This window comes from Nonomuraea monospora (assembly GCF_039531895.1).
In the GTDB taxonomy this organism is placed as follows: domain Bacteria; phylum Actinomycetota; class Actinomycetes; order Streptosporangiales; family Streptosporangiaceae; genus Nonomuraea; species Nonomuraea monospora.
In genome coordinates, this window is the sequence record NZ_BAAAQX010000016.1 from 166,773 (window position 1) to 224,209 (window position 57,437).

A 57,437-nucleotide genomic window follows, 5' to 3' on the forward strand; every position below is an offset into this window, starting at 1 on the left:
CCGGTCGGGCCGGTGGGACCGGTCGGGCCGACGGCGGGTTGCGGCGCCGCCGAGACGCCCAGATTGTTCACCGCGACGGCCGCCCCGCCCGCGACCAGGACCACGGCCGCGGCGGCGTACGCGGCGGCGGTGCGCGCCCGGCGGCGGCGATGGCGCGTCCTGACCGTCGCGGCCAGGCCGGGCAGCGCCTGCGGCGCGCGCTCCGCCGCCCCGGACAGGACGCGGCTCAGCTTGTCTTCCAGGTCGGTCATCGCATGCTCCTGTTGGGCGCCGGTGCTGAGGACAGGGAGGAACGCAGCTTGTCCAGGCCACGGGATGCCTGGCTGCGCACGGTTCCCGGGGAGATGCCGAGCACCTCGGCGATCTCGGCGTCGCTGAGCTGCTCGTAGTAGCGCAGCACCAGCACGGCCCGCTGCCTGCGGGGCAGCCCGGCCAGCTCCTGCCACAGCCCCAGCTCCTCGCCGGGCGGGAACGTCTCCCGGGACTCCCGCTCCGGCGGGTCCCCGGTGAGGTGCTCGCGTCTGCGCCGCCGCCAGATGCTGATGTGCAACCGCGCCATCGTGATCCGGGTGTAGCTGTGCGGGTTGTCCTTGCGTCTCACCCGCGGCCAGGCGCCGCACAGCCGTACCAGGGCCTCCTGCACCAGGTCCGCGGCGTCGTGGGGGTTTCCGGTCAGGACGTATCCGTAGCGGAGCAACGCGTCCGTGTGCTCTGCCACGAAGTCGTCGAAGCCGGGGTCGTCGTCCACTTGTCGTCCCTTCGGTAGTCACGTTCCCAGACGGCCGAAGGGGGCGGGATGTTGCACCGTCCGGCCATCGTTCTGGCCGGGACCGCGGGTGAGGCGCGGGTACGGCACGCGCCCGGGCATGGGGGACAGCATGGGGACGGCATGGGGACGGCATGGCAACGGCCCGCGCCCGGGAGGGGTATCGGGCGCGGGCCGTCACGCGGAGAGGGTCGTTACCTGCTGATACGCACCGCGTCCGCGATCACGTAGCCGGTGCCCGAGGTCCACCGGCTCACGCCGACCACGTTGTACGTGCCGGCGTTCAGCGAGAACGTCCCGAGGCTGCGCCACGCCCCGCCGCCGGACCGTTGATCGACGTACACGGTCTGGTTGCCGCTGGACGTGGACACGATGTACGGCGCCGAGCTGTTGTACCCGGCGTCCGCCGGATACCAGACCTCGACCTGGTACGTGCCCGCGCTGGGGATCGTGGCCGAGTACCACGCCGCGTCGCTGGCGGAGACGGGGTCGGCGAAGCGGTAGTCGGCGCCGTGGCGCTGGCTGGAGTAGGTGGAGGTGCCCCAGTTGGCGCTGGCGGTGAACTGGCCGGAGGTGGCGTTGTCCACCGTGGTGGTGAACGTGGGGGTGCCGCCGCCACCGGTCACGTAGTTCATGTACGTGGTCCAGTTCCAGTGCGAGCCCGGGTCGGTGTGGGTGGCGCCCGGGACCTCGTTGTGGCCGATGATGCCGGTCCTCGTCTTCGGGATGCCGTACTTGTCGCAGAGGTAACGCGTCAGTGCGGCCGAGGCCCGGTACATGGCGTCGGTGAACCACGAGGCGTCACTGACGTAACCCTCGTGCTCGATGCCGATGGAGCGGTTGTTGTAGGTGGAGTTGCCCGCGTGCCAGGCGACGTCCTTGTCGCGGACCATCTGGGTGATGGCGCCGTTGGAGGACTTGACCACGTAGTGGGCGGAGACCTGCGCGCTGGGGTTCTGGAACCAGGAGATGGTTCCGGCGTAGGAGCCCTGGGTGACGTGGATGACCACGCGGTCGATGTTGTAGCTGGTCTCGCGGCTGGAGACGCGGTAGTTGCTGCTGCTGGCCGCGACCCAGGCGGCCGGCGGGTAGTCGGCGCTGGCGAGGGCGACCGGGCTGTCGGCCGGCTCCCCGGCCTGCTTGCCCGCGCGGGCGTTCAGGTCGCGGGCGTCGGCGTACTCGCCGCGGTCGGCGGTGATCTCCTGCGGTCTGACCTGGACGCCGCGCAGGTCGATGCCGAGGCCGAGTTGCTCGTAGACGGCGTCGGCGTACAGGCGGGCCAGCTCGGGTGAGGAGGCGTTGCCGTACTGGGCGACGGCGCGGTACCAGCGGCCGGCGTCCTTCCTGGCGGTCTCGTCGAGGCCGAGCTTGTCGGCGATGGCGCGCAGCACGGCCGCGCCGCCGAGGATGTTGGCCTCGTCGTCGGTCTTGAGCTTGTCGGCGGGCAGCCGGGTCAGCTCGGCGGCCTGTTCGAGCGAGTGGTTGGTCGGGTTGCTGACCAGGTGCATCACGCCGTAGCCGTTGCTGGCGCTGGGCTCGCCGTGGTGGCCGTCGAGGTGGGTCTCGGCGTAGGCGAGGGCGATGAGCAGGTCACGCGGTACGTCGTGCGCGGCGGCGGCCTTGCCGAAGGCCGCGGAGAGTGGGGATTCCTTGACCGTGACCGCCTGGGACTGCGACCAGGCGGGCTGGGCGGCCGCGCTGAGGGGGAGGATGGCGAGGATCGAGGTGGCGAGGGCTGCTAATCGCGTGCGGGCGAGAGTCATGGGGTGCTCCTCGTTCACAGGTGACGGGAGCACGCTACGACAAGATCTTGACCGATGTCGATAATTGACATTACTGCTGAGTTAAGTGAAACTTCTCGCCCTCGCCGGGGCACGCGGTGTCCTCTGATGTTTGTGAAGACTATTGCGCTTTCTGGCGGATGCGCTGAAACTTCCCTTCGTGACCGCGCTCCTGCGTACCGTCCTCGCGGTGCTCGTCGCCGCCGCGCTCGCCAGCCCCCTCCACACCCAGACCGCGCTCGCCAGTTCCAGCCACACCCAGACCGCGGTGGCCGCCTGCGCCACCGACCCGGCCACCCCGAAGCGGCAGCTCCGCGCCATGTGGATCTCCTCGGTCGCCAACATCGACTGGCCCAGCCGCACCGGGCTGAGCGCGGCGGCACAGCAGGCGGAGTTCCGCGCCTGGCTCGACCTGGCCGTCTCCAAGCGCATGAACGCCGTGGTCGTGCAGGTCAGGCCGACGGCCGATGCGTTCTGGCCGTCGCCGTACGAGCCGTGGTCGCAGTGGCTCACCGGCACCCAGGGCGGCAACCCGGGCTACGACCCCCTCGCCTTCATGGTCAGCGAGGCCCACGCCCGCAACCTGGAGTTCCACGCCTGGTTCAACCCGTACCGGGTCGCCAACCACGACGACCCCTCCAAGCTGATCTCCACGCACCCGGCGCGGCAACACCCCGACTGGCGCTTCGCCTACGGCGGCAAGCTCTACTACAACCCGGGCATCCCGGAGGTACGCGACTTCATCGAGGACGCGATCATGGACGCCGTCTCCCGGTACGACGTGGACGGCGTGCACCTCGACGACTACTTCTACCCGTATCCGGTGAGCGGCCAGAGCATCCCCGACGCGGCCACGTTCGACCGGTACGGCGGCTCCTTCACCGACGTCGGCGACTGGCGGCGCAACAACGTCAACCTGCTGGTACGCGAGCTCGACCAGCGCATCCACACCGCCAAGCCGCACGTCTCCTTCGGCATCAGCCCCTTCGGGATCTGGCGCAACGCGGGCACCGACCCGCTCGGCTCGCGCACCTCGGGGCTGCAGTCCTACGACGCGATCTACGCCGACAGCAGGCAGTGGGTCAAGCAGGGCTGGGTCGACTACCTGGCGCCCCAGATCTACTGGCACATCGGCTTCTCCACCGCCGGGTACGAGGTGCTCACGGCGTGGTGGTCCGAGCAGGTCAGGGGCACCGGCGTGCAGCTCGTGATCGGGCAGGCCGCCTACCGGGCGGGCGCCTCCGGCCAGGACGCCGAGTGGCAGGACCCGGCCGAGCTGAGCGACCACCTCCACGACAACCGGCAGCACCCCGAGATCGCCGGCGACGTCTACTTCAGCGCCAAGGACGTCAAGGCCGACCGCATCGGCGCGTTCACCAGGGTACTCAACGCGCACTACGCCAAGCCCGCGCTGCTGCCCGCCCGCGGCTCCGCCGCCGCCCCCGGCACCCCCTCCATCACCGCCGCCACCAGGGGCTCCAGCGGTGTGCAGCTCTCCTGGTCCGGCTCCGGCACCTCCTACGCCGTGTACCGGGTGGACGGCACGCCCACGACGGCCGACCCGTGCTTCTTCGCCGACGCCCGCAACCTGATCAAGACGACCAGGCAGACCACGTTCACCGACACCACGGCCGCCGCCGGGACCGCCTACACCTACTACGTGACCGCGCTCAACCGCACCCACCAGGAGAGCGGGCCCAGCGCCGGACGGGCCGTCACGGGGTCGTCGTCCGGCGGGTTCAGCGTGGTGATCGACAACGCCGGCGGCGGGTTCGCCGCCGGCTCGGCCTGGGGGACCTCGACGTACTCCACGCAGCTCTACGGCGCCGACTACCGCTTCGCCGAGCCGGTCGCGGCCAGCGATCCCGCCTGGTTCCGGGCGGCCGTTCCCAGCGCCGGGAGTTACCGGGTGGAGGTGTGGTATCCGGCCAACTCCGGCTACAACAGCGCGACGCCGTACATTGTCGCGGCCTCCGGCGGCAACCGCACGGTCACCGTCGACCAGCGCACGGGCGGCGGGGCCTGGCGCGACCTCGGGACGTTCACCCTCGCGGCGGGCACCTACGACGTGGTCGGCGTGAGCCGCTGGACCTCCACCACGGGGTACGTGATCGCCGACGCCGTCCGCATCACGAAGCTCTGATCGGCCACCCGCCCAGAGGCGCGGGGATCGGTCATGCGTGCGGAGGTGCGGTGACCGGTCATGCGTGCGGAGGTGCGGTGACCGGTCATGCGTGCGGAGGTGCGGCGATCGGCCATGCGTGCAAAGGCGCGCGATTGGCTACGCGTGCGGAGGTCGGTGAGCACGGCCATCGACCAGGCGCGCGGAGGCGGGCGGGGGTGGTGATCGGCTACGCGTTCAGGGGTGGGCAGGCACGGCGGGTGATCGTACGATGAGGCGGTGGACGGTGCCCGCGCGCGACCGATCGACGCTGTCGCGGTCCTGGCCGCGGCAGGTTTGACGGCCGCGACAGGCTATGCGGGCCCAGGCTTGGTGATCGTGCTGGCGGGGGCGCTGCCGCTGCTGTGGATGCGCCGCGCGCCCCTCGTGGTCGCGTGGATCTGCGCGGGCACGGCGCTGGCGGTGCCGGTGCTGGCCCTGGTCGTCCCGTCCGCCGTGCCGCTGCCGTCCGCCGGGGCGCCGCTCTGGCCGCCGGCGGCGCCGTTCGTCGCGTACGGCGCGATGGCGTTCGCGGGCGACCGGCGCCCGCTGTCCCGGTGGATGCCGGTGATGGTGATCGGCTTCGCCGTCCTGACCCTGCCCGACCGGCTCGCGCTGATCGCCAGGAGCGAGGCGGCGATCGCGCTGGCGGTCATGTACGGCATGTACGTGTCCGTCAGGGAACGGCTCCGCGCCGAGCTGGCGGAACGCTCTGAGCGGATCGAGCGGGAACGGCTGGCGGGCGAGATGCACGACGTTGTCACCCACCGCGTCAGCCGGATCGTGCTGCAGGCGGGCGTGCTGGCCGGGGCCGCCGGAGACGACCGGGCCAGGGCGGCGGCCGAGGACATCCGGACGATGGGCTGCGACGCGCTGGACGAGCTGCGGCACATGGTGGCGCTGCTGCGGCGCGGCACCGGCGAGGGGTTCGACCTGGGGCTGCCGCTGCCCGACCTGCGCCCGCTGGTGATCGTTTCGGCCCGCGACGGGGTGCCCGTGGAGCTGTCGGTGGACGGCCCTCCCGCGCCCGTGTCCGGGCTGGTGGGGCGGACCGCGTACCTGGTGGTCGAGGCGGCGCTGGCCAACGTGCACAAGCACGCGCCCGGCGCGGACGTGCGGGTGGGGGTGCGGTACGCGCCCGGCAACGTGCGGATCGCGGTGCGCAACACCGGCGGGATGCCGGACGCCTGGGTGGCCGTCGCTGGGCCCGGGATGAGCCTGCCCGACCTGCGGGAGCGGGTGGAGCTGGCGGGCGGCACGCTGTCGTGCGGTCCTACCGAGGACGGCGGTTTCCGGGTCGAGGCCACCTTCCCCACCTCATGAGGGCGCGACCGTGGTTTGACGGGCGGGTCATCCCAGGGAAGTAGTGAGAGCGTCCGGCCGGAGGATGCCCCGGCGGCCTCGCGCGGGTGAGTGTGGCAGCATGACGCGATTCGCCCGCATCGCAGCCGCGCTCGGCGCGGCCCTCCTGCTCGCCTCCTGCGGCGTGGCCGCCGAACCGCCCGCCGCCTCGCCGGGGCAGGCCACCGCCTCGCCGGGGCACTCGGGGCATGCCACCGATTCCCCGGGGCATTCCGGGCACGCCACCGAGCCGGCGCCCGCGGCGTCGCCGCTGCGGCCAGGTGAGCGGTTCGTCAACCTCTCGATGGCGGAGCCGTACACGCCGGGCCCGCCCAACGGCGGCACGGACGACTACCGCTGCTTCCTCGTGGACCCCAAGCTGACCGGCCGGGTGTCGCTGACCGGCGCCCAGTTCGAGCCGCAGAACACCGCCATCGTGCACCACGCGATCTTCTTCCGGCTCTCGCCCGAGCAGGCCGCGAGGGTGCGCGCGGTGGACGACAGCTCACCAGGCCAGGGCTGGTCCTGCTTCGGCGACGCGGGCATCGGCGACGCCTCCTGGGTGGCGCACTGGGCGCCCGGCAGCAAGGAGTCGCTGCTCGACCCGCGTTACGGCTACGACCTGCCCCCGGGCAGCAGCCTGATCATGCAGGTGCACTACAACCTGCTGAACGTGAAGGGCGAGCCGGGCACCGACCGCTCGGGCATCCGCCTCCGGGTGACTGACCGGCAGCTCGAACCGCTGGAGACCGGGCTGTACTTCGCGCCCGTCGAGCTGCCCTGCACGCCGGAGGAGTCGGGCCCGCTGTGCGAGAGGGAGGCCGCCGTGCGGGACGTCGGCAAGCGGTTCGGGGAGGACAGCCTGACGCAGGTGAGGCTGCTGGAGCAGTACTGCGGGCCGGTCGAGGCGGGGCCGACCCAGCACTGCGACGTGCCGGTCGGGTCGCCGTTCACGGTGCACGCGCTGGCCGGGCACATGCACCTGCTCGGCAGGGCCGTCAAGATCGAGCTGAACCCGGGCACCGCCAAGGCCAGGACGCTGCTCGACGTGCCCGAGTACAACTTCGACGACCAGTCGCTGCGGCTGCTGCCCGAGCCGGTCGACGTCCGGGAAGGCGACGTCGTGCGGGTCACCTGCACCCACGACGCCGGCCTGCGCGCCCTGCTGCCCGAGCTGCGCGGCACCCCGCCCCGGTACGTCGTGTGGGGCGACGGCACCAGCGACGAGATGTGCCTGGGCATCGCCATCACGTCCGCGCCCGAGTAGGGGTCAGCCGCTGTAGAGGACCGACAGGAAGCGCACCAGCACCGCCTCCCGCGCCTCGGCGGGCAGCGCGTCGAGCACCGTGTTGACCACCGCCATCTCCGGCTGCCCCGTTCCCGGCCGCAGGTCCACCCCCACGGACGCGCTCAGCTCGCCGAACGTCGCGTCGTCGATCGCCTCCAGGTCCAGCCCCGCCACCAGCTCGACCAGCCCTTCCGGCAGCACGACGGGCCCGCGCTCGCGCGCCGCCACGGCCGACTCGGCGATCACCTTCAGCATGGCCTCGACCCCCGACAGGGTGACCCCGGTGACCGTGACGTGCAGGTTCGCCGGGATGCCCGCGTAGGAGAGCTGCGGCTGCAGGAACCAGCCCCGCGCCCGCGCCTCGTCGGCCAGCACGAACACGTCCACGTCGGCGCCGGTGAAGGCCACCAGCGACGACTCTGGCGCGCCGAGCACCCGCAGCCCGGGGATCTCGGCCAGGCCCGCGCGCAGCCTGCGGGTCGCCTCCAGCGTGGTGTGGCCCAGCTCGGCGTACCCCTGCCTGCCCAGCGACTGGAGGGTGGCCCAGGCACCGCCGAGCGGGCCCGCCGACCTGGAGCTCTGCACGGTCGCGTTGATGATCGTGTAGCCGGGCCAGGCCGCCGACGCGAAGTACGCCTTGCGCCGCGCCGCGGGGTCGGCGAACAGCAGCACCGAGGCGCCCTTGGGCGCGTAGCCGAACTTGTGCAGGTCGCAGGAGATCGACGTCACCCCGGGCACGGACAGGTCGAACGGCGGCACCTCCGCGCCCGCCTCCCGCAGCCAGGGCAGCAGCCACCCGCCCACGCACGCGTCCACGTGACACGGCACGCCCGCCGCCGCGGCCACGGCCGCCACCTCCTCGACGGGGTCGATCACGCCCTGCGGGTAGGACGGCGCGGAGACCACGACCAGGATCGTGTCCTCGTCGATCGCCGCCTTCATCTCGCCGGCCCGCACCTTGTACGTCTCCAGGTCCACAGGCACGGGCCTGACCACGACGCCCAGGTAGTGGGCCGCCTTGTGGAAGGCGGGGTGCGCGGTCACCGGCAGCACCAGGTTCGGGCGGTCGCGGCCGGCCAGGTCGCGGGCGGCCTTGACGGCCAGCATGATCGACTCGGTGCCGCCGCTGGTGAAGATGCCGTGCCCGCCGCCGAGCAGGTCGGCGACCGCGCCGACGACCTGTCGCTCCATCTCCACCACGCTGGGGAACGCGGTCGGGTCCAGGCAGTTGACCTCCAGCATCTCCAGGTACGCCCGGGTCGCGGCGTCGTTCACCTCGGCCCGGCCGGTGTCGTAGACGTAGGCGGTCACCTGGCCGCCGCGCACCGGCAGGTCGTGCTCCTTGAGCCGGGCCACCTCGGCCAGCAGGTCTTCGGCGGTCCTCCCCGTCGGCGGCAGGTTCACACGCTCTCCTTCTTCGTCGTGAGCCGCCCGTACCGGACGACGAACGGCAGGCTGATCAGCATGAGCAGGGCGGGCAGCGCGGTGAACCCGAGCAGCAGCCCGGTCAGCGCCCCCGCCGGTTGCGCGACGGGCGACTCGACCGGCGCGGAGACGAACCCGGACACGGTCAGCACCAGCGCGAACAGGCCGGGCCCGAGCGCGAGCCCCGCGGTCTCGCCCGCCGTCCACAGCCCGGTGAACGCCCCGGCCTGGGCGTGCCCGGTGCGGGCGGCGTCGGCGTGCACGGTGTCGGGCAGCAGCGACAGCGGCAGCAGTTGCAGCGCCGCGTAGCAGATCCCGGCCAGTGCGGTCAGCGCCAGCGTCGCCGCGGTGCTGCCCGCCGCGACGGCCGGGACCAGCGCGACCGTGACGCCGCAGAAGCCGGCGGACGCGGCCAGGTAGCAGCGCACCGGCCCGTGGACGCGGGCCAGCCAGGCCCACCCGGGCACGGCGAGCATGCTCGGCCCGACCAGGCAGACGAACATCACCGAGGTCAGGCCGTAGTCGCCCAGCCGATACGCGGCCACGTACGGCGCCCCGGCCAGCATCACGGCCACGGCCAGCGCCTGCGTCACGAACGCCGCCAGCAGCACGAAGAACGGCACGTTGCCCCTGGCCAGGCGGAAGGCGACCACCGGGCCGAGCTGGCGTGGCCCCGGCCTGGACGGCACCCACCGGGTGGCCAGCGTCGCCCCGGCCAGCGCCGCCGCCATGACCGCGCCGACCGTCACGCCCATCACGGCGTATCCGGCCCGGCCGCCGCCCGCCAGGTCCACCACGGCCGGGGCCAGCCCGCCCGCCACCAGGATGCCGACCGTCAGGCACACCACCCGCCAGGACATGATCCTGGTCCGCTCGCCCTGGTCGGGCGACATCTCGGCGGGCAGGGCCACGTACGGGACCTGGAAGCAGGCGAACGCGCTGGCCGCCAGCAGGAACGCGGCCCCCGTCCAGACCGCGCCGGGAACGTCTCCCGGGACGGCGAACATCAGCGCGAACGTCACCGGCAGCGCCACCGAGCCGACGGCCAGCAGGCGCGTCCTGCGGCCGGTCCTGACGGCCTCGCGGTCGCTGGCGGCGCCGACGAGCGGGTTCAGCAGCACGTCCCAGATCTTGGGGGCGACCAGCACGAAGCCCGCCACGGCGGCGGGGACGCCGAGCACGTCCGTCAGGTAGTACAGGAGCAGCAGGCCGGGCACCGCGGAGAACACGCCGGTGCCGACGGAGCCGATGCCGTAGCCCAGCAGCCTGTCCCTGCCGAGGCGGCTCACCGGGGGTCGCCCGGCAGGCCGAGCGTGCGGTGCAGGCTCTGGTGCAGGTGGGCGCGGAAGCGGCGCAGCGCCGCCCGGTCGCCGGCCGCCCTGCGGCGGCCCTCCGCGTCGAGCACGCCGCCCTTGGCGAAGCCGTGCACGGTCCAGATGACGCTCCACACCGTGTAGTCGAGGTCCGTCTCGGCGGAGATCAGCCCGGCCTCGACGGCGGGCCGCAGCGCGGCGCCCACCGCGTCGACCAGCGGCTGGACGTACTGGCGCTCCAGCTCGGTGATGTCGCCGGCGTCGGAGAGCCAGCGGTGCATCCACAGGGCGGGCACCTCGGGGTTGTCCACGCAGAAGTCGAGGTAGTCGTCGGCCAGGCGGTGGATGGCGGCCACCGGGTCGTCGCCGGGCAGCCTGGCCAGCGCCTGCTCCAGCGCCGCCTTCTCGGCCCGGTGGGCGGCCTCCATGACGGCGAGGTACAGCTCCCGCTTGCCGCCCACGTGGTAGTTGACGGTCGCGATGTTCAGGCCGGCGGCGTCGGCGATCTGGCGGGTGGAGGTGCCGTCGTAGCCGAGCGCGGCGAAGAGATGCGTGGCGGCCTTGAGAATCACCTGGGCCTGGCCGGAGGTCATGTGACCGAAGGTAGTTCGGTCACCCGCTCCCGGTCAATCGCTTGATGGAGACTAGTCGGGCGCCCAGTACTTCTCCATGATCTTGTCCAGGTGCCTGACCACCGGCTGCCAGGTCGAGGGCACGTCGTACACGCTGGCCCGCCGCTTGTCAAAGGCCAGCGTGTACTTGATGAAGTCCGCGCCCTGCGGCGGGCGCTGCGAACGGCCGATCTTCAGGTGCCGCAGGTAGCCGCGCAGCTTGCGCTCCTCCTTGGCGGTCAGGCACTTGTCGATGGTCGGCCCGGTACGGCGGCTGAGCCGTACACAGCCGCTGCCGTAGACGACCACGCGGTCGTTCAGCCCCGCGAAACCGCCCTGTTTGCGCAGCTCCACCAGCACCCGCTTCGGGGCGACCTCCGCCTGCGCCGGAGCCATGGACGTGCTCAGCGCCGGCAACAGCAGTGCGGGCAGGAGCACGATTCGCCAGATCGTCATGTCCGTTAGACGTCTCCCGGCCCCGATCGGCTCACCAGAGCTCATCAGAGTTCACCAGAGCTCACCAGAGCTCACCAGAGCTCACCAGGGCTCACCAGGGCTCACCTGAGTGCGTCCACCGGCTCCATCCTGGCCGCGCGCAGCGCAGGGTAGAGCCCGGCCAGCAGCCCCACCAACGCCCCCGCGACCGGCGCGGCCAGCGCCAGCCGCACGTCCAGCAGCGGCGTCCACTGCTTGACGGCCGAGACCGCGACGACCGCGACCACGCCGAGGCTCGCCCCGGCCACCCCGCCGGTCAGGCCGACCAGCGTGGACTCCAGCAGGAACTGCGCGGCGATGTGCCGCCTGGCCGCGCCGAGCGCGCGCCGCAGGCCGATCTCCTGGACGCGCTCCATCACGGTGACCAGCGTGACGTTGGCGATGCCGACCGCGCCGACGACCAGCGAGACCAGGCCGAGGATCAGGAAGAGCGCGTCCACGTCGCCCTGGGCGCCGTCCCGCGCCCTGGTCGGGCTGGGCGGCGAGATCACCTGCAGCAGATCGCCGTTGCCGGGGCTGAGCGCGGACGGGGCCTGACCGGCGATCAGCCCGGCGGCGCCCAGGCTGGTGTTGACCAGCACCCTGGTGACCTCGCGCAGCCCGAACTGGCGGCCGACGGTGGGCGGCACCATCACGGCGGTGGACAGGTTCTTCTCGCGGCGCAGGTCGCCGAGGATGCCGATCACCGTGTACGCGTGCTTCCCGATGAAGATCGCCGGTGCCCGGTCGAGCCGGGTGACGCCGAGCATCCTGGCCGCCTCCTCGCCGATCACCGCCACCCGGTCGCCGCGCCCGACGTGCCCGGCGTCGTAGAAGCGGCCCTGCGTCATCCGGCCGCGCGCCGCCTCGGGCAGGCCGGTCGTGGCGGCCAGCACGGTGAGGGTCTGCGCGGTCACCCTGGTGGGGTCCACCAGGTCGGTGGAGCGTACGGACAGGTCGGCGCCCTCCTTCGCGTCGGCCACCGCGGCGGCAGACTCCACGCCGCGCAGCCTGGTCACCCGCTCGACCGCGTCCCAGCCCACCAGCGGCGGGCCGGTGGTGGAGCCGGGCACCTCCACGGTGATGGCCGTGGCGACCAGCTCGTCGAAGCGGCCGACGATCTGGTTGCCCGCCGTGGCGGCCACGCCGAGCGTGACGACCAGCGTGGTGATGCCGAGCACGGTGCCGAGCGTGGTGAGCGCCGAGCGGACCGGCCTGGCCAGCACGCCCGCGACGGCCTCGCCGATCAGGTCGCGTACCCGCATCACGCCTCCACGAGCAGTCCGTCGGTGATCCGTACGCGGCGTCTGGCCCGCTCGCTGACCTCCTGCTCGTGGGTGATCACCACGATCGTCAGGCCCTGCTCGCGCAGCTCGTCGAACAGGTCGAGCACCGCGTCCGTGTTGCGGCTGTCGAGGTTGCCCGTGGGCTCGTCGCACAGCAGCAGCGACGGGTCGCCCAGCAGGGCCCTGGCGATGGCCGCGCGCTGGCGCTCGCCCCCGGAGAGCCGGCCCGGCGTGAACCCCGCCCGATGCCCGAGACCCACCCGCTCCAGCGCCGCCAGGGCCCGCTCCCGCCTGCCCCTGCGGGTGCGCGTGCCGTAGAGCTCGGCGAGCATCACGTTCTCCGCCACCGTTCGGTGGGGGAGCAGGTGGAAGGACTGGAAGACGAAGCCGATCCGGTCGCCGCGCAACCGGGTCCTGGCTCCGTCCCGCAGCGTGGTGGTCTCCGTGCCGTCCAGGAGGTAACTACCGGAAGTGGGGCGATCCAGGAGGCCCAGGACGTTCAGCAACGTCGACTTGCCGGAGCCCGACGGGCCGACGATCGCCAGGTGGTCGCCGCGCTCGACGCGCAGCGAGACCTCGCGCAACGCCAGCACCGGCGGTCGCGCGGGAAACCGCCTGCAGACGTCGCGCAGCTCGATGACCGGCGGCCTGCAGATGCCGCTCGGCTCGATGACCGGCGGCTGCGTGGCGAGCCGCCCGCGGACGTCGCCCGGCTCGGTGACCGGCTGCTCAGGCATTGCCGATCACCACCCGGTCGCCCTCCTTGAGCGCGCCGGTGACCTCGACGTTCCCGTCGGCGGTCAGGCCCGTGCGGACCTCCACGTCCCTGGTCCTGTCCGTGGCGTACTCGACCCGCACCCGCGCCTTCCCGTCCGCCGAGGTGATCACCGCCGCCACCGGCACCACCAGCACCGGCGCGTCGGTGGCCCCGACCGTCACCCGCGCGGTCACCGCCGCGCCCGCCCGCAGCCCTCTGCCGCCCGACGGCGTCAGCAGGACCGGTACCGACCCCTCGGGGGCCGCCTCGCCGCCGGGCAGCCTGGCCTTCTCACCGACCGCGGCGAGCCTGGCCGGGTACGTCGTGCCCGCGTCCACCTCGATCGCCGCCGCCATGCCCGGACGCAGCAGCTCCGACTCGGCCGTCTCCACGGACCCGGTCACCGCGAACGCGGAGCCCGTCACGGTGGCCACCTCCGCCTCGACGTTCTGCCCCGCCTTCACCGACACCTTCCGCACCCGGGCGGGCAGCTTCGGCAGGAACACCACCTCGCCTGGCGGGATCGACACCCCGTACGTGCGGGCGTACTCGGCCAGCAGTTCCTTGGCCGCCGCCAGGTCCTTGCCTGCGTTCGCCACCTTGAGCCGGGCCGGGGAGAGCTGCCTGGCCTGGCGCAGCGCCTGCTCGGCGGTGGTCACCGCTTCCCTGGCGGTGCGCACGGACTTGCGCAGCTCTTCGAGTTTGGCGTCCCTGGCCTCCCGCGCCTGCTCGCGTGCCCGGTCGAGGGCTTCCTCGGCCGCAGTCAGGTCCGCTCTGGCGTTGGCCACCCTCAGCTCCAGCAGGCTCGTGTCGGTGGAGGCGGAGGGCTTGGGCTCGGGCGAGGGGGTGCCTGCCGGTGTGCTGGAGGGCGTGGCGGTCGCGGCCGCGCTGGTCCCAGTCGTGCCGGTCGCGGTCGCGCTGGTCGCGGTCGTGCCGGACGAGGCCGTGCCGGACTGCGGCTTGGTGGCCGCCGCGAGCGCCTGTTCGGCCTCCAGCAGCCGCTCCCGCGCCGCCCGCACAGCCGACTCGGCCGCCGCCAGCGCCGTCTCGTCAGCGGGCGTGAACTCGCGCGACTGGGCAGCGGCCAGCGCGGCGCGCGCCGACTTCAGGTCCGCGCGGGCGTTGTCCAGCCGGACCTTCAGCGGCAGCACGTCCCGCCCCCGGTCCAGGGCCTGCTTCTCGGTCGCGAGGCTCTCCTCGGCCGTCCGCACGGCCTTGCGCAGCGTGTCGTACGTCTGCCGGTCGGCGAGCGTCGGCTGCTGCGCCTGGTAGCCCTTCTTCGCGTACAGCCTGGTCACCGCGGCGATCGTGGCCGGGTCGAACACGCCCGTGGCGGGCGCGGCGTGCCCGAGCCTGCGCAGGGCCCGCTGCAACTGCTCGACGTCGTCGCCCTCGGCGCCGGGGACGATCGTGCGGTGCATCGGCACGGAGCCGCGCAGCGCGAACACGGGGCGGCCGTTGACCTCCATCAGCACGGCGCCCTCCGCGATCCGTCCCTTGCGCGGCGCCCGGGTGGCCCGCTGCGTCCCGGCCGTGCCGCCGACCGCCCCGGCCAGGCTGATCGGCAGCGGGGAGCCGTACTCCAGAGTGCCGCTGAGCACCACGGTGCTGACCAGTTTGCGGCGCTCGACGGCGGCGGTGACGAGGGAGGCGGCGGGCGCGGCCCGGCGGGCCGCCTCGTCGGCGGGGGAGCGCAGCCGCGAGCCGACCGCCCAGCCCGCGCCCGCGACGGCCACGACGCCTGCGACGATTCCGGCGAGCATCTTCCTCATGGCGGGCTCGTCAGAACGCGTACTGGTCGTTGACCCGCCGCTGGAGCTCGGCCGCCTTCGGCGCGTAGGCCGCGTAGAAGTCCTTGCCGCACTCCAGGTCGTCGAGGGCCGCCTTGATCTCCTTGGCGAGATGCGGCCTGGCCTGCTGGGGGGTGAGCGTCGGCATCACGAGCTGCCGGGTGTCCTCGGTCATCTTCTGGCCTCCGCGCATCTCCGGGCTCTGTTCGCGGCCGATGGCGCTCTGCCGTTCCGTGAACTCGTTCTCGCCGCGGCGCGCGATGGCCGTCGGCTTGAGGTCGGAGACTCGGTAGCCCTTGCCCTTGAGGCAGGTGGCCGTGGCGCCGGCCAGCTCGACCAGGCGGGCGTCGCCGTCCAGCTCGTTGGCCTTGGCCCGCTTGTGGGCCTGGGCCATGTGGTTGTAGTAGTCGATGTTCGACTTCAGGTCCAGGCCGAGCACCTGCTTGCCGGCGGTGGCCACGCAGGTGTCCTTGGCCTTGTGGTAGGCGTCGAGCTGGGCCGGGGACAGGGAGGTCTGGACCTTGGCGTTGGGGTCCGCGATGGGGATCTCGGAGCCGGGGCCCGCGATCTCCTTCGGGTAGACGTGCACGGCGAATACCCCGAACCCGTACTTCTCGCGATATTTCAGCATTGCCTGGTAGTCGCCCGAGTCGCGCTTGCGTTCGTCCTCGGTCGGGGCCTCCGTCGGCCGCACGTACGGCACGTACGTGAAGCCCTTCTGCTTCATGCAGTCGGCCTTGGCCGACTCGAACTGGTGCCGCTTGTCCTTGACGGCGGCGCTCGCCGTGGGAGCGGGCTGCGCGGCGCTCTCCGCGGAGCCCCCGCAGCCGCAGAGGACGGCCGCGGAGCAGGCCAGGGCGAGGGCAAGGTGGGATCGCTTCGACATGGCAGCAGACCATACTCCGTTAAACGGAGCATGGTCAATCGAGACAGTGCCTCCGCTGGCGGAGCGGCGCGAACGCGGCGGCCAGGAACAGCAGGCCGAGGATCCCCGCGTAGGCCAGGTGCTGCCTGCCGAGATGCTCGGCGTGCCAGGCCAGCTCACACGAGAGCGCCAGCAGGTAGATCCCCGACGCCAGCGACCACCGGTGGTCGCGCGTCAGGTGTCCGGCCGCCACCACCAGCCCGAACGCCGCCGCCTCCACGGCCATCCTGCTCAGGCTGATCAGGTACCTGGTGTCCTCCGGCAGCCACGCGGGCCCCGCCCACGCGACCGGCACGACCGCCGCCCACCACCACCATGACCTGGCCCGCACCGGCCGCCGCGGCCAGGCGAGCAGCGCCAGGCCGATCAGTGTGATCGCGTAGCCGGCGGCCACCGGGAGCGGGTCGCTGTCCTGGAACAGGGCCCGGCCCGACAGCGGGTTCGGCGGCACCGGCAGCACGGCGACGTCGAACGCCTGCCGACCGGCCGCCAGCCCCACCGCCTTCACGCCGGTGAGGAGCGTGAGCGCGAAGGCCGTACGCGTCCATCCGCGCAGGATCGCCAGCAGCGCCAGCGCCGACACCAGCGTCCACAGCGGCAGCCGGTGCGCGTACGGCAGCAGCGCGGCCAGGTTCACCACCGCGACGGCCGTCACGCCCAGGTGCAGCCCGTCCACCCAGGCGCTGCCGGTGGCCTGGTGCGTGACGCGGCTGCGCAGGCCGCCCGCCAGCAGCCCCCACGCCTCCCTGAGCACGGGGAACCTGCGGCCGGGCCCGGCCTCCTCCAGGAGCACGTCGAGCAGCTCGTCGCCGTGCGCCCGCCGGTATGTGCGCGGGTAGGCCAGCAGCAGCCTGCGGTAACGCCGTTCGAGAGCGCCGCCGGGCGCCGTCATGCGCCGGACGGGCGCAGGACCAGGGCCGCCGCCTCCTGCATCCGTCTGGCCTCGGCCTCCACGAGCGCCTGGCCGTCGGGGGTGATCCTGAAGTAGCGCCGGTTGCGGCCGTTGACCGTCTCCTCGTGGTCCACGGTGATCACGCCCCGCTCGTTCAGGCGCTCCAGGATGCCGTAGAGCGTGCCCACGGAGGGCTGGACCCGCCCCCGCGACAGCTCCTTGATCGTCTTGCTGATCGCGTGGCCGTGCAGCGGGCCGGCGCGGAGTGCGGTGAGCACGAAGTACATCGGCTCGCTGACTTCAGAGGTTCCCCTGGGCATGGGGACGACGCTATTCCGTTCAACGGAGTGTCCGCAACGCCCAGGGGAACCCCGGTGCTTCTACTTGCAGCGCGCGCCGTTGAGGTGGAACACCTCAGGCGCCGGGTTCGGCCCGGCGGCGTTCGTGCCGTTGAAGCCGAATGTCACCTTCTGCCCCGGCTTGATCCTGCCGTTCCAGCGCAGGTCCTTCGCCGTCACCACCGAGCCGGACTGCGACAGCGTCGCACCCCAGGCGTGCCCGGCCCGCTGCCCGCTCAGGAACGACCAGCGCAGGCTCCAGCCGTCCACCGTCTCCTTGCCGGTGTTCTCGATCACCACCTGCGCGGTGAACCCGCCCGGCCACGAGCCGTGCGCGGTGTAACGGACCCGGCAGTCCGCGCGCTCGCCGCCGTCGGCCAGGAACGCCGACACCCAGGCCAGCGGGGAGTTCCAGTTGATGGTCAGCTCGTTCGTGGCCCACGACTCGATGTGGTCGACGTAGCAGAACTGCGGCTTGCAGCCCGTGAGCAGCCGCTGCGCCAGCGGGTCCTGGATGGCCGAGTTCGGGCCGCCGGCCAGCGTGCCGACCGGCGGGTTGGGCAGGGCGGGGTCGAGCTGGCGGGCGTACCAGCGGCTGTGCTGGTTCTTCGAGGCGACCTCGCCGTAGCCGGTGACGTACGACTGGTTGAGCGCGTTGCGGCCGAGGATGTAGTCCATGCCCTCACGCACGGCCGCGCGGTACTTCTCCCTGCCCGTCAGGTCGTAGGCGGTGGCCATGACCACCAGGTTGTTCAGCACCAGGTTGTTGGAGCCCCAGTCGAAGTCCGGCGGGTTGTACGGCAGCCCGTACGGGTGCGCCGTCTGGATCGCCAGGTACTTCTCGGCCCCCTCGACCACCGACTGCCGCACCCGCGCCCGGTCCGGCAGCGCGTTCGGCACCGTCGCCAGCTCCAGGCGGCCGAGCTGCGCCGTGTTGCCCCAGTCGAAGCCGCGCTCGCGCCAGACGTCGCCGGTGTGGTGCGGCGAGGCCAGCACGAAGTCACGGAACTCCTTCTCGCCCGTCGTCAGATACAGCTCGGCCGCCGCCCAGTAGAACTCGTCGCTCACGTCGCCGTCGCTGTAGGAGCCGCCGCCGATGCCGTCGTTCGGGTCGGCGTACTTCGCCGGGTTCGCCTTGGCCGCCGCCCACGCCTTGCGGGCCGCCGCGAGGTTCCTGGCGGCGAACGCGGCGTCGTACGGCGCGTACAGGCGGGCCGCCTGCGCGGCCGTCGCCGCCAGGTTCAGCGTGGCGGCCGTGGACGGCGGGTGCAGCTCGCGAAGCTGCGGGTCCAGGTGGGGCAGCAGGGGCAGGCCCGTCCAGTTCTGGTCGTGGATCTTGTGATGCGCCATGCCCGCGTACGGCTTGCCGTCCGGGACCTGCATGCTCAGCAGGAACTCCTGCTCCCAGCGGGCCTCGTCCAGGATGTCGGGACGGCCGTTGCCGCTCTCCGGGATGTCGAGCTGGCCGTCCCCGAACGCGGCCTTGTCCCGCTCGTAGGCGGCCATGAGCTGGTGGACGGAGATGCCGCCGTTGACGACGTACTTGCCGTGGTCGCCGGCGTCGTACCAGCCGCCCTTGACGTTCAGGCTGTAGTCGCAGACGCCCGGCTGGCACGGCACGCTCACGTCACCCTGGTTCGGCGCGACGCCCACGTGACCGGCCGGACGGGCGTAGCCGGGACGCAGGCTGTCGAGGATCTCGATGCCGCTGCGCTGCGTGTAGTAGAACTTCAGCGCGTCCACCGGGAGCTGGTCGTACAGGTCGGCCGCGAGGTCGAACGGCCGGCTCGTCTCGCCGTCGGCCGACAGCGTGTAGCCCTCGCCCGCCTTGCGGTAGCCGCTGAAGTCCAGCGTGTGGACGTTCTGGCCCGAGCTGCCGTCCACACCCCTGGGGACGGTCTCACCCGAGGCCACCGTCTCCTTGTCGGCGTTCTTCAGCTCCCACTCCAGCGGCTCGGTCGCCTCGGTGACCAGCGTGGCCTTCTTGGGGCCCGCCGGCAGGTAGCCCACCATGTTCACGCGCACGCGGGGGCCGGTGTCCGGCTCGTACTCCTCGGGTTCGGCGCCGCCCCTGAGCGACACGTCGTCCATGCAGAACCTCCAAGGCTCGGTGCTCCCGCCCAACTGGAAGACGACCTGCGCGTTCGGCAGCGACACGGGGGCGGTGAAGGTGTAGGAGTAGCTGTTGCCCGAGACGCTCAGCTCCGGCGCGGCCGACAGGTACTGCGTCCAGGGGTCCACCGGAAGCTGGATCAGCGCCCTGCCCACCTTGGCCGGGGTCGCGGAGGCGTAGAACTCGTAGGCGTACGTCTCGCCCTCCACCAGCGGGAGGTCGTTCTGGCCGATGATCACGTCCCACGGGTTGGCGGTGCCGCCGGGGATGTCGGCGCAGGCCCGGCCGTCCTGCACGGTCAGCGCGGTGTTGCCGGTGCTCCACCAGGGGGCGGTGCCGGCGTCGAAGGTGCCGTTCACGATCTGCTCGGGCCCCTCGTCCGCGGCCTGGGCCGCGGTGGCGGGGGACAGGGCGACCATGGTGAGAAGGGCCAGTAAGGCGGCCCGGCATCGGGTCATGGAGGTCCTTGAGGGCGGGGGGATTGGGAGCGCTCCCAAAAAGCGCGGAATCCGATCCTCCTTTCCCGCCGTCGCCCCGTCAACGGCTGCGCACAGCCCCCTTCCGAGAATCGTGAAACTTTCACGCCCGGGAGTGGCTCAGGTACTGGATGATCTCCTCCGCTCTGCGCCGGTCGTACGGGGTGGCCAGGCGGGTCGCCGTGGCGAGAGTCTGCTCCGCCGCCTTACGGGCCGCGGCCCGCTTGCCCGCGGCGGTCAGGACGAGGGCGCGGGCCCAGCCGACCCGCGCCGCGGCGCCCGGGTTCCTGGTGGCGTAGCGGGCCAGGTGGGTGTGGAGGGCACGGATGCTCTTGCGGTCGGGCCAGGGGTCCAGTGACCAGAGCAGCTCGGCCAGGCCGGTCCAGCACTCCAGCATGCCGCGCTGGGCGGCGGGCAACCGCCCGGCCAGGGTGAGCGCCGCGGCCAGCACCTCACGCACGTCCTCGCCCGCCGCCCCACGCTCCCGGGCGAGGTGTGTCTCCAGCGCGGTGCCGGACGCCTGGCTTTCCCGCAAGGTGAGGCTTTCCCGCAGGGTGAGGCGGGCTGTGGCGGTCATGAGGCGCATCTCCTGGATGGTGGGCAGGACCGGCCCGTCACACAGCCCGAGCTCCTTCGCGTGCGTACGCCGCCGCTCGTGCGAGGTGCGCGCCGCCGACAGGACCTCGCGGATCCGCTCCACGGGCACCCCGTCGAGCCGCAACATCGCCTCCGCCTGCCCGATCAGGCACCAGTGGCGGCCGATGTCGTCCCCGCCCACCCTCCTGGCCGCCACCTCCGCCGTGGCGGCGAACAGCTCGGCCGCCCGCTCGAACCGTCCCTGGCAGAGCGCGGTCTCGGCGAGCAGGCCCGAGCAGTTCTCCGCCACGCGCGGGGCGAGCGTCCTGGCGCGGCACTCGGTGAACGACCGCCAGGCCGCCTCGAACGCGCCCGCGTAGAGCTGGTCCAGCCCCCTGGCCAGGCGGGCGCGGCTCGCGGGCTCCGCGGCGCGATCGACGTCCGCCAGTGCACGGTCGGCCAGCGTGCCGTAGCGGGTGGCCAGGCGGTGGCGGCCGGCGACGCGGGCGATCGTGGCGGCGTTCGCGTACGCCTCCGCCCGCAGCGCGGCGTCGCCCGTACGCTCGGCGGCGTTGAGCTGGCGCAGGGAGGCGGCCAGCATCGTCAGGACGTCGTGCTGGTGGAAGGCGAGCCTGGCCAGCATGGTCAGCGCCTGCGCGGCCTCCCGCCCATCCGGGAAACCCCCCGACGACCGATGCGCGGGCGCGCGACCGCTCCCCGACGGGTGCGGCGCAAGTAATCGGTGCGCGGCCTGGCGGGCGGCGGCGGTCAGGGAGGCGGCGGCCAGGCCGCGTCGCGACTCGGGCAGCGGCTCGCCCAGCGCCTCCAGCGCCGCCCTGGCCAGGCGGGCCGCCTCGTGCTCCCTGGCGAGGTGGTGCTCGCTGGTGCCCGCCATCCACAGGTGGCGGGCCCGCAGCCTGGCGTCCTGCGAGGTACGGGCGAGGTGCCGGCGCACCACGGCCGCCGACTCCTCGTACAGGCGCAGCCGCAGGCACAACGTCCAGTACAGCTCCAGGAAGCGGGGCCGCCCCGACGCCGCCCAGGCCGTCCTGACGTTGTCCATCTCCACGCCCAGCGCGTCGGTGGCCGCCGCGTCCGAGGCGTCCTGGAGGGCGCCCGCGTGCTGTTCGAGCAGCCGGCCGAAGTAGGCGGCGTGCCGCCTGCGCGCCGCCCTGCGCTCCTCCGGGCTCAGGCGCGCGGCGGCGTACTGCTGGATGAGCGGGTGGACGGCGTAGCGGCCCGAGGGGGTCAGCCGGATCATGCTGTGGTCCACCAGGCGCACCAGCACGTCCGGGGTGGCGCCGGCGACCTCGACGGCCGCGTCCAGCGTGCAGCCGCCGCCGAACACCGACAGCGCCGCCAGCGTCCGCTGCCCCGCCGGGTCCAGCAGCCGCCACGAGGTCTCGAACACCGTACGCATGCAGGCGTGCCGCGAGCGCGCCGCCGGGCCCGCCACCGACAACAGGCCGAGGCCCGCGTCGAGATGCCTGGCCAGCTCCGCGCACGGCACGGCGCGCAGCAGACCGGCCGCCAGCTCGATCGCCAGCGGCAGGCCGCCGGTGGCGGCGCAGATCCCGGCCACCAGGGCGGCCTCGCGGTCCGGGTCGAACGCCGGGCACGCCTGCGCCGCCCTGGCCGCGAACAGCGCCTCCGACGCCGGGGCGCGCAGCCCTTCCACCGTCACCGTCACCTGTCCGGGCACGTCCAGCCGCCGCCTGCTCGTCGCCAGGATCCTCAGGGTGGGGGCGGCGGTCAGCATCGCGCCGATGACCTGGTCGAAGGCGGGGAGGTGTTCGAGGTTGTCCAGGACGAGGAGGAGGGGGCGCGGGTGGGTGGTCAGGGCGTCCATGAGCAGGTCGAGGGCGGGGCGCGGTGGGGAGAGGTCCACGTTCATGCGGCGGGCCAGCGTCGTCACGGCCGCCTCCGGCCGCACCCCGGCGAACGACACGAACGCCGCCTCCCACCCACCCCCCGCCACGCTCCCCGGCCCGCCCGGTACGGCGCATTCCGGCTCGCCCGCCGCCGCGCTCCCCGGCCCGCCCGGTACGGCGCATCCCGGCCCGCCCGCCGCCGCGCTGCCCGGCCCGCTTGCCGTCGCGCTGCCTGGCCCGCGAGGTGTGGCGCTTCCCGGCCTGACTGGCGCGCTTTCCGGCATGCGCGGTGTGGCATGTCCTGCCCTGCCTACCGCCGCGCTGCTCACGCCGCCTGCCGCCGCGCTGCCCAGCCCGCGCTGTGCGGCACCTTTCGGCTCGCGCAGTACGTTGCCTTCTGGTCTGCGCGGTGCGGCGCTTTCCGGCCCGCCCGGTGTGGCGCTTTGTGGGCTGGCCGTTGTCGCGTTTGCCGGTGCGGTGGAGGTCGGGGTTTGCGGGGTGGAGGCGGCGATGGCGAGGCGGGTTTTGCCGATGCCGCCCGGCCCCACCAGCGTGACGAGGCGTTCGCGGCCCAGCAGCGCCCGCAGCCGCCGGAGGTCGGCGTCCCTGCCGACCAGCTCGGTCCCGGGTGCGGGCACGGGGGCGCGGCGGGCGGGCGCGGGTGGCCGGGCGGCGAGCTGGAGCCGGACGGCGCGGGTCTCGGGCGCGGGCTCGACCCCCAGCTCGGCGGTGAGCCGCCGCCGCAGCTCGTCGTAGCAGGCCAGCGCCCCCGCCCGGTTCCCGGCGCGGGCCAGCGTCGCCATGAGCAGCCGGTGCGCCTCCTCGTCGTACGGGTCGAGCCCCGCCACGATGTACGCCAGCCGCGCCACCTGCTCGGCCGGTTCGTCGCGGGCGCCCATGAGCACTTGGCGCAGCAGCAGCCGGACCCCCCGGCGTTCGCCCTCCAGCCACTCGGCGAAGGCGGGCGCGTCGCAGAACGAGACGCCGTCCATGAAGTTGCCACGCCACAGCCGCAGCGCCTCGGCAACGGTGGGGGCCTGGGCGAGGTGCCGGCGGTCGACGAAGCAGCCGTCGGCGGCGCGCAGGCGTACGTGCTCGCGGGTGATGTCGAGCCAGCCGCCGACCTCCTTGCGCAGCTCGGTCAGGGCCAGGCGCAGGCTGCCCTTGGCGTTGGCGTCGGGCCGCTCGCCCCACAGGAGCGCGGCGAGTTCGGCGCGCGGCCGGGGAGCGGCGGTGGCGGCGAGGTGGCAGAGCAGGGCGCGGGCCTTGGCGGAGCGGACCCCCACCGGCGTCCCTTCGACGGAGAGCTCAGGGGACCCGAGCAGGAGCACGGTCAGCGACTGCCTCATAGCGCAGGAGGGTAGGCGGATACCCGCCGCCCGTACTGTGTGAAAAGTTACACAAGGCCTGTGCTCTGCGTGACTCACCTGGGCTTTAACGGAGCGCTCACGGTGCTGTCCGCACCCTGATGCCGCGTCTGCCGCGAAGGCCGCGGAGACGACGCACATCGAGGAGCACAGCAATGCACTCTCACAAGCTGATCGCCGCACTCGCCCTGGCCACCGGTCTGGCCGCACCCGCCGCGCTGGTCGCGACCCCGGCCCTCGCCGCCACGTCCACCACCCTGTCCTCCACCATGGCCTCGACCTGCCGGGTGGAGCTGTACGACATCGACAACCTCGACGTCGACGAGCGGGACGGCAAGGACGAGCTCCGCTTCCTGGTCGGCGGGAACCTGTTCCCCAGGCCCGGCTACTTCGCCATGCGCAACGGCGACGACGGCGACCCGGCGGACTTCGGCAACCCCAGCACCGCCGTCAGCAGCACGGGCAGCGTGTCGTTCAACCTGCGCGAGGTCACCCCGCCCATCGTCGGCAGCGGTGACAGCCTCGGCTCGATCACGGTGTCCGGCAGCTCCGTCTGCGCTCCGCTCACCACGGGCGGCGTGGACTACGTCCAGGACGTCATCGACGGCACCGACGAGACCTTCTACTCCTACCTCGTCGAGCTCAAGGTGACCGGGCTGTAGGCCCATCGGGGGAGGGTCCCGGCCTCGGGTGAGGTCGGGGCCTTCATTAATGGCTCACCCCGTGGCAGGGTTCGAGCGTGGTGCGCCCACTCGAACTGGCCGGCTGCCCGATGCACGAGCTGCTCGACCGCCAGAGCGCCAAGCTGGCCAGGCGGCTCGTACGGGGGTTCGCCGAGCGGATCCCCGTCTACCGGCGGCTGCCGGAGGAGGAGCTCGACGGCGACATCACGGCCATCACCGAGCACAACCTGCGCCTGATCTCCAGGGCCTTCCGCGAGCGCCGCCCGCCCGTCAGGGCCGACCTGGCGCCGCTGCGGGAGTCGGCGGCCCGCCGCGCCCAGGAGGGGGTGCCGCTCGAAGCGCTGCTCGCGGCCTACCACCTGGGGGCGCGCATGGTGTGCGAGAAGCTGTTCGCGGACGCCCGGCCTGACGACCTGGACGACGTGCTGGAGGCGGGCCGGATCGTGCTGCTCTACATGGAGGCCGCGACGGCCGCCGTCTGCTCGGCGTACCTGGAGGAGCGCGAGAGCCTGCTCAGCCAGGAGCAGCACGCCATCCACGCCACCGTCGCGGCGCTGCTCGGCGGCGATCGGGCGGCGCTGGCGGGCGTGCGGCTGCCGCCGCGCTATCTGGTGCTGGCGGTCGCGGCCGGGCGGCATCCCGACGAGGACGGGCCGGGCGCGCCGGTCGCCGGGCGGCGCAAGCTGCACCGGCTCAGGACCGCGTTGCAGCGGTACGCGGCGGAGCCGGTGCTGCCCGCGCTGGACACGGCGGGCGGGCTGGTGCTGGTGCCGTTGCAGGGGGAGGAGCCGGAGCCGGGCGAGCTGGCGCGGGCGGCGGCCAAGGCGGCGGGGGTGCCGGTGTGGCTGGCCGCCGAATGCGCGCCGCCGCAGGGGGTGCCGGCGGCGGCGCGGCTGGTGGAGGAGGTGCTGGAGGTGGTGCGGGTCTTCGAGCAGCCGCCGGGCGGTTACCGGCTGGCCGACGTGCTGCTCGAATACCAGCTCACCCGGTCGAGCCAGGCGACGGCGCTGCTGGCGGGGCTGCTCGACCCGCTGCTCGACAACCCCGACCTGCTCAGGACGCTGACGGCGTACCTGGGCACGGGCCTGGACCGGCGGCGGACCGCCGAGCTGCTGCACGTGCATCCGAACACCGTCGACTACCGGCTGCGCAGGGTGGTCGTCCTGACCGGGCTGGATCCGATGGACCCGGCCCACCTGCAGCGGATCGGGGCCGCCCTGGCGGCCCGCCGCCTGACCGAACGCCGCTAGCTACCTCGCAACGGCTCCCGTGACCGCGGCCGTGACCGCCGTCGCGAAGCCGCGCATGCCCGCCGCGTTCGGGTGGAACGGCGCGGCGGGCGAGGCGGGCACGTACGGCTCGATCCAGCGGGCACTGGCCGACGCGCACGGGTCGTGCCCGACGCTGGGGGTCTGCAGGTCGATGAAGCCCACCCCGGCCGCGGCGGCCTGCTCGGCCAGCATCTGGTTGAAGTACCGCAAGGTCGCCCTGATGTAGTTGGCGTCCGCCCTGATGATCGGGACGCGCGGGTAGCAGCCGTCCTGCCGCGCGTACGTGCCGTACCCGACCATGAAGATCCGGGCCTGCGGGGCGCGGGCGCGGATGTCGGACATCAGGGTGACCAGGTGGGGCCGCAGCGCGTCGGTGTCGATGCGCCACTTGTCCTGGCCGCCCACGTTGTAGTCGTCGTTGCAGGCGTCGCCGATGGGTGGGGGCAGCAGGTTGAGGCAGTCCTCGATGAAGTCGGTGAGGCCGACGTCGTTGGCGCCGATCTGCACGGTGACGAGCGTGGTGTTCGGGGTGAGCGCGTCGAGCTGGGGCGGCACGTCGCCGAGCTCGGTGCCCTGCGGCTGGTACATGTCCTCCGTCTCGGCGCCGGAGCAGGTCACGTCGCGGAACGTGGCCGCGCCGATGGCCTGGGAGGTCAGGCGCGGGTAGTTGCGGTCGGAGCGCAGGCAGCCGAGGTGGATCTGGTTGGGCACCAGCGGTCCCGCGGCGGCCGAGTCGCCGAGCGCCACGTACACCTCGGCCTGGGCGTGCGCCGGCGGGGCGAGGCTCAGGACGAGCCAGGCGGCGGCGAGCAGGGTGAGCATCCGTCGGACCATGGTGGACTCCTTCCGGCAGGGGGTGGGGGGTGTCGGAATCCGTGGCCGGGTCAGCGGCGGAAGGGGCCGGTCACCTCGTAGGTGATGCCTCCGGTGCCCGCGCTTTCGCCGCTGGTGCCGCGCTGGGAGGAGAAGTAGAGCCGGGTCCCGTCGGGGGAGAACGCGGGCCCGGTGATCTCCGACTGCGCCTGCCCGTCGAGGCGCATGATCGGGGCCACGACGCCGTCGGGCGTGATGATGTTGATCTCCATGTTGCCGCCGTCCTCGGCCACGTAGAGGTCGCCTCGCAGGCCGGTGACGTTGTCGACGCCGTCGAGCGTGCCGGTGCCGTCGTAGATCGCGGTGACGGTCTGGCGGGCGGTGTCGTAGGCCCACACCTTGCGGTCGCCCTTGGCGGTGAAGTAGCAGACGCCGGCAGCGTAGTGGCAGCCCTCGCCGCCGTTGAAGTGCCTGGCCTCAGGCACCTGGTGCCTGGTCTGGCGTTGCAGCACGGCGGGCGAGGGGTCGGGCACCTCGCGCCAGACGACGCCGTCGCCGCACAGCACCTCCAGCCGCCCGCTGGACAGGTCGCCCCAGGTCGTGGGGGTGAACCGGTAGAAGCAGCCGTCGGTCTCGTCCTCGGTCAGGTAGACGACCCGGCGGTCGGGGTCGCAGGCGGCGGCCTCGTGCTTGAAGCGGCCCATGGCGGGGCGGGGCTGGGCGGCGCGTACGCCGTACGGGTCGGTCTCGTACACCCGGCCGCGGAAGATCTCCTCACACGACAGCCAGGTGTTCCAGGGGGTGGCGCCGCCGGCGCAGTTGAGGTTGGTGCCGCTCAGGATGCGGTACGCGCGCTCGATCGACCCGTCCGCCCTGAACTTGATCGCCGAGGCCCCGCCGATCAGCGGCACCTCGGAGTTGGACACGTAGATCCAGCCGGCGCCGTCGGCGAAGCAGGCGCCGCCGTCGGGGGCCGGGTGCCAGAGCGTGCCGCCGACGCTCCGGCCGGTCCGCGCCACGATCCGGCCGGTGAAGCCGGCGGGTAACGCCATGCCGTTGGCGTCGGGCGCGCCGAGCGGCCCGTACGGGCTCTCGCCTGCGGAGACCGACGCCACGGCCTCGTGCCACACCGCCCCCGAGAACGCCACCGAAGCGGGCAGGGCTGTCAGGAAGGTACGGCGGCGCATGAGGGCTCTCCCGTGGTCGCGGTTGGATTCGCAGACACACGATGAGCCATGCTCGTCATTCTGTGAACTGGACAGGGGAGTAAATGTCGGCGGTCAAATCTGTGACGCCTCACAAATCGGCGCCGGGCCTCCACATCGGCCAGTACCTGGCGCCGTCGGGCAGCGCGAACGGCTCTCGCGCCTGGTAGCCGTGCCGGGTGTACAGGTCGCGGTTGCGCGGGTCGCTGGCCTCCAGGTACGCGGGCAGCCCGTCGAGCCGGGCGTGCTGGTACTGCAGCAGGGCGGTGCCGAGCCCTTCGTTCTGCCGGTCGGGGTGCACGGCCAGGAACGCCAGGTGGTGGTGCGGCGCGGCCGGATGGTTCTTCTCGAACAGCTCGTCCAGCGTGCGGAACCGGTCGACCCATTCGCCGGTGGCCTCGGCCAGCCTGCGGTCGTAGTCGTGGGGGGTGGGCAGCGGCGAGGTGTAGGGGAACCACACCGCCACGGCGGGGCCGTCGTCGATGAGGTGGATCTCGCCGTGCTCGACGGCGTGCTCCACGAAGATGCGGAAGTTGGCGGCCATGATCCGGTGCCGGTCCCTGCGGCTGGGCACCAGGTAGGCCATGGGGCGGAGCCCCGCGAACGCGGTCGCGATCAGGTCGGCGACCCGCTGCGCGTCGTCCGCCGTTGCCAGGCGGACGGCGGGCCGTAAGGCGAACGCCGCCTCACTCTCGCGGTGGAACACCGGCCAGGGCCCGAACGCCTCTGCCGGCCCTGCTCGGAAGGTCTCCTCCATCGGCCCAGGTCTCCTCTCGTCGATCATGCGCCGTCGGGGACGGTGGCGGCCTTGGCGCCCATCCCTACCGCAGCGTAAACGGCGGGCCGTCCGGCACGCAGCACGAACGCCCACACCACCCCGAGCACGGCGGCGGCCCCGTAGACGGCGGGCAGCACCCACGCCAGGGTGTCACCCTGAGGTACGCCCAGCAGCGCCCAGAAGTTGTCGAGCGCCAGCCACACCATCACGGCCAGCGCGATCGCGGCGGGCACGGGCGCGAGCACCCGCCTGCCGAGCGTCTCGCCGCTCGGCTGCCGGGCGAAGAAGGCGATGACCGCGACGGAGGTCACGAAGATCAGCAGCAGCACGCCGAGGCCGCCGAACGCGCCGCCGTAGAAGAAGAGCTGCACGAGCGGGTCGAGGCCGAGCGCCGCGTACAGCAGGATCGTGGCCAGGCCGAGCAGGCTCTGCGCGATCGAGCCCGCCTGGGGCGCCCCGGTGCGGGCGCGCGTCCGGGCGAAGAGGGCGGGCAGCACCCGCTCGCGGCCCAGCGCGAAGAAGTAGCGGGCGCTGGTGTTGTGGAAGGAGATCATCGCGGCCAGGACGCTGGTGGCGAAGAGCACCCTGCCGAGGTCCACGACGAAGGCGCCGAGGTGCTGCCCGGCCAGGACGAAGATGGTGTCGGCCTGGTGCTGCCGCGCGGTGGCCACGATCTGGCCGGGCCCCGTGGCGACGGTCATGGCCCACGACGACAGCGCGTACACCAGGGCGATGATCGCCACGGACGCGTACGTGGCGAGCGGCACCGTCCGCCGCGGCTGCCTGCTCTCCTCGGAGAACACCACGGACGACTCGAACCCGACGAACCCCAGCGTCGCGAGCACCAGCAGCGCCCCCACGCCGGGCACGAACAGCGCGGCGGGCGACAGCGTGTCCGCGGAGTAGCCGCCGGCGGCCGGGTTGATCAGGTCGGCCAGGTCGAACAGCAGGATGACCGCCACCTCGGCGGTCAGCAGGACGGCCAGCAGCCGGCCGTTGACGTCCACCCGCATCAGGCCGAGCGCCCCGACCAGCGCCCAGGCGGCCAGTGAGACGACCCACCAGGCGGGCGTGACGCCCAGCCATCCTTCGAGCAGCGGCGCGGTGGCCACGCCGAACGCGCCGTAGAGGGCGACCTGCAGCGTGTTGTACGCGATGAGCGCCACCCAGGCCGCCGCGATGCCGGCCGGGCGGCCCAGGCCCCTCGTGATGTAGGTGTAGAAGGCTCCGGCGTTGGCCAGGTGACGGGCCATCGCCACGTACCCGACCGCGAAGACCGCCAGTACGACGCCCACGACCAGGAAGGCGATGGGCAGCCCGGTGATCCCGGTGACGGCGTAGCCGGTGGTGACCACCCCGGCGACGACGGTGAGCGGCGCGGCGGCCGACAGGACGAAGTAGACGACGGTGGGCGCGCCGAGCCGGTTGGCGGCCAGCGCGCCGGCCGCCGGGTCCGGCCCGGGGCCGTTCGGGGAGGTTTGCGGCACGTCCGTATGGTGCGGCGAATCTCCGACCCCGGCCAGCACCGCGCCGGCCACGCTTTACTGCTGCCGGCCGGCACCTCAGCACCTGACGTGTCCCTTACGCGGTTGGGAGATCCACTTGTTCCGGCCTGGGGTATCGGTGCCCGTGATCACGATCAGGAGGCACTGTAGATGGCGAACTTTCCCATCGTCGTCGGTATAAATCGCACCAAGGATGGCTCTATCGCCGTCGCGGTGGGCGAGTCCGGCATGTACAGCCTGCAAAAGGAGCGCGTCAGCCGGCGCAAGCACCACTGGGGCCGCCTCGGCGACCTGCCCGACCGCTACCTGCCGGCCATGCCGCTGCTGAAGGAGCCCGTGGACCTGGTCGTGGAGGGCTACTCGTCCGACACCGAGGTCGAGCACGCGCCCGCGTACCAGGAAGAGGCGCGCGAGACGCTCGCGCTCAGGGACGGCGCGCCGATCGTGCTGGTCTCGCACCACCTGTCCCACCTCTACGGCGCGTTCTACCCCTCGCCGTACGAGGAGGCGGCCGGGCTGGTGATCGACGCGCGGGGCAGCCGCGTCAGGGACTTCACCGAGGAGGTCCCGCTGCCGCCAGGCACGGGCGGCGACCTGCTGGAGGTGGCCTCGTTCTACCGGTGCAGGCGCGGGCGCCTGGAATGCCTGGCCAAGCAGCTCTGGGACGGCGACTGGGCCAGGCCCGCCGGGCTCGGCTGCTTCTACACGCTGCTGACGAGGATGTTGTGGCCGGGCAGCGAGGGCGAGGAGGGCAAGGTGACGGGCCTGGCGGCGTACGGCGACCCGGACGCGCTGGGCCTGCCCGACCTCGACGTGCGCGGCCACGAGGTGCACGTCCCGGCCGCCTGGCTGCGGACGTTCGGCCGTGGGGACGCGTTCGTCTATGAGCCTGGCGGCGAGGAGTTCCGCCGCGCCGCGAACCTGGCCGCCGCCGGCCAGCGCGCCTTCCAGCGGGCGCTGGCCAGGGTGGCCGCCTGGCTGCACGCCGAGACCGGACTGGACGCGCTGGCCTTCGCCGGCGGCGCCGCGCTCAACTGCCCGGCCAACGGCCTGCTGATCCGCGAGTCGCCGTTCCGCGAGGTGTTCGTGCCGCCCGCCCCGCACGACGGCGGCACAGCCGTCGGCTGCGCCCTGTACGGGCTCATCGCCTGCCTCGGCGTGGACAGCCGCTTCCGCTGGACGCACGACTTCCTCGGCCCCGACCCCGACGCGAGCCAGATCGACGCCGCCGTGCACGCCCTGCCCGCCGGCCTGTACGCCGAGCAGCCTGACGACCTGGCGGGCGCCCTGGTCACGCTGCTGGAGAGCGGCCGCGTCGTCGGGCTGCACCAGGGCCGCAGCGAGTCGGGGCCGAACGCGCTGGGCAACCGCAGCATCCTCGCCGACCCGCGCGACCCCGACATGCAGGACTACCTGAACTTCCAGGTCAAGGGCCGCGAGTGGTTCAGGCCGCTGGCGGCGCTGGTGCCGGCCGAGCACGCGGGGGAGATCTTCGAGCTGGACCGGCCGGCCCCGTTCATGCAGTACGCCGCCGCCGTCCGGCCCGGGCACCGCGACCGGCTGCCGGGGATCACGCACGTGGACGGCACGGCCAGGGTGCAGACGGTCACCCGCGAGACGACGCCGTTCCTGCACGCGCTGCTGACGCGGTGGCACGAGCGCACGGGCACGCCCGTCCTGATCAACACCTCGCTGAACGGGCCGGGCGAGCCGCTGACGGAGACGCCGGAGCACTCGATCGAGACGCTGATCGCGACCGGGACGCACGCGCTGGCGATGCCGCCGTACCTGATCCGCAAGCAGCAGGAACCGCCCGCGGCGGGACTGCGCGGCTGAGCGGCCACACGCCTGCGGCGGGGCGGTCCGGTCGAGCGGCCGACGGTGCGCGGCGACACGAACTCGCAGGTCAGCGGGGGTCTTGGGATTCGGGTGCCCGGCCCGGTACGGTCGGTGACATGCGCGCCCACCGAGCCGGACCCGTGGCCCTGGCCATGCTCGCCGCGCTGTCCGCCGGTTGCGGCGGCGGCGCCGCCGTGCCCGCCGCCCAGAAGGTGGCCCTGCCCGCCTCGCCGTCGGGTGGCGGGAAGCCGCTCGCGGGCAAGACCGTGGTGCTCGACCCGGGGCACAACGGCGGCAACGCCTCGCACCCCAAGGAGATCAACCGCCAGGTCGACATCATCACCGGCCGCAAGGCGTGCAACACCACCGGCACCGAGACCGGCGACGGCTACCCGGAGCACGCCTTCACCTGGGACGTCGCGGGCAGGCTGAAGCCGATCCTGGAGAGCCTGGGCGCCAAGGTCGTGCTCACCCGCCCCGACGACAAGGGCGTGGGCCCCTGCGTCACCGAGCGGGCCGCGATCGGCAACGAGGCCAGGGCGGACGCGGTGCTGTCGATCCACGGCGACGGTGCCACGCCGGGCGGCCACGGCTTCCACGTGATCATGCCGGGGCTGCTGCGCGGGCACAACGACGACGTGGTCAAGCCGTCGGCCAGGCTCGGCCGCGACATCCGCGACGCCTACCGCGACGGCACCGGCATGCCGTACGCGACCTACACCGCCAAGAACGGCCTCGACACCCGTACCGACCTGGGCGGGCTGAACCTGTCGAAGCGGCCGGCGGTCTTCATCGAGTGCGGGAACATGCGCAACAAGGGCGACGCCGCCAAGATGTCCGACCCCGCCTTCCGTGAGCGCATGGCCACCGCGCTGGCCGACGGGCTCAAGCGCTTCCTGGGCTAGCGTAGGCGCGCAGGAACACGGCCACTGCCGCCTCCGCCAGGCGTTCGAGGTCGGCCCGCGTGTAGTGCTCGCCGATGCCGGAGAACATCACCTTGTTCACCGGGATCCACAGCAGCAGGCCGACGAAGTGCTCGGCGGCCAGCGCCGGGTCGTCGGCACGCAGCAGGCCGCGCTCGGTCAGCTTCTCGAACGCCGTGGTCATGGTCTTGAGCGAGCGTTCGAAGCCCTGGGCGTACCAGGTGCGGCCGAGGTCGGGGAAGCGGTCGGCCTCGGCGATCACCAGCCGGCGCAGCCGCAGCACGTCGGGGCTCATGATGCGGGCCAGGAACTGGCGGGCCAGCTCGCCGAGGTCCTTCTCCAGGTCGTCGCTGTCCTCCAGCGCCGCCGTGATCATCTTGGCCAGCCCCTCCACCTGGCCGGTGGTGTCGAGGATGATGCTGGTGAAGAGCTGTTCCTTGTCGGTGAAGTGCTTGTAGACGGTCTGCTTCGACACCGAGGCCAGTGAGGCCACCTCGTCCATGCTGGTGCCCACGTAGCCGTTGCGCAGGAACACCGGGAGCGCCGCCTCCAGGATCTGCCTGCGCTTGCGTGCCGTCCGGCCGTCCTCTTCCGCTGCCATCGACCGCCCTCTCGTTCGCCTGCTCCACACAGTACTAGACAGTTCCGTACCGTTGTGAGTACTGTACCGTCTAGTTCCAGCGACGGACAAGGATTGGGCACGTCATGAGTGATCTTCAGAAGCAGCTGCAGGAAGCCGCCGACAGGCTCGTCGAGTCAGGCGAGGAGCGCGGGCTCCAGGTGGCCGTCTACCGGGACGGCGTCCAGATCGTGGACGTGGTGGCCGGCGTGGCCGACCCGGAGACCGGCCGGCCCGTCACCTCCGGCACGCCCTTCTACAACTTCTCCATCGGCAAGGGCGCCACCTCCGCCGTGGCCCACGTGCTCGCCGAGCGGGGGCTGTTCGGCTACGACACGCCCGTGGCCGAGCTGTGGCCCGAGTTCGCCCGGCACGGGAAGGAGGCCGTCACCGTACGGCACGTGCTCTCGCACACGGCGGGCGTGCCCGGCGTGCCGCTCGACACCACCCCCGGGGACGTCTGCGACTGGGGCAAGATGGTCGCCGCCCTGGAGGACGCGGAGCTGTGGTGGGAGCCGGGCGCCAAGATGGGCTACCACGCCTACACGTTCGGCTTCCTCGTCGGCGAGATCGTCCGGCGGGCGACCGGCAAGCCCATCTCGCAGGTGCTGCTGGAGGAGGTCTCGGGGCCGCTCGGAGTCTCCGATGAGCTGTACTTCGGGATGCCTGAGCGGGAGCACGCCCGGCTGGCCAGGCTGGAGGACGCCCCCATGGACATGTCCGAGTGGGGCGAGATGCCCGCGGACCTGCCGATGCTCAAGGCCGGGCCGATGACGCTGATGCCGAACGCGGAGCTGGGCAGCCGGCCCGACTACCTGTCGGCCGACATCCCGGCCGGCGGCAAGACCTCGGCCAGGGCCATCGCGCGGATGTACGCGGCGCTCATGGGCGAGGTGGACGGCGTGCGGCTGATCACGCCCGACCGGCTGCGCGAGGTGACGGCCGTCGCGTCGAGCGGCGCCGACGAGGTCTTCGGCATGCCGTCGGCGTGGGGGCTCGGGTTCAACATCGGCCGGCCTGGCTCGACGCCGGAGCAGACCCCGACCGTGTTCGGGGTCGGCGGCGCCGGCGGCAGCACGGCCTGGGCCGACACGGCCACCGGCACCGCGTTCGCGCTCACCAAGAACCGGCTCACCAACGACTTCGCGGCGGCCGAGCTGCTCAGCGGGCTCGTCGAGCGCTCCTGACCCCGGTGGGCCGCCGACGGGGCAACCGTTCCCGCACAGCGGCGCCCGCAGAGGGGTCAGCCGTCCCGGCACAGTGGCGCGCCGCCGACCACGCAGGCGATGTCGTCGAGCGCACAGCTCAGCAGGGTGCCGTCCATGCCGAGCACGAGCACCAGGTCGCACCGGGACGGATGGGCCAGCACGACCCTGCCGACGGCGCCGTTGCCCAGGATCACGGTGGGGCGGCCAGCCGTGTCGTTCATCCGCACGTGGCTCCTCTCAGGTCCGGAACGAGGCCCCCAACGGACCTGTCCCCACCAGGATGCACAGGCTCGGCCCCCGAGCGCATCAGTCATGCGGCCGTAACTCTGTACGTCCTGAGTAGGAGCCCCACCTCTCAGAGCTTGATGCCCCTGACGATGGCGGCGAGCTCGGGCACCAGCGGCTGGCTGGCCATCACGGTGACGACGACGCCGGGACGCTCGACCCAGCCGACGTACCGGCCGTGACCCAGCGCACCGTCACCCCCCTGCCTCAGCACCGTGCGCCCGCCCAGCTTCACGACCTTCGGGTTGTTCGCGAACGTGCCCAAGGTCACAGGCATCTTCTTGAGCTGCGACAGCCTGGTCGCCTTCGGCCAGCACACCACCCGCACCCACAGGGACCGGTGCGCGAGGTCGACGTCGTCACGATTGTCGGACCAGTCGTAGCCGTACTCGGTGATGCCGTCGTACTTGCTCGCCGAGAGCGAGCCGGTGGTGAAGCCCTTGGGAAGATGGCGGACGCGCACACCCCTGAGGGCCTTCGTGCCCTTGGCGGGCGGCTCGCTGTCGTTCAGCCCCTTCAGCTCGGCCTTGGTGGGCGCCGGGCAGGCGGGGGCGGCGGTCGCGGCTTGGGCGGGGACGGCGATCAGGGCCGCGGCGAGGGGCGCCGCGGTCAGGGCTGCGAGCACGTTCTTGGTTCTCATGCCGGGATTGGATGCGGCCGCGGCGAAGAAAGTTCAATACGACTTGATCGTGATGTCCGTGGCGAACTTGTCGGTCATCTTGAGCATCAGACCCATGAGGAAGCTCGACTTGAACATCCAGTTGCGCATGCGCATGCGTCCCGTGGTGGGCGGCGCGAGGAAGGGGCCGGCGTTGCCGTTCTTGGCGATCTTGGCGTACGGCCTGAACTGCCGCTCGTACTCGGCGAAGGCCACGTGGTGATCGCCGCGCGCCGCGGCCAGCTCGCCCGCCAGCACGTACGCGCCCACCACCGCCAGCCCCGAGCCGAAGCCGCCCAGCGTGTTGCCGTACCCGGCGTCGCCGAGCAGCGCCACCCGGCCCTGGCTGTAGCGGTCGATCCTGACCTGGCTGATCGAGTCGAGGTAGACGCTGTCCGACCGGCGCACCGCCTCCATGATCTGCGGCGTCCGCCAGCCCATGCCCTGGTACGCCCTGGCCAGCAGCTCCCTCTGCTGCCCGGCGTCGTAGCGGTCGTAGGTCAGCGGCTCGGAGGCGAAGACGAAGAACGCCGGCGCCTTCGGCCCGCCCGTCGCCACCATCCGGCCGGGCTCGTTGTACATCTGCGGCTTCCCGCCGAAGTCACCCTCGACGTCCACCAGGGCGTAGTAGTAGCCGAGATGCCGGACATAGTCGGACTCGGGGCCGAAGGTCAGGCGGCGCACGTTCGAATGGATCCCGTCCGCGCCGATGACCAGGTCGTAGGTGCGGGGCGCGGTGCGCTCGAAGGTGACCTGGACGCCGCCGGGGGTCTCGGTGAGCGAGGTGATCGAGTCGCCGAAGACGTACTCGCAGTGGGGGGCGGTGCGTTCGTACAGGAGCGCGGCCAGGTCTCCGCGCTTGATCTCCAGGGCGCCGCCGGTGAACTCGCCGGGGATCGTCGCCAGCCCGCGGCCGGTCGCGTCCACGATCTCCTGGTCGGCGCCGCCGGTCTGGAGGCGGCGCACGTCGTCCAGGATGCCCATGCGGCGCAGCACGGTGAGGTGGGTCTCGCCCTTGAAGTCCACCGCCTGGCCGCCGGGGCGCAGGGTGGGGGCCTTCTCGATGACGGTGACCTTGAAGCCGTAGCGGGTGAGCCAGTGGGCGAGGGCGGGGCCGGCGATGCTGGCGCCGGAGATGAGGACGTTTCGCATGGTTGGAAGCTTCGCGGGGGGTGCTGACAGCGGGGCGACTGCCGGCTGACAGTGCCTGGCGCGACTGTCAGCGGCGTGGTGCCGCCGGGCGCGCGGGTGGCTCTGGCGCCGACCTCGGCGGGCGCGTTGCTACCGGCCCGAGGTGTCGCGCAGGGTGGTCAGCGCCTCTTCCCGGCTCATCGCCGCCCCCTTCGCGTACGCCGCCGCGAACGCCTCGGGCCCGAGCACGCGGGTGGCGCCCGCCGCCGTCGCGGCCACGTCGCGATCCCCGGCCACGGCCGTGCCGCGCACCGCCACCCCGACCCCGAGCAGCACCGCCGCCCGCCGAGCCGCCGCCTGCCCGGACGCCGCGTCCTCGCCCGCCGCCCGCCCACTCGCCGCGTGCCCCGGCGCCTCAGCCGAGCCCTCGCCCCCGGTCCCCTGTGTGGCCTCGGCCAGGGCGTGTCCGGCCAGGCCTTCCGCCGCGTCGGCCACGTCGTTGGCGAGCGGCGACGCCAGCGCGACCGCCAGCGCCTCCGCGTGCATGCGCCCCGCCCCCTCCACGTCCCCCCGGGCAGCGGCCAGCCGCCCCAGCGCGGTGTACACGCGTGACCTCACTCCTCCGGCAGTGAACGCCCCGGTCCCCGAGCCGGACAGGGCCGCGTCGAGCCGCCGGGCGGCCTCGGCCGGGTCGCCCTGGAGCCGCGAGATGTCCCCGAGCTGGAGCTGCACCCAGGCCTTCAGCTCCGGCCGCCCCAGCCGCCGCTCCAGCTCACCGGCCCGCTCGTTGTCGGCCCGCGCGGCCTCGGCGTCACCGGCCCGCCAGTGCGCGTTGGCACGCCTGCTCAGCACGTCCGCCAGCTCGTCGAGCGCGCCGAGCTCGGCGAACAGGGCGAGCGCCCGGTCCCACAGCTCCATCGCCGGCCGCCAGTCGCCGCGCCAGCTCGCGATGAGGGCCAGCCAGTCGAGCGCCTGCCCCGTGCCCCACCGCTCGCCCAGCGCGCCGAAGTCCGCCAGCACCTGTTCCAGCATGGTCTCCGCGTCGGTGAGCCGCCCGTCGTGCAGCGTCACCAGGGCGACGCCGAGCCGGTCGAGCGCCCGGCTCCACGAGTCGGTCCTGGACATCCACCGGTCCCGATCCACCGGCAGCCCGCCCTCGGGCGGGCCCGCGATCATGCCCCACAGCGCCACGCCGAACCGGTAGCGCATCGGCCGGTCCAGCGACGCGACGATCCGCTTGGCCGTCTCCCAGTGCGGCGAGCCGGTGTCGGGCACGGCGTGCAGCACGGCCAGCACGTACTCCTCCGCCAGCCCGGCGGGCGGCTCGGCGCCGGTGCTGCCGAGGAGGCGTTCGGCGTGCCGGACGGCCTGGCCGCGCCGGCCCGTCAGCCACCAGTACATGCCCAGCGTGCCCACCAGCCGCCACGCGGTCGGCCTGTCGTGCTCGGCGCTCCAGTGCAGGGCGGCTTGCAGGTTGGCGTTGTCGGCCGACAGGGAGGCGAGCCAGTCGAGCTGTTCGGCCTGGTAGAGGTGTTCGTGGGCGCTTTCGGCGAACCGGAGGAACCAGGCGGCGTGGGCCTGCCGCAGCCGCTCCTCCTCGGCCGCCTCGGCCAGGCGTTCCAGGCAGAACAGGCGGATGGTGTCGAGCATCTGGTAGCGCTCGCCGTCGGTCTCGACCAGCGACTTGTCCACCAGGTCGGCCAGCACGTCCACCACCGATTCTGTGGCGTCGCCGCAGACGTGTTCGACCGCCTCCAGCGTCGCGCCGCCGGTGAACACCGACAAGCGCCTGGCCAGCGCCTGCTCCTCGGGCCCGAGCAGGCTCCAGCTCCACTCCACCACCGCGTGCAGGGTCTGGTGGCGCGCGGCGGCCGTGCGGTCGCCGCGCGAGAGCAGCCGGAACCGGCCGTGCTCGGCCAGCCGGTCGGCGATCTCCGCCACCCTGAACGTGCGCACCCGCGCCGCCGCCAGCTCGATGGCCAGCGGCAGCCCGTCCAGCGCGGCGCAGATCCGCAGCACGTCGTCCAGGTTGCCGGGGTCGAGCTTGAACCCCTGCCGGACGGCCGCCGCCCGGTCGGCGAACAGCCTGACGGCCGGGTAAGTCATCGGGTCCGGCGCGCCCGGGGGCGGGGTGGGGAGAGGCGCGAGGGGGACGAGGTGCTCGCCGGTGATGCCCAGCGGTTCCCTGCTGGTTGCGAGGACGGTCAGGCCGGGGCACTGGGCGAGGAGGCGGCGGGTGAGCGTGGCGGCCTCGTCGATGACGTGCTCGCAGTTGTCCAGGACGAGCAGCAGCTCCTGCCCGGCCAGCGCGGCGACGAGCCGTTCCGCGGGGTCGGGCGCGCCGGACGGCCTGAGCGCGGGCTCCCGCACCCCGAGCGCCCCGAGCACGACCTGCGCCACCTGCCCACCCACCACCCCGCCGACCGCCACACCACTCCGAGAGCCGTGCGCGGGTGCGTCCACGAGTGACAGGTCCACGAACGTCACCCCATCGGCGGCGGACGGCGGGTAGAGGGTGGCGGCCTCGATGGCCAGGCGGGTCTTGCCCGTCCCGCCCGGCCCCACGATCGTGACGAGCCGGGCGGCCCGCAGGTCGGCCAGCCGGGACAGCTCCGACTCCCGCCCCACGAAGCTGGTGAGCTGCGCGGGCAGCCCGGCCCGGCGGACGGCGGCGCGTTCCCGCGTGCCGCGCAGCATCTCCAGGTGCAGGGCGGCCAGCTCGGGCGACGGGTCCGCGCCGAGCTCGTCGGCGAGCAGCCGCCGCCCTTCCTCGTACGCGGCCATCGCCTCGGCCTGCCGCCCGTCCGCGTGCAGCGCCCGCATGAGCAGCCCGCGGGCCCGCTCGCGCAGCGGATGGGCGGCGACGAGTTCGCGCAGCCCGGCCGAGGGACCGGCGTCGGGGAGCGACAGCTCGGCCTCGTACAGGTCCTCGGTGGCGGCCAGCCGCAGCTCCTCCAGCCGCACCGCCGCCGGCCCCGCGAAGGGCGCGTCGGCCACGTCGGCGAACGCCGGGCCGCGCCACAGGGCCAGCCCGTCCCGCAGCACGGCGGCGGCCTGGGCGGGCAGCCCGGCGGCGAGGAGCCTGCGGCCTTCGCCCGCGAGCCGTTCGAAGCGGTGCGCGTCCACGGTGCCGGGTTCGGCCGCGAGCCGGTAGCCCGTCCCGTGGGACTCGATCAGTGAGGGCGGGAGCTGCCGCCTGAGCCGGGAGACCTGGGCCTGGACCGCGTTGGCCGCGCCGGACGGGGGCCGGTCGCCGTACTGGCCGTCGATGAGGCGTTCGACGCTGACCAGCCGTCCGGCGTCGAGCAGCAGCATCGCCAGGAGGGCGCGCGGCCGGGGGCCGCCGACGGCGATCGGGTCGCCGTCGGCGGGCCAGACCGCGAGCGGGCCGAGGACGCCGAAGTGCACGCGTCCGATTGTCCCCCACCTCACCAGGCGAAACGGAATTATCGGTATGCCTACCGATGCACATACGTATTTTCCCGCCGTCACGGAGGGCTTAGCGTCGGGCGGCAACAAGGCGAAACGGTCCGGTCGCTTTCCCGTCACCCCCCATTTCCCTGTCACCACCGCGAACCCAGGAGATCCCGGGTTACGCGCGGGCCGCCGCGCGCCCACAGGTGCCCGGCGGCCCAGGGAAACCGCCGAAAGGAGCAAGACAGCCGTGAAACGCAAAGCCTTACTCGCCGCGTTCGTGGGTGTCGCCACGGCCGCGACCGTGGTGTCACCCGCGAACGCCGCGCCTCCCGGGGCGTCCAAGCAGCAGAACCCGCCGACGGCCGCGCTGGCGGCCGATCCCGCCTCGCTCGCGGCGGCCGTCGCCGACAAGGCGGTCTCCAGCCAGGTGGACGAGCTGACCAGGGGTCCGGACGAGGCGTACAGCAGGGTCTCGGTGACGCCGGGCGCGAGCGACATGTACTACGTGGCGTACGAGCGCACGTACAAGGGACTGCCCATGGTCGGCGGCGACGCCGTGGTGGTCACCGACGCGGCGGGGAACGTCAGGGACACGGTGGCGGCGTCCGGGCCGAGCCCGGACAACGTGCCGACCAGGGCCAGGATCAGCGCGGAGCGGGCCACCGAGGTCGCGAAGACGCGGCTGGAGCGGGTGGACGACACGGCCGAGCCGCGCCTGGTCGTGCTGGCCTGGGGCGAGCGGCCCCGGCTGACCTGGGAGGCCGTGGTCAGCGGCATCGCCAAGGGGCAGCCGAGCATCCAGCACGTGTTCGTGGACGCGCGCACCGGCAAGGTCGCCGACTCCTACGACCTCGTACGCGCCGGCACCGGCAACGGCTACTACTACGGCCAGGTGACGATCAGCACGAGCGGCTCAGGCAGCTCGTACTCGATGACCGACACCACCAGGCCCGGCATCCAGTGCGGCGGGCAGAACGGCAGCGCCTACACCGGCACCGACGACGCGTGGGGCAACGGCTCCGGCACCAACCTGGAGACCGCGTGCGTGGACGCGCTCTACGGCGTGCAGCGCGAGTGGGAGATGCTGCGCGACTGGCTGGGCCGCAACGGCATCAACGGCAGCGGACGCGGCTTTCCCGCCAGGGTCGGCCTGAACGAGGTCAACGCGTACTGGAACGGCAGCTACACCAACTTCGGCCACAACCAGGCGAACACCGCGCAGGCCACCCCCATCGACGTGGTGGCGCACGAGTACGGCCACGCGATCTTTCAGACCACCCCGGGCGGCGCCGGCTCGGGCAACGAGAACGGCGGCATCAACGAGGGCACCGGCGACATCTTCGGCGCGCTCACCGAGCACTACGCCAACAACCCCAACGACCCGCCGGACTACCTGGTCGGCGAGGAGGTCAACCTGGTCGGGCAGGGCCCGATCCGCAACATGTACAACCCGAGTGCGCTCGGCGACCCGAACTGCTGGTCCTCCTCGATCCCGAGCACCGAGGTGCACGCGGCGGCCGGCCCGCTGAACCACTGGTTCTACCTGCTGGCCGAGGGCAACAACCCGGGCGGCGGCAAGCCGTCCAGCCCGATCTGCTCCGGCGGCCCCTCGTCGGTCACCGGCATCGGCGTCCAGAAGGCCGGCAAGATCTTCATGGGCGCCCTGTCCCGCAAGACCTCGACCTGGCGCTACACGAACGTGCGCGCCGCCTCCGTCGCGGCCGTCATCGAGCTGTACGGCGCGAGCAGCGTGGAGTGCAACACCACCAAGGCCGCCTGGAGCGCGGTCAGCGTGGCGGCGGCGTCGGGCGAGCCCGCCTGCGGCACGCCGGGCAACGACTTCTCGCTCACGCTCAACCCGTCGTCCGGCAGCGCGACGCCGGGCCAGCAGGTCACGGCCACGGTCAACACGCAGACCACCTCGGGCAGCGCGCAGACCGTGAACCTGTCGGCCTCGGGCCTGCCGTCCGGCACCACGGCGACGTTCAGCCCCACCTCGGTGACCTCGGGCAACTCCTCGACACTGACGTTGCAGACCGGCTCGGGCACGCCGCAGGGCACGTACCCGATCACCGTGACAGGAGCGGGCACGACCTCGCACACCGCCACCTACACGCTCACCGTCGGCCAGGGGCCGAACCCGGGTGACCCGCCGGACATCAGCCTCACCAACGTCAAGGCGCACCTGACGCAGTTCCAGTCGATCGCGACCGCGAACGGCGGGACCCGCAGGTCCACCGGCAACGGCTACCTGCAGTCGGTGACCTACATCGAGGACAAGCTGCGCGCGGCGGGCTACACCGTCGTCAGGCAGAGCTGCACCACCACCTACTGCAGCAGCGGCGCGGGCCCGAACCTGATCGCCGACTGGCCGGGCGGCGACGCCAACCAGGTCATCATGTCCGGCGCGCACCTCGACAGCGTGGCGGCCGGGCCGGGCATCAACGACAACGGGTCCGGCTCGGCGAACCTGCTCGAAGTCGCGCTGACCCTCGCGCAGCGCAACCCGACGCTCGCCAAGCACGTCAGGTTCGGCTGGTGGACCGACGAGGAGCAGGGGCTCAACGGGTCGGAGTACTACGTGGCCTCGCTCAGCGCCGCCGAACGGCAGCGCATCCAGGTCTACTACAACTACGACATGACGGGCTCCACCAACGGCGGCTACTTCATCAACAACATCAACACCACCGGGGCCGCCTACCTCAAGGAGTTCTACGACCGGCTGAGCCTGCAGCCCGAGGAGAACGTCGAGGGCGCCAACCGCTCCGACGACGCCTCCTTCCGCAACGCGGGCATCGCCAGCTCCGGCGTCGCGGCCGGCGCCAGCGCCACCAAGACCTCGGCGCAGGCCGCCAAGTGGGGCGGCACGGCAGGGCGCGCGTACGACTCCTGCTACCACGCCGCCTGCGACACCACCACCAACATCAACGACACCGTGCTGGACAGGGCGGCGGACGCGGCCATGTACGCGATCTGGAAGCAGGCGGTCGGCGGCACCCCGCCCACCCGTGACTTCTCCATCTCGGCGAACCCGGCGAGCGGCACCGTGCAGGCCGGCTCGGCGGCCACGTCCACCATCGGCACCAGCACCACGGCCGGCACCGCCCAGACCGTGAACCTGGCCGCCTCCGGCCTGCCGACCGGCGCCTCGGCCACGTTCAACCCGGCCTCGGTCACCTCGGGCGGCTCGTCAACGCTGACGATCTCGACCGCGCCCACCACCCCGGCGGGCAGCTACACCGTCACGGTGACCGGCACGGGCGAGACGGCCACGCGGACGACGACGTACGCGCTGACCGTCCAGGGCACCTCCGGCGGCAGGACCTTCACCAACGACACCAACTATCCGATCGCCGACTTCAGCAACACCCAGAGCTCGATCACCTCCACCGCGACGGGCACCGCGACCACGCCGGTCCGGCTGTCCATCACGATCAGCCACACCTGCGCGGAGGACCTCGACATCTGGCTGCGCGGCCCCAACGGCACCTGGTACGTGGTCGACCGGTACGGCGGCACGACCTGCACCGCCTACGGCACCAGGACGTTCTCCGTCCCGGTGAGCCAGCAGGCGGCCGGCACGTGGGTGCTCGACATCGAGGACGTCTACGCCGGAGACACCGGCTACCTCGACTCGTGGAGCATCACGGTCTAGGCGGCCTCACGACTCGGGGGTGACGGGCCCCGGCCGGGTTTCCGGCCGGGGCTCTCTCACGTCCGCGCGCGTGCGCACGCCCAGCTTCTGCAGCACCCGGGCCACGTGCGTGTCCACCGTGCGCTGCGACAGGTACAGGACCTCGGCGATCTCCCTGTTCGTCCGGCCCAGCGCGACCAGCCTGGCCACCTCGCTCTCACGCGGCGACAGCACGCCGTCGCCGGTCCTCCTGGCGCGGCGGGCCGGCGGGCGGTCGGGGCCGAGGTCGCGCAGGAGGCGGCGGCAGCGGGCGGCGTCGTGGGTGGCGCCCAGGGCGGCGTACCGCTCGGCCGCGTCAGCGATCAGGTCGGCGGCCCGCCCCCTCTCCGCCCGCACCCGCCGCCCCTCGGCCTGCCGCCCGTCCGCGCCGGCCCGCCGCGCCTCGGTCTGCCGCCCGTCCGCGCCCGTCCGCCGCGCCTCGGTCTGCCGCCCGTCCGCGCCGGCCCGTCGCGTTTCGGCTTGCCGCCCGTCCGCGCCCGCCCGTCTCGCCCCGGGGCCGGTCGCGCCGCCGTGGCCGGTCGCCGCGAGCCAGGCGCTCGCCTCCAGTTCGGCCGCGCGCGCCGCCGCGTACGGGCGCGGCATCGCCAGGTACGCCGCCCGCGCCCGCCCGTAACACCGCGCGGCCTCGTCGAAGCCCCCCGCGTCCCCGGCCAGCAAGCCTTCGGCCAGGTCGAGCCCGGCGTGCGCGGACGGCGCGTTCCGCCCCTCGATGCCCGCCGCGAACTCCGCGACCAGCCCGGCCGCCGCCGACGCCCGCCCGGCCCGCAGCAGCGCCGCGACCGCCGCGGGGACGAGCTGATCGCCCCACACCCACACCCCCTTGCGCCGCAGCCGGGTCACCGCCAGGTCGGCCGCCGCCAGGGCGGGCTCCAGCGCGTCCCTGGTCAGGTGCAGCTCGACCAGCCCGCTGGACCCGGCCACGGCGACCGGCAGGAACCCGGAGTCCAGGTCCCGCACCCCCGCCGCCTCCAGGTGCTCGCCCGCCTCGTCCCACTCGCCCTGGGCCAGGGCGAGCACGCCGAGCGCGAGCCGCGCCTCGACCGCGAGCAGCGGCGCCTCGTACGTCATCTCGACGGCGGCCAGCGCCCGCTCGCGCAGGCCCGCCCAGCGGCCGGTCAGCAGGTCGAGCCGGATCGACGACATCTCGACCAGGAACGCCGGGTAGAGCGCGCCGGTCTCCTCGGCGACGCGCCTGCTCCGCTCACCGAACCGGCCGGCGGCGGCGTAGTGCCCGAGGGCGAGCGCGGCGTCGTACAGGTTGGAGTAGCCGCGCGCCACCTGCCTGCGCACGGCGGTGGACGGGTCGTTGACGGGCAGCGTGCCGGCCAGCTCGAACGCGTCGGGGGAGCCGACGAGCATGGCCATGCTCACCTTGTTGGCCTGGACGGCGGCGGTCAGCTCCGGGTCCTGGTCCTCCACGAGCAGCTTCTCGGCCTGCGCCATCCACTCCTCGTGGATGGCCAGCGGCTCGCCGCCCCACACGGGCATCGCGAGCAGCGCCAGGCCGCGGGCGGCCAGGCAGGGGCTGTCGGCCAGGTCGGGGAGGGCGGCGAGGATCTCCTGACGGCCCGCGGTGATCGCGCCCGCCTGGTTGGACAGCAGCACGCCGAGGTTGAGCCGGGCCTCGCCGCGTACCTGCCGGGACAGGAAGTCGTCGGACAGCAGGTGGCGCAGGATGCGGACGACGCGCCGGTGCGACAGGCCGATGGCGGCGACGCGGCTGAGCCGCAGCGCCAGCGGGCCGCGCGCCTGCGTGGGCAGTTTCGGGTCGGCGAGCAGCCCTTCGAGCAGCTCGACGGCCAGGGGGATGTCGCCGATGGCGGCGGCGTGGTCGGCGGCGGCGCTGCCGTGCCGCTGCCACGCGGCGACCTCGCCGGCGTGCCGGGCGTGGTGGGCGAGCTGGACGAGGGGCGGCGGGTCGAGGGTGGCCAGCGCGGCCATGGCGCGGCGGTGGGTGATCCTGCGGTCGGGGCCGGGGATGGCGTCGTAGACGGCCTGCTGGGCGAGGGCGTGGCGGAAGCCGTACATGCCGTCGGGGTGCTCGCGCAGCACCCCGGCCCGCAACGCCTCACTCAGCCCTGGTTCGCCGGAGACCGCGTTGATGAGGGGTTCGTCCGCGGGCAGGCGCAGGACGGCGGCGGCGCGGACGGCGCCCAGCGCGGCGGGTGACAGCCCGGTCAGGCGTTCGGCCATGGCCTCGCGCAGGAGCACAGGCACGCCCATCCGGTCGAGCGCCTCGGGCTCGGGCAGGTGGCCCTCGTCGTCGAGCAGCGACCGCACCACCTCCTCGATCACGAACGGCACCCCGGACGTCCGCTCGTGCAGCTTGGCGGCGAACGCGGCGCCGGGGTGCGCGCCGCCGGGGTTCGAGGCGAGCAGCGCTCCGGCGAGCCTGCGCACGCCGTCCACGTCGAGCGGCGTCAGCGAGATCAGCTCGCTGCGCACGCCGGGCGCCCGGCGGTAGGCGTGTCCGAACGGCAGCCCCGCCACCGGCAGTTCCTCCCGCCGGAACGTCACTACCAGCGCCAGCCCGTCGGGCGGCTGGTCGGTGAGGAAGCGCAGCAGGTCGCGGGTGCCGTCGTCGGCCCAGTGCAGGTCCTCGACGACCAGCACCACCGGCCCGGCCGCGCTGAGCAGCGCGTGCACGGCGCGGAACAGGTGGTGCCGCTCGGCGCGCGGGTCGTCCATGGGCGGCGGGGAGGGCGCGGGCGGCAGGTGTCCCGCGAGTTCGGGCAGGTAGCCGCGCAGCGCGCCGGTGACGGGGCTGAGCCGGTCGCGGCCGGGCAGGGCCGCCGCGACGTGGCGCAGCGCGTCGAACACCGGCCCGTAGGGGAACGGCTCGCGGATCTGGTGACAGTGACCGATCAGCACCGTCCTGCCGGGATCTGCGGGTGCGGTTGGGGCGGGGCCGGTCGCGGTGAGTTGCTCGATCGCGGCTCGGACGAGGCTGGTCTTGCCGATCCCCGCCTCGCCCTGCACCTGGATGACGGCGGGCGGGCAGGTGATGGCGCCGATGAGTAATCGCAGCGGGGCGTCCCGCCCGACCAGCGCAGGAGAAGCCAGGCTTGCCATCGGGGTCTCCGTAACAGTGGCAGGTTCTCTCCATACACCTCGCGAGTGTGCTGGCTTCTCACTGATTCGTCCATCGGTTGAGTGGTCAGGCCTGGGTCTTACGGACCTCCAGCGTCACCCCGGCCCCGTCACGCGTGTCGAAGTAGCAGAACCCCGACCCGTCGGCCCGCCGGCCCCGCGCGACGATCCCCAGCCCCGCCTCCCGCCCCTGCTCCTCGGCCCGCGCCAGGTCAGGGGTCTCGAAGCCGAGGTGGTAGACGCCCTCCCCGACCGAGTCCAGGAAGCGCCGCTGCGGCGAGTCCAGCTCGGACGGCTGGCAGAGCTGGAGCTGCACGTTGTCCAGGTCGGCGCACTTGTAGCGCATCGCGGCGGACGCCTCCGCGTTGGGGACGTCGTACTCGACGTAGGCCCCGCCCTTCGGGTAGTCGAACCACGGTCCGATGCCCACGCTCTCGTAGTAGGCCACGGCCCGGTCCAGGTCCGCGACGACGACGCACACGTGGTGAAGCTGCCTGAAGAGCGGAATCACGAGTTCTCCTGTCTGGACGGAATGTACGGAATGGCTGTATACAGATTGGCGTACGGTAACACATACAATCTCGTTTCCCCTGGAGAGAGCCATGTACTACTTCGGCTACTGCACCTACCTGCTGGAGTCCGAGCTGCGGAAATACCTCCCCGAGGCCGTTGCGGTGACCAAGGCCAAGGCGGTCAACCGGCAGATCCAGTTCCGCGCGGCGGGCGAGCGCACCGACCGGGGCTGGTGCCACCTGGCGGACACCGGCACGTACGGCAAGGCCGCCCAGGGGATCGTGTTCGAGGTCGACGACGCGCATCTGAAGGACGAGTTCGACGACTTCGACATCGTCTTCCTCACCGTGCGGGGTGACGACGGCGAGCACTACGACTGCTTCACCTACGTGCTCAGCGAGCCGGGCATCCGGATGCGGCCGCCGCGCTTCTACTGGGAGCGCGTCCCCCAGGGCCTGGCCGAGCAGAGCTTCCCCGCCGACTACCAGGCCGAGGTGCAGCGGACCTTCGACGAGGCCGCCGACTGCCCCGACTTCGACCGTCCCGCGCCGGCCGGCAAGCCCGGTCGCTCCGCCGACTCCCGCTAGCGGTTCCCACCCCCCGACCACCTCACGCAGGGAGACAAGGATGAGGTTCTTCCCGGCCGTGGCCGCCGCCGCCGTCCTGGTGCTGGCCGCCTGTTCCAACGGCGGCGGGCAGCCGCGGGCGAGCGGGCAGGACGCCAAGGTGCCCACCGTGCAGCAGGGCGTCCTCATGATCGGCTCGCAGCAGTCGTACATCCCAGGGGAGTTCCGCGCGGAGGGCTCGCAGGATCTGCAGGGCTTCGGCGTGGACATCGTCGACGAGATCGCCAAGCGGCTCGGCCTGACCACCCAGTGGGTGCAGGTCGACTACTCGGCGATCATCGCCGGGCTGCAGGCGGGCCAGTTCGACATGGGCTCGGGCGGCATGAGCCCGAACCCCGAACGGCTCCAGCAGGTCGACATGGTCGGCTACTACCAGTCCGGCGCGACCTTCCTGGTCCGCAAGGCGGACGCCGGCAAGTACGCGACCGGCCAGGCCATGTGCGGCCAGAAGCTCGGCATGCTGGAGGGCTCGACCACGCTGGAGAAGGCCGTGGAGAAGGAGAACGCCTCCTGCCCGGCCGGGAAGATCGAGGTCGAGCACTACACCTCGACACCGCTCGGCCTCCAGGGCCTGCTGTCGGAGCGCATCTCGGCGTACGCGCCGGACCTGGCGCAGGCGCAGTACATCGTCAAGGAGAACCCCGACCAGTTCGCCACCACCGACTACCACCTGGTCGACTACCTGATCAACTTCACCTTCATGAAGGGGAGGAACCCGGAGCTGCGTGACGCCGTCTACACCGCGCTCGACGCGATGATCAAGGACGGCACGTACGACAAGATCCTCGGCAAGTGGAACCTGACGGTCGGCGGGCTCAAGCAGCCCGCGTACAACGGGCAGCTCGATGCCAAGCCCTGACCAGCAGGTCTACCTTCCCGTACGCCGGCCCAGGCCCTGGGGGCAGATCCTCCAGGCCTGCGCCGTCATCGTCGTCATCCCCCTGATCGCGCTGCCGTTCCTGCGCTCGGGCGTGTTCGACCTGAGCACGGTCGGGCGCTACCTGTTCGGGCCGGCCATCCTGGAGGCGGTCTGGGGGACGCTCTCCCTGGCCACGCTCAGCACGGCGCTGGCCATCGTGCTCGGCACGGGTGTGGCGCTGCTGCGCATCAGCGACAACGCGGTGCTGCGGGCCGCGGCGGCCGGCTTCGTGTTCGTCTTCCGTGGCACGCCGATGCTGGTGCAGCTGCTGATCTGGTTCTTCGCGGTGCCGCGGGTGATCGGGCGGGTGAGCCTGTCGATCCCGTTCACGGACATCGTGCTGATCGAGGACCAGGCGGCCAGCACGTTCTTCACGCCGTTCCTGGCGGGGCTGTTCGCGCTGACGCTGGCCGAGAGCGCGTACATGGCGGAGGTCATCCGCAGCGGCATCCAGGGCGTGGACCAGGGGCAGCGCGACGCGGCCCGCGCGCTCGGGGTGCCCGGCGGGAAGATCACCCGGCAGATCGTGCTGGCGCAGGCGTTCCGGATCGTGATGCCCGCCGTGGGCAACCAGTACATCCTGATGATCAAGAACACGTCGCTGGCGTACGCGATCGGGTACTCGGAGATCCTGCTCTCGGTCAGCCGCGTCTACTACACCAACTTCAAGTATCTCGAACTGCTGCTCGTCGCGGCCTTCTGGTACCTGCTGCTCACCGCGCTGATCACGGTGCTGCAGCACGTCCTCGAGCGCAAGTTCCCTGCGAGGTGACGGCCATGACAGAGGCACCGGTCAAGATGCGCTCGCGGCACGTGTTCAAGTCGTTCGGCGCGACCCGGGTGCTCAAGGACGTGTCCGTGGAGGTCCGCGACGGCGAGATCGTGGCGCTCATCGGGCCTTCCGGGGCGGGCAAGTCCACGTTCCTGCGCTGCGTGAACAACCTGGAGCTGATCGACTCCGGCAGCGTCGAGGTGGACGGCGAGCTGATCGGCTACCGCAGGGTGGGCGACCACCTGCAGCCGCTCGGCGACCGCGAGGCGAGCAGGCAGCGGGCCCGCATCGGCATGGTCTTCCAGCACTTCAACCTGTTCAGGCACCTGACCGCCGTCCAGAACGTGGCTTACGGGCCGCGCCAGGTGCTGCGCCTCGACCGGGCGACGGCGGAGCGGCGGGCCGCCGAGCTGCTCGGCCGGATGGGGCTGGCCGGGCGCGAGCACCACTACCCGCGCCAGCTCTCCGGCGGCCAGCAGCAGCGGGTGGCCATCGCCAGGGCGCTGGCCATGGACCCGAGCATGATCCTGCTGGACGAGCCGACCAGCGCGCTCGACCCCGAGCTGCGCGTCGAGGTCGCGGGCGTCATCAGGGACCTGGCCAGGCAGGAGTGCACGATGCTGATGGCCACCCACGACATCCCGCTGGTGGAGGACATCGCCGACCGGATCGTCTTCATGGTGGACGGCACGATCGTCGAGGAGGGGCCGGCCGAGCAGGTGCTGAACGCGCCCGCGCACGAGCGGACCAGGGCCTTCCTGGCCAGGATGACCAGCAGGAACGACGCCCCTGCATGACCGTCCGCGGCACGGCCAGGGACTACGGGCTCTACGCGGTGATGACGTCGATCTGGGGAGCCAGCTTCTTCTTCACCGCGATCGCCCTCAGGTCGTTCAACCCGTACATGATCGTGCTCATCCGGATGGGGCTGGCCGCCGTGGTGCTGGCCGTCGTCGTACGGGTGCGCGGGCTCGCCGTGCCGCGCGACCGGCGGCTGCTCGGGCATCTGGCGCTGCTCGGGGCGTTCAACATCGCGCTGCCGTTCACCCTGCTGACGGTGGCGCAGGAGCACGTCACCTCCTCCACGGCGGTCGTGCTGTCGGCGACCACGCCGGTGTTCGTGTTCCTGATCGCGAGCCTGGTCACGCGGGCGGAGCCGTTCAGCCTCCCGCGGCTGGCCGGGATCGCCGTCGCCTTCCTCGGCATGGCGGCGCTGTCGGCCGGTCCCGTCGGCTCTGCGGGCGGTCCGGAGGCCGGCGGGCTCTGGCCGCTCGCGGTCGTCGCCAGCTCGGCGATCTTCGCGGTCGGCAACGTCTACACCCGGACGCACCTCCCGCACCTGGACCCGGCCGTCATCGCCTGCGGCCAGCTCACGGCCGCCACCGTCTGGCTGGTGCCGGTCACGGTGGTGACGGGCCACTTCTCGTTCGGACGCCCGGCGCCGCTGCCCGTGCTGGCCGTGGTGGAGCTGGGCCTGCTCGCCTCGGCCGCCGGATACCTGCTCTACTTCCGGTTCATCCTGCGGTGGGGCTCGACGGCGGCCTCGGTCAACACCTACCTGCAGCCGTTCGTCGGGCTGCTGCTCAGCGTGCTGGTGCTGGACGAGGCGATGGGCGCCGGGCAGTGGCAGGCGCTGGCCGTGATCCTGCTCGGCCTGCTGACCTTCGGCTTCGGCCCGGCGCTGGTCAGCCGAGCCCGAGCGCGGCGACGATGATGCGGGTGGTGTTGTTGACGTGAGCGCGCGCCACCCGCGCGGCCGTCTCGGCGTCCTTGGCGGCGATGGCCGCGACCAGCTCGCGGTGCTGGGTGTTGACCACCTCGTCGTCGGCCGGGGTGAAGACCACGGGCTGGTTGAAGTTCCAGTAGTTGACCTTGGTGCGCCGGTAGAACTGCACGACCAGCGAGTTGCCCGCCCCGTCGGTGATGATCTCGTGGAACTCGTTGTTCAGCTCGTTGAGCTTCGGCCGCGAGATGCCCGGCGCCTCCATCTGCTCGATGAGCTGCTCCAGCCGCGCCAGCCGCTCCCCGTCGAGCCGCTCGGCGGCGAGGTAGGCGGCGTGCGCCTCGATGCCGGCCCGCGCCTCGATGATCTCCAGGATCTCCTCCGGCGCGTGGTCGCGCACGAACCAGCCCTTGCGCTGGACGACGAGGCCCTCCTGGCGCAGCCGCAGCAGCGCCTCGCGCACCGGGGTGCGGCTCACCTGGAGCCAGTCGGCCAGCTCCTCCTCCACCAGCCGGTGGTTGGGCCGGAACTCGGCGGCCAGGATGGCGTCGCGCAGCCGCTCGTGCACGACGTCAGCCATGAACTCCGCGGTGCGGCGGCTCTTGCGCTCGGGCATTGCGGCCATGGTGCTCCTAGGGTGGGTCACACGTCTGTATACAGGAGTGTACACAATGCTCACAGCGGACCATACGTGATCTTGATGGGCGATAATGATCTTGTGCGGGCCCTGACCGCAGCCGGGGCCCGCACGCCTGCCGCAGGTAGGCTGGCTCCCATCATGGACACCACGGTGGGGCTGCGGGAACGCAAGAAGGCCGAGACCCGTCAGGCCGTGCACGAGGCGGCCCTGCGACTCGTGGTCGAGCACGGCCTCGACGCCGTCACCGTCGAGGCCATCGCCGACGCCGCCAACATCTCGCGGCGGACGTTCTCCAACTACTTCTCCGGCAAGGAGGACGCGCTCCTGTACGGCGAGGAGCAGCGCATCCGCGACCTGGTGGAGCGGGTGGGCGCCCAGGACGCCGGGCTGACGGCCTGGCAGGCGCTGCGGGCGTCCATCGAGGAGTTGCAGCGGGAGACGGAGGAGCCGGAGCGGGAGTGGGCGCTGCGCACCCGCCTGGCCAAGCGCCACCCCTCGCTGCTGGCCAGGCAGCTCGCCAACCACGCCGCCCTGGAGCGCGACCTCGTGGAGGCGGTCGGCGACCGGCCCACCACGGTGCCGCCCCGGGTGCTGGCCGCGGCCTTCCTGGTGGCCCTGCGGGTGGCCTCGCACCTGTGGGCCGAGGAGCGGGAGGCCCGCACGCTGCGCGAGGTCATGACGGAGACGCTCGACCAGATGGCCAGGCAGTTCGCCTGAAAGGACGAGCGCCCGTCCCTGCGGTGCTCGGTCGGGAATCGCGGGACGGGCGCTCGGGTCTGAAATCAGGAGCAAGCGGCTCCGGCGGGCTGGCTGCTCGGCCCGTTGGCGGTGAACCCGACGGCCACCGACGCCCCTGGCGCCAGGTTCTTCGACCAGTCCGGCCCCTTGGCGGTCCACGTCGTGCCCGACTGCGTCACGACCGCGTTCCAGCCGTTGTTCAGCGTCACCCCCGACGGGAACGTCCACGTGGCGCTCCAGCCGGAGATCGCCGAGGTCCCGGTGTTCTTGACCGTCAGCTCGCCCTGGAAGCCGCCCTGCCAGGCGTTCGTCTCCTTGTAGGTGACGGTGCACTGGCCGGGCGGCGGGGTGACGGTGGGGGTGGTCGTCGGCGTGCCGCCGCCCACCGGCGGGATCAGGTACGGCTGAAGGATGTCCTGCTTGGGCTGGTTGATGGTGGTCCAGTCGTCGTTGGCGATGCCACCCGTGTCACCCGAGTTGGGGTTCCACGACCAGTACGTGAACGACATCCCGTTCACCCCGGTCCCCAGGTACTTCATCAGCTCCTGCAACCACACCTTGTCCACGTTCGAGGCCAGCGTGGTGCCGAACTCGCCCAGCATGATCGGCGCGACGTTCTGCTTGTACAGGTAGCCCCAGTACTTGTCCCAGATGGCGGGCAGGTTCGCCGGGTAGTCGGGCGCGTCGAACCAGCTCTGGTGGTAGACGGAGGTGGCGTACTCGTGGGGCGAGTAGACGAGCCGGTTCGCCACGTTCAGCCGCACCGGGAACTGGCCGGCCTTGGACAGGTTGCCGCCCCACCAGCCGCAGTCCTCGTCGTTGCTCGGGTCGCCGTCCCACACGTTCGACAGGCCGCCGCTCGGGCAGCTCACGCCCTCGACGAAGATCAGCCAGTTCGGGTTGACCGACAGGACGGCGTTGCCCGCCCGCTCGGCGGCCAGCCGCCAGTCGCGGCTCTGGTCGCCGCAGCCCCAGCAGGCGCCCGTGGCGTTCGGGTTGGTGCCCTCGGCGTGCGGCTCGTTGTGCAGGTCGGCGCCGATGACCGTGGTGTTGCCCGCGTAGTGCTGGGCCAGCGCCTTCCAGTCGTTGATCCAGGTGCTCTCCGGGGTGGCGGCGACGTACCAGAGGGGCGACTGGCCGGCCGAGGTCGGGCGGTGGCGGTCGAGGATGATCCGCATGCCCTTGGCGCCGGCGTAGTCGACGACCTTGTCCAGGATCTGCAGCGGCGTCAGCCCGATCAGATCGGGGTTGACGTAGTCGTTGACGCCGGTGGCGGTGGCGCCGGGCTTGAGCGCGTCGTTGGAGTACGGCACCCGCAGCGTGTTGTAGCCCAGCGAGGCCATCTTGTCGATCTGGCCCTTCCACGGGTTGCTCGACCACAGACCGTGGAAGGTCCGGTTGTCCGTCTCCATGCCGAACCAGTTGATGCCGGTCAGGCGGACGGTCGCGCCGGTGCTGTCGACGATCTTGTTTCCGCTGGTGCGCAGGTATCCGGTGCCCGTGCCGGCGGCGGCCGACGCGGGGGTGGAGGCGACGGCGACGGCGACCGTGGCCGCGGTGACCAGCGTGGCCAGGACGGCGACGGCCGCCTTGGGCAGGTGCATGAAGGTGCCCTTTCGAAAGGGTCGGGGGACGCGGCGTCATGCTCGCCACGCCCCCCGGGGCACGTCAATGCAGGGTGCCCTCATCACGGCTCTGACCTGCGGTGATGCGTGAAACTTTCAGTGCTAGACGGGCAGCGTCCAGGTCTGCGGGAACAGGCCGTTGCAGTCGTAGATCTCCAGCTTGGTGCCGTTGGCGGTGGCCCCCTGCGGGGCGTCCAGGCAGCGGCCCGACTGCGGGTTGTACAGCGAGCCGTCGGCCCGGTGCTGCCACTTCTGGGCGCCGCTGTTGTTGCACTGCCAGAGTTGCACCTTGGTGTGGTTGGCGGTGCCCTGCGCGTCCACGTCCAGGCACTTGCCGAAGGCGCGCAGACTGCCGTCGGGGTGGGTGGACCAGCGCTGGCCGGTGGCGACGCCGCAGTCCCAGAGCTGGGCGGCGTTGCCGTTGGCGTTGGTGTTGGTGTCCACGTCCAGGCACTTGCCGCCGGGGCCGGTGATCTGGCCGACCACGCCGGGCACCGTGCCGATGCCGTACCGCACCGCGCACTGGTTGCCCGTCAGGTGCGTGGCGGTCAGGTAGAGGAAGTCCGTGCCGTTCGCCGAGGGCACGATGGGCGAGCTGTAGCCGGGGCAGGACGGCTCGCCGGAGTTGTAGCCGCCGGTGGGCGAGGTGAGGGCGGGGGCCTCGATCTCGGTCCACGCGCCCAGGCCGTTGGCGCGGTTGATGAACAGCACCTGGCCGGACTCGCCCAGCACCGTCTTGTTGCCGGTCGGGCCCGCCACGACGCGCTGCCCGGACATGATCAGCGTGCCGTTGGGGCCGCCGCCGGGCAGCCAGGTGACGTACGGGGTGTGCAGCAGCTCCCGCTGGTCCGAGGTGCGCACCAGGGTGCCCGCCCCCGTGCCCCAGTTGAGGCCGTCGGAGCTGGTCTTGGTGTAGACCTCGCACGCGTGGTCGGCGTCCGTGGCGTCCCTGCACATCTCGTACGCCATCAGGAACGTGCCGTTCGGCAGCCCCGTCACGATCGACATGCCGGGCCTGGCCAGGTTGTCGTTGGGGAAGGCCACGTCCTGCGTCATCGTGGCGCTCCAGGTCTGGCCGCCGTTGGTGGAGGTGTAGTGGCCGATGACCTGGTTGTTGGTGGCGCTGTTCGCGGGCCGCTCGTCGGAGATGAAGCAGGCGAGGGTGTTGTTCGGGGCGAGCAGGAACCACGGCTCCCAGATGCCGTGCCCGATCGTGTCGGGCAGGCCGCTGGTCTGCGTGCAGTTCGACAGGTACGTCCACGTCACGCCGTGGTCGGTGCTCTTGAACACCTCGACCTTCTGCGTCGTGTAGTCGCCGTCCACCCAGGCGGTGCCGGCCGCCAGGAGGTCGCCCTGGTTGAGGCCGTTGGCGGTGCGCGGCACCTCGTACAGGACCGGCGCCCCGATGCCCCAGCCCGCGGTGTGCGACGTGATGGTGGAGATCGGGTTGGCCGACCAGGTGCGGCCGCCGTCTGTGCTGCGGTAGATCGGGAACGAGGCGGGCGCGTTGTGGCCGCGCCTGGCGAACGTGGCCAGCATCGTCTCGTTCGCCGAGCCGTCGTGGTCGAGCCTGACCGCCCTCGGGTAGCTGGCGTCACCCTGGGGGAACGTGGTCAGGTTGGGGGAGTAGAGCACCTGGCCGGCGGGGGCCGCAGAGGCGGGGCCGGCCAGTGCTCCGAGGCAGGTCGCGATCAGGGCTAACGCGGTCATGATCCGCGCGGGGGGTGTGAGTCGCACTTGCGTGATCTCCTTAACGGTTGTCGCCGATGACGAAGTCGGTGTGGCTGTCGACGTCCACGGCGGAGCGGGCCACCACGGCGCCGTCGCTGACCAGGGCGAGGTGCAGCCGCCCGCTCGTCCAGCCCTCAGGAAGCCGGGCGCGCACCTCGGCGGCGCCGCTGAGCAGGAACGGCTTGGCCTCGATCCACGGCCCCTCCGCGCCGGGGGCGGCGGGCGTCGCGCCGAGCACCGGCGTCCAGGCGGTGTGCAGGTGGCCGTTGACCGGCTCCGCGCCGTGGTGCGAAATGCGGACGGGCACGCTCACCTCGCCCGTCTCGCTCAGCACGTCACGGCCGGGCGCGACGGGCACGACGTCGAGGACGAGCGTGGTCGTGGCGTTCGCGTCGGCCGGGTTCACGCCGCCCAGGTCCTTGGCGCGGCGCTCGAAGTCGAGCAGGCCGGCCGACTCGTGCTCGATGTCGTACAGCTCGGTGTAGACGTAACCGGCCACCCGGTCGTGGCGGCGCAGCTCCTGGGTCTGCCAGCGGAGCTGCCAGCCGCGCTCGACGGAGGTGAAGCCGGTGCCGTACTCGCTGTTGAGGTTGGGCAGGCCGCGCAGCGGCTGGTCGGGGCTGCCGGCGAGCTTCTTGCGCACCACGAAGTCGGGGCCGAGCTTGACGGGGAAGTCGTCCTGCTCGCCGTTCACCAGGGCGGCGACCGTCCTGCCCCAGGAGGCGGCGGACTCGTCGTAGTAGTGCCAGTCGAGCAGGTCGGTCCTGACGTGCGTCCAGCCGGAGTTGTCGACGGCGGGCCTGCTCGGGTCGAGCGCCTTGAGCAGGTCGTACGCCTGCGCCGTCGCCCGCTGCTTGGCCGGGTCGCCGGGGATGTCCCAGTCGAGGCCCCACTCCTCGTTGTAAAGGCCCCAGATGATGATCGCGGGGGAGTTGCCGTCACGCTCGACCATGGGCGCGACCTGCTCCTCGAACGCCGCCACCGAGTCGGCGGAGAAGCGGCCGGTCGCGGCCGGCTCGGCCCACACCAGCATGCCGAGCACGTCGGCGTGGTGCGCGAAGCGCGGGTCCTCCAGCTTGAGGTGCTTGCGCACCAGGTTGTAGCCGGCCTCGGCGGCCAGTTCGAGGTCGCGGCGCAGCGCGGCGTCGTCGGGCGGGGTGATGCCGGTCAGCGGCCAGTAGCCCTGGTCGAGCACGCCGCGCACGAACAGGCGGGCGCCGTTGAGGTACAGGTCCTCGCCGATCACCTCGATGCGGCGCAGCCCGGTGTAGGCGGCGACGGTGTCGGTGCCGTCGGCCGAGGTCAGGGTGGCGTCCACGTGGTAGAGGTGCGGGTCGTCCGGGGACCACAGGCGCGGCTCCGCCACCGGGATCACGGTCTCGGCCAGGCCGTTCACGACCGGCACCTCGACGGTCACGTCCGTGCCGCGCAGGCGCAGCGCGAGCGTGGCCTCGGCGGTCCCGCCGACCCGCGCCTCCAC

45 protein-coding genes (2 of these 45 cut by a window edge) are annotated in these 57,437 nt (G+C 72.7%); 15 read left to right on the plus strand and 30 right to left on the minus strand.

Annotated elements, in window-relative coordinates; all coding sequences use genetic code 11:
- The 3 genes from ABD331_RS29395 to ABD331_RS29405 form a co-directional block, all read right to left on the minus strand.
- A protein-coding gene (locus tag ABD331_RS29395) for a TolB family protein (protein WP_344481376.1) crosses the window boundary here: on the minus strand, positions 1 to 251 show its 5' portion. Its footprint begins 1,072 nt before the window's first position; the window shows 251 of its 1,323 coding nt (coding positions 1–251); it begins with the start codon at positions 249 to 251; the stop codon falls past the left edge of the window.
- The gene (locus tag ABD331_RS29400) at positions 248 to 748 is read right to left on the minus strand and encodes a SigE family RNA polymerase sigma factor (RefSeq protein WP_344481378.1); all 501 of its coding nucleotides are present in this window, start codon (positions 746 to 748) and stop codon (positions 248 to 250) included. The genes ABD331_RS29395 and ABD331_RS29400 overlap by 4 nt, the downstream gene beginning before the upstream one ends.
- 212 nt (positions 749 to 960) lie before the next feature.
- Positions 961 to 2,529, minus strand: a complete 1,569-nt coding sequence (locus ABD331_RS29405) for a golvesin C-terminal-like domain-containing protein (protein WP_344481380.1) — start codon at positions 2,527 to 2,529, stop codon at positions 961 to 963.
- Positions 2,530 to 2,707: 178 nt separating this feature from the next.
- Between ABD331_RS29405 and ABD331_RS29410 the strand changes: the two genes are divergently transcribed.
- The 3 genes from ABD331_RS29410 to ABD331_RS29420 all read left to right on the plus strand — a co-directional run bounded on the left by ABD331_RS29410 (position 2,708) and on the right by ABD331_RS29420 (position 7,316).
- The gene (locus tag ABD331_RS29410; RefSeq protein ID WP_344481383.1) at positions 2,708 to 4,690 is read left to right on the plus strand and encodes a family 10 glycosylhydrolase; all 1,983 of its coding nucleotides are present in this window, start codon (positions 2,708 to 2,710) and stop codon (positions 4,688 to 4,690) included.
- Between the two features lie 258 nt (positions 4,691 to 4,948).
- Complete coding sequence (locus ABD331_RS29415; protein ID WP_344481385.1) at positions 4,949 to 6,031, plus strand: sensor histidine kinase; 1,083 nt, start codon at positions 4,949 to 4,951, stop codon at positions 6,029 to 6,031.
- A 100-nt stretch (positions 6,032 to 6,131) separates the two neighbouring features.
- Positions 6,132 to 7,316, plus strand: coding sequence for a monooxygenase (locus tag ABD331_RS29420; RefSeq protein ID WP_344481387.1), 1,185 nt, complete (start codon positions 6,132 to 6,134; stop codon positions 7,314 to 7,316).
- Between the two features lie 3 nt (positions 7,317 to 7,319).
- Here ABD331_RS29420 and ABD331_RS29425 read toward each other — a convergent pair whose 3' ends face one another.
- The 12 genes from ABD331_RS29425 to ABD331_RS29480 form a co-directional block, all read right to left on the minus strand.
- Positions 7,320 to 8,741, minus strand: coding sequence for a pyridoxal phosphate-dependent decarboxylase family protein (locus tag ABD331_RS29425; protein ID WP_344481390.1), 1,422 nt, complete (start codon positions 8,739 to 8,741; stop codon positions 7,320 to 7,322).
- Positions 8,738 to 10,051 (minus strand): MFS transporter, encoded by a 1,314-nt coding sequence (locus ABD331_RS29430; protein ID WP_344481392.1) that lies wholly within the window; start codon positions 10,049 to 10,051, stop codon positions 8,738 to 8,740. Before ABD331_RS29430 ends, ABD331_RS29425 begins: the two co-directional genes overlap by 4 nt.
- The gene (locus tag ABD331_RS29435; RefSeq protein WP_344481395.1) at positions 10,048 to 10,668 is read right to left on the minus strand and encodes a TetR/AcrR family transcriptional regulator; all 621 of its coding nucleotides are present in this window, start codon (positions 10,666 to 10,668) and stop codon (positions 10,048 to 10,050) included. Before ABD331_RS29435 ends, ABD331_RS29430 begins: the two co-directional genes overlap by 4 nt.
- 51 nt (positions 10,669 to 10,719) lie before the next feature.
- Positions 10,720 to 11,142: a hypothetical protein gene (locus ABD331_RS29440; RefSeq protein ID WP_344481397.1), complete on the minus strand. Its 423-nt coding sequence runs from the start codon at positions 11,140 to 11,142 to the stop codon at positions 10,720 to 10,722.
- Positions 11,143 to 11,243: 101 nt separating this feature from the next.
- Entirely contained in the window at positions 11,244 to 12,425 is a 1,182-nt protein-coding gene (locus ABD331_RS29445; RefSeq protein WP_344481399.1) for an ABC transporter permease, read from the minus strand.
- A complete protein-coding gene (locus tag ABD331_RS29450; RefSeq protein WP_344481401.1) occupies positions 12,425 to 13,183 on the minus strand; it encodes an ABC transporter ATP-binding protein in 759 nt (252 codons plus the stop codon). Before ABD331_RS29450 ends, ABD331_RS29445 begins: the two co-directional genes overlap by 1 nt.
- Complete coding sequence (locus ABD331_RS29455) at positions 13,176 to 14,975, minus strand: peptidoglycan-binding protein (RefSeq protein WP_344481404.1); 1,800 nt, start codon at positions 14,973 to 14,975, stop codon at positions 13,176 to 13,178. The genes ABD331_RS29450 and ABD331_RS29455 overlap by 8 nt, the downstream gene beginning before the upstream one ends.
- Positions 14,976 to 14,985: 10 nt before the next feature.
- Positions 14,986 to 15,879: a hypothetical protein gene (locus ABD331_RS29460; protein ID WP_344481406.1), complete on the minus strand. Its 894-nt coding sequence runs from the start codon at positions 15,877 to 15,879 to the stop codon at positions 14,986 to 14,988.
- A 34-nt stretch (positions 15,880 to 15,913) separates the two neighbouring features.
- Positions 15,914 to 16,810, minus strand: coding sequence for a hypothetical protein (locus ABD331_RS29465; protein WP_344481408.1), 897 nt, complete (start codon positions 16,808 to 16,810; stop codon positions 15,914 to 15,916).
- Positions 16,807 to 17,130, minus strand: coding sequence for a PadR family transcriptional regulator (locus ABD331_RS29470; protein ID WP_344481411.1), 324 nt, complete (start codon positions 17,128 to 17,130; stop codon positions 16,807 to 16,809). The genes ABD331_RS29465 and ABD331_RS29470 overlap by 4 nt, the downstream gene beginning before the upstream one ends.
- A 60-nt stretch (positions 17,131 to 17,190) precedes the next feature.
- Positions 17,191 to 19,719: a glycoside hydrolase family 9 protein gene (locus ABD331_RS29475; RefSeq protein ID WP_344481413.1), complete on the minus strand. Its 2,529-nt coding sequence runs from the start codon at positions 19,717 to 19,719 to the stop codon at positions 17,191 to 17,193.
- A gap of 121 nt (positions 19,720 to 19,840) precedes the next feature.
- Positions 19,841 to 23,533, minus strand: a complete 3,693-nt coding sequence (locus ABD331_RS29480; RefSeq protein WP_344481415.1) for a BTAD domain-containing putative transcriptional regulator — start codon at positions 23,531 to 23,533, stop codon at positions 19,841 to 19,843.
- 173 nt (positions 23,534 to 23,706) lie between these two features.
- Between ABD331_RS29480 and ABD331_RS29485 the strand changes: the two genes are divergently transcribed.
- Both ABD331_RS29485 and ABD331_RS29490 read left to right on the plus strand, forming a co-directional pair.
- Positions 23,707 to 24,213, plus strand: coding sequence for a hypothetical protein (locus tag ABD331_RS29485; protein WP_344481418.1), 507 nt, complete (start codon positions 23,707 to 23,709; stop codon positions 24,211 to 24,213).
- Between the two features lie 77 nt (positions 24,214 to 24,290).
- Complete coding sequence (locus tag ABD331_RS29490; RefSeq protein ID WP_344481420.1) at positions 24,291 to 25,484, plus strand: PucR family transcriptional regulator; 1,194 nt, start codon at positions 24,291 to 24,293, stop codon at positions 25,482 to 25,484.
- Here the strand turns inward: ABD331_RS29490 and ABD331_RS29495 are convergent, their stop codons facing one another.
- The 4 genes from ABD331_RS29495 to ABD331_RS29510 all read right to left on the minus strand — a co-directional run bounded on the left by ABD331_RS29495 (position 25,485) and on the right by ABD331_RS29510 (position 29,788).
- On the minus strand, positions 25,485 to 26,339 hold the full coding sequence (locus ABD331_RS29495; RefSeq protein WP_344481422.1) for an SGNH/GDSL hydrolase family protein: 855 nt from the start codon (positions 26,337 to 26,339) through the stop codon (positions 25,485 to 25,487).
- Between the two features lie 50 nt (positions 26,340 to 26,389).
- Entirely contained in the window at positions 26,390 to 27,505 is a 1,116-nt protein-coding gene (locus tag ABD331_RS29500; RefSeq protein ID WP_344481425.1) for an alkaline phosphatase PhoX, read from the minus strand.
- 109 nt (positions 27,506 to 27,614) lie between these two features.
- The gene (locus tag ABD331_RS29505; protein ID WP_344481427.1) at positions 27,615 to 28,280 is read right to left on the minus strand and encodes a GNAT family N-acetyltransferase; all 666 of its coding nucleotides are present in this window, start codon (positions 28,278 to 28,280) and stop codon (positions 27,615 to 27,617) included.
- A gap of 23 nt (positions 28,281 to 28,303) precedes the next feature.
- The gene (locus ABD331_RS29510; RefSeq protein ID WP_344481429.1) at positions 28,304 to 29,788 is read right to left on the minus strand and encodes an APC family permease; all 1,485 of its coding nucleotides are present in this window, start codon (positions 29,786 to 29,788) and stop codon (positions 28,304 to 28,306) included.
- A 168-nt stretch (positions 29,789 to 29,956) separates the two neighbouring features.
- On the opposite strand from ABD331_RS29510, the gene ABD331_RS29515 reads away from it, so the two are divergent.
- Together ABD331_RS29515 and ABD331_RS29520 are read left to right on the plus strand one after the other, a co-directional pair.
- A complete protein-coding gene (locus tag ABD331_RS29515) occupies positions 29,957 to 31,642 on the plus strand; it encodes a carbamoyltransferase C-terminal domain-containing protein (protein WP_344481431.1) in 1,686 nt (561 codons plus the stop codon).
- Between the two features lie 119 nt (positions 31,643 to 31,761).
- Positions 31,762 to 32,550 (plus strand): N-acetylmuramoyl-L-alanine amidase, encoded by a 789-nt coding sequence (locus tag ABD331_RS29520; RefSeq protein ID WP_344481434.1) that lies wholly within the window; start codon positions 31,762 to 31,764, stop codon positions 32,548 to 32,550.
- Here the strand turns inward: ABD331_RS29520 and ABD331_RS29525 are convergent.
- Positions 32,531 to 33,169, minus strand: a complete 639-nt coding sequence (locus ABD331_RS29525; protein ID WP_344481436.1) for a TetR/AcrR family transcriptional regulator — start codon at positions 33,167 to 33,169, stop codon at positions 32,531 to 32,533. The genes ABD331_RS29520 and ABD331_RS29525 overlap by 20 nt on opposite strands.
- Before the next feature lie 104 nt (positions 33,170 to 33,273).
- Between ABD331_RS29525 and ABD331_RS29530 the strand changes: the two genes are divergently transcribed.
- Positions 33,274 to 34,374 (plus strand): serine hydrolase domain-containing protein, encoded by a 1,101-nt coding sequence (locus tag ABD331_RS29530; protein WP_344481439.1) that lies wholly within the window; start codon positions 33,274 to 33,276, stop codon positions 34,372 to 34,374.
- Positions 34,375 to 34,430: 56 nt separating this feature from the next.
- Here ABD331_RS29530 and ABD331_RS29535 read toward each other — a convergent pair whose 3' ends face one another.
- From ABD331_RS29535 to ABD331_RS29550, 4 genes are all read right to left on the minus strand, one after another.
- Complete coding sequence (locus ABD331_RS29535) at positions 34,431 to 34,616, minus strand: hypothetical protein (protein WP_148439033.1); 186 nt, start codon at positions 34,614 to 34,616, stop codon at positions 34,431 to 34,433.
- Positions 34,617 to 34,750: 134 nt separating this feature from the next.
- A complete protein-coding gene (locus ABD331_RS29540) occupies positions 34,751 to 35,320 on the minus strand; it encodes a hypothetical protein (RefSeq protein ID WP_344481443.1) in 570 nt (189 codons plus the stop codon).
- 33 nt (positions 35,321 to 35,353) lie between these two features.
- On the minus strand, positions 35,354 to 36,490 hold the full coding sequence (locus tag ABD331_RS29545; RefSeq protein WP_344481445.1) for an FAD-dependent monooxygenase: 1,137 nt from the start codon (positions 36,488 to 36,490) through the stop codon (positions 35,354 to 35,356).
- Between the two features lie 129 nt (positions 36,491 to 36,619).
- Positions 36,620 to 39,877, minus strand: coding sequence for an AfsR/SARP family transcriptional regulator (locus ABD331_RS29550; RefSeq protein ID WP_344481448.1), 3,258 nt, complete (start codon positions 39,875 to 39,877; stop codon positions 36,620 to 36,622).
- A gap of 256 nt (positions 39,878 to 40,133) precedes the next feature.
- Between ABD331_RS29550 and ABD331_RS29555 the strand changes: the two genes are divergently transcribed.
- Positions 40,134 to 43,541, plus strand: coding sequence for a M28 family peptidase (locus ABD331_RS29555; RefSeq protein ID WP_344481450.1), 3,408 nt, complete (start codon positions 40,134 to 40,136; stop codon positions 43,539 to 43,541).
- Between the two features lie 6 nt (positions 43,542 to 43,547).
- On the opposite strand, the gene ABD331_RS29560 is transcribed toward ABD331_RS29555, so the two are convergent.
- Both ABD331_RS29560 and ABD331_RS29565 read right to left on the minus strand, forming a co-directional pair.
- The gene (locus tag ABD331_RS29560) at positions 43,548 to 46,652 is read right to left on the minus strand and encodes an ATP-binding protein (protein WP_344481452.1); all 3,105 of its coding nucleotides are present in this window, start codon (positions 46,650 to 46,652) and stop codon (positions 43,548 to 43,550) included.
- Between the two features lie 85 nt (positions 46,653 to 46,737).
- On the minus strand, positions 46,738 to 47,181 hold the full coding sequence (locus ABD331_RS29565; protein ID WP_344481454.1) for a VOC family protein: 444 nt from the start codon (positions 47,179 to 47,181) through the stop codon (positions 46,738 to 46,740).
- A 91-nt stretch (positions 47,182 to 47,272) separates the two neighbouring features.
- Here ABD331_RS29565 and ABD331_RS29570 point away from each other — a divergent pair, with 91 nt between their 5' ends.
- The 5 genes from ABD331_RS29570 to ABD331_RS29590 are packed head-to-tail and all read left to right on the plus strand — an operon-like array spanning position 47,273 to position 51,214.
- Complete coding sequence (locus ABD331_RS29570; protein WP_344481457.1) at positions 47,273 to 47,770, plus strand: gamma-glutamylcyclotransferase family protein; 498 nt, start codon at positions 47,273 to 47,275, stop codon at positions 47,768 to 47,770.
- A gap of 40 nt (positions 47,771 to 47,810) precedes the next feature.
- Positions 47,811 to 48,668, plus strand: a complete 858-nt coding sequence (locus ABD331_RS29575; RefSeq protein WP_344481459.1) for a transporter substrate-binding domain-containing protein — start codon at positions 47,811 to 47,813, stop codon at positions 48,666 to 48,668.
- Complete coding sequence (locus ABD331_RS29580) at positions 48,655 to 49,500, plus strand: amino acid ABC transporter permease (protein ID WP_344481461.1); 846 nt, start codon at positions 48,655 to 48,657, stop codon at positions 49,498 to 49,500. The genes ABD331_RS29575 and ABD331_RS29580 overlap by 14 nt, the downstream gene beginning before the upstream one ends.
- Before the next feature lie 5 nt (positions 49,501 to 49,505).
- Entirely contained in the window at positions 49,506 to 50,297 is a 792-nt protein-coding gene (locus ABD331_RS29585; RefSeq protein ID WP_344481463.1) for an amino acid ABC transporter ATP-binding protein, read from the plus strand.
- Positions 50,294 to 51,214: a DMT family transporter gene (locus ABD331_RS29590; RefSeq protein ID WP_344481465.1), complete on the plus strand. Its 921-nt coding sequence runs from the start codon at positions 50,294 to 50,296 to the stop codon at positions 51,212 to 51,214. Before ABD331_RS29585 ends, ABD331_RS29590 begins: the two co-directional genes overlap by 4 nt.
- Here the strand turns inward: ABD331_RS29590 and ABD331_RS29595 are convergent.
- On the minus strand, positions 51,186 to 51,839 hold the full coding sequence (locus ABD331_RS29595; protein ID WP_344481468.1) for a GntR family transcriptional regulator: 654 nt from the start codon (positions 51,837 to 51,839) through the stop codon (positions 51,186 to 51,188). The two genes, ABD331_RS29590 and ABD331_RS29595, sit on opposite strands and share 29 nt — an antisense overlap.
- 162 nt (positions 51,840 to 52,001) lie before the next feature.
- Here ABD331_RS29595 and ABD331_RS29600 point away from each other — a divergent pair, with 162 nt between their 5' ends.
- The gene (locus ABD331_RS29600; protein ID WP_344481470.1) at positions 52,002 to 52,580 is read left to right on the plus strand and encodes a TetR/AcrR family transcriptional regulator; all 579 of its coding nucleotides are present in this window, start codon (positions 52,002 to 52,004) and stop codon (positions 52,578 to 52,580) included.
- A gap of 65 nt (positions 52,581 to 52,645) precedes the next feature.
- On the opposite strand, the gene ABD331_RS29605 is transcribed toward ABD331_RS29600, so the two are convergent.
- The 3 genes from ABD331_RS29605 to ABD331_RS29615 all read right to left on the minus strand — a co-directional run.
- Entirely contained in the window at positions 52,646 to 54,205 is a 1,560-nt protein-coding gene (locus ABD331_RS29605; protein WP_344481472.1) for a cellulase family glycosylhydrolase, read from the minus strand.
- Between the two features lie 123 nt (positions 54,206 to 54,328).
- On the minus strand, positions 54,329 to 55,963 hold the full coding sequence (locus ABD331_RS29610) for a ricin-type beta-trefoil lectin domain protein (RefSeq protein WP_344481474.1): 1,635 nt from the start codon (positions 55,961 to 55,963) through the stop codon (positions 54,329 to 54,331).
- Between the two features lie 13 nt (positions 55,964 to 55,976).
- On the minus strand, positions 55,977 to 57,437 hold the 3' portion of the coding sequence (locus tag ABD331_RS29615) for a glycoside hydrolase family 2 protein (RefSeq protein WP_344481476.1). Its footprint extends 555 nt past the window's final position; 1,461 of the gene's 2,016 nt are visible here — the last part of the coding sequence; its start codon lies off the right edge, out of view; its stop codon occupies positions 55,977 to 55,979.

What these genes read in the sequence shown, in the direction of transcription:
- ABD331_RS29405 (WP_344481380.1), bottom strand. Translation starts at nt 2,529, where the DNA reads ATGACTCTCGCCCGCACGCGATTAGCAGCCCTCGCCACCTCGATCCTC.
- ABD331_RS29420 (WP_344481387.1), top strand. Translation starts at nt 6,132, where the DNA reads ATGACGCGATTCGCCCGCATCGCAGCCGCGCTCGGCGCGGCCCTCCTG.
- ABD331_RS29435 (WP_344481395.1), bottom strand. Translation starts at nt 10,668, where the DNA reads ATGACCTCCGGCCAGGCCCAGGTGATTCTCAAGGCCGCCACGCATCTC.
- ABD331_RS29440 (WP_344481397.1), bottom strand. Translation starts at nt 11,142, where the DNA reads ATGACGATCTGGCGAATCGTGCTCCTGCCCGCACTGCTGTTGCCGGCG.
- ABD331_RS29445 (WP_344481399.1), bottom strand. Translation starts at nt 12,425, where the DNA reads ATGCGGGTACGCGACCTGATCGGCGAGGCCGTCGCGGGCGTGCTGGCC.
- ABD331_RS29450 (WP_344481401.1), bottom strand. Translation starts at nt 13,183, where the DNA reads ATGCCTGAGCAGCCGGTCACCGAGCCGGGCGACGTCCGCGGGCGGCTC.
- ABD331_RS29455 (WP_344481404.1), bottom strand. Translation starts at nt 14,975, where the DNA reads ATGAGGAAGATGCTCGCCGGAATCGTCGCAGGCGTCGTGGCCGTCGCG.
- ABD331_RS29460 (WP_344481406.1), bottom strand. Translation starts at nt 15,879, where the DNA reads ATGTCGAAGCGATCCCACCTTGCCCTCGCCCTGGCCTGCTCCGCGGCC.
- ABD331_RS29465 (WP_344481408.1), bottom strand. Translation starts at nt 16,810, where the DNA reads ATGACGGCGCCCGGCGGCGCTCTCGAACGGCGTTACCGCAGGCTGCTG.
- ABD331_RS29470 (WP_344481411.1), bottom strand. Translation starts at nt 17,130, where the DNA reads ATGCCCAGGGGAACCTCTGAAGTCAGCGAGCCGATGTACTTCGTGCTC.
- ABD331_RS29475 (WP_344481413.1), bottom strand. Translation starts at nt 19,719, where the DNA reads ATGACCCGATGCCGGGCCGCCTTACTGGCCCTTCTCACCATGGTCGCC.
- ABD331_RS29480 (WP_344481415.1), bottom strand. Translation starts at nt 23,533, where the DNA reads ATGAGGCAGTCGCTGACCGTGCTCCTGCTCGGGTCCCCTGAGCTCTCC.
- ABD331_RS29485 (WP_344481418.1), top strand. Translation starts at nt 23,707, where the DNA reads ATGCACTCTCACAAGCTGATCGCCGCACTCGCCCTGGCCACCGGTCTG.
- ABD331_RS29495 (WP_344481422.1), bottom strand. Translation starts at nt 26,339, where the DNA reads ATGGTCCGACGGATGCTCACCCTGCTCGCCGCCGCCTGGCTCGTCCTG.
- ABD331_RS29500 (WP_344481425.1), bottom strand. Translation starts at nt 27,505, where the DNA reads ATGCGCCGCCGTACCTTCCTGACAGCCCTGCCCGCTTCGGTGGCGTTC.
- ABD331_RS29505 (WP_344481427.1), bottom strand. Translation starts at nt 28,280, where the DNA reads ATGGAGGAGACCTTCCGAGCAGGGCCGGCAGAGGCGTTCGGGCCCTGG.
- ABD331_RS29515 (WP_344481431.1), top strand. Translation starts at nt 29,957, where the DNA reads ATGGCGAACTTTCCCATCGTCGTCGGTATAAATCGCACCAAGGATGGC.
- ABD331_RS29520 (WP_344481434.1), top strand. Translation starts at nt 31,762, where the DNA reads ATGCGCGCCCACCGAGCCGGACCCGTGGCCCTGGCCATGCTCGCCGCG.
- ABD331_RS29525 (WP_344481436.1), bottom strand. Translation starts at nt 33,169, where the DNA reads ATGGCAGCGGAAGAGGACGGCCGGACGGCACGCAAGCGCAGGCAGATC.
- ABD331_RS29530 (WP_344481439.1), top strand. Translation starts at nt 33,274, where the DNA reads ATGAGTGATCTTCAGAAGCAGCTGCAGGAAGCCGCCGACAGGCTCGTC.
- ABD331_RS29535 (WP_148439033.1), bottom strand. Translation starts at nt 34,616, where the DNA reads ATGAACGACACGGCTGGCCGCCCCACCGTGATCCTGGGCAACGGCGCC.
- ABD331_RS29540 (WP_344481443.1), bottom strand. Translation starts at nt 35,320, where the DNA reads ATGAGAACCAAGAACGTGCTCGCAGCCCTGACCGCGGCGCCCCTCGCC.
- ABD331_RS29545 (WP_344481445.1), bottom strand. Translation starts at nt 36,490, where the DNA reads ATGCGAAACGTCCTCATCTCCGGCGCCAGCATCGCCGGCCCCGCCCTC.
- ABD331_RS29560 (WP_344481452.1), bottom strand. Translation starts at nt 46,652, where the DNA reads ATGGCAAGCCTGGCTTCTCCTGCGCTGGTCGGGCGGGACGCCCCGCTG.
- ABD331_RS29570 (WP_344481457.1), top strand. Translation starts at nt 47,273, where the DNA reads ATGTACTACTTCGGCTACTGCACCTACCTGCTGGAGTCCGAGCTGCGG.
- ABD331_RS29575 (WP_344481459.1), top strand. Translation starts at nt 47,811, where the DNA reads ATGAGGTTCTTCCCGGCCGTGGCCGCCGCCGCCGTCCTGGTGCTGGCC.
- ABD331_RS29580 (WP_344481461.1), top strand. Translation starts at nt 48,655, where the DNA reads ATGCCAAGCCCTGACCAGCAGGTCTACCTTCCCGTACGCCGGCCCAGG.
- ABD331_RS29585 (WP_344481463.1), top strand. Translation starts at nt 49,506, where the DNA reads ATGACAGAGGCACCGGTCAAGATGCGCTCGCGGCACGTGTTCAAGTCG.
- ABD331_RS29590 (WP_344481465.1), top strand. Translation starts at nt 50,294, where the DNA reads ATGACCGTCCGCGGCACGGCCAGGGACTACGGGCTCTACGCGGTGATG.
- ABD331_RS29595 (WP_344481468.1), bottom strand. Translation starts at nt 51,839, where the DNA reads ATGCCCGAGCGCAAGAGCCGCCGCACCGCGGAGTTCATGGCTGACGTC.
- ABD331_RS29600 (WP_344481470.1), top strand. Translation starts at nt 52,002, where the DNA reads ATGGACACCACGGTGGGGCTGCGGGAACGCAAGAAGGCCGAGACCCGT.
- ABD331_RS29605 (WP_344481472.1), bottom strand. Translation starts at nt 54,205, where the DNA reads ATGCACCTGCCCAAGGCGGCCGTCGCCGTCCTGGCCACGCTGGTCACC.